The sequence below is a fragment of the Aureimonas phyllosphaerae genome, assembly GCF_900113065.1.
In the GTDB taxonomy this organism is placed as follows: domain Bacteria; phylum Pseudomonadota; class Alphaproteobacteria; order Rhizobiales; family Rhizobiaceae; genus Aureimonas; species Aureimonas phyllosphaerae.
Window position 1 is genome coordinate 53,419 of the sequence record NZ_FOOA01000013.1, and the last position, 57,671, is coordinate 111,089.

At 65.8% G+C, this 57,671-nt stretch carries 48 protein-coding genes and 1 tRNA gene (1 of these 49 running past the window's edge); 33 read left to right on the top strand and 16 right to left on the bottom strand.

Annotated elements, in window-relative coordinates; genetic code table 11:
- Both BM175_RS15325 and lpxB read left to right on the top strand, forming a co-directional pair.
- On the top strand, positions 1-504 hold the 3' portion of the coding sequence (locus tag BM175_RS15325) for an LpxI family protein (RefSeq protein ID WP_090964500.1). It extends 366 nt beyond the left edge of the window; only the last 504 of its 870 coding nucleotides appear in the window; its start codon lies beyond the left edge, outside the window; its stop codon occupies positions 502-504.
- Positions 501-1,676, top strand: coding sequence for a lipid-A-disaccharide synthase (lpxB, locus tag BM175_RS15330; protein WP_090964502.1), 1,176 nt, complete (start codon positions 501-503; stop codon positions 1,674-1,676). Before BM175_RS15325 ends, lpxB begins: the two co-directional genes overlap by 4 nt.
- A gap of 21 nt (positions 1,677-1,697) precedes the next feature.
- Here the strand turns inward: lpxB and gltA are convergent, their stop codons facing one another.
- Positions 1,698-2,987 carry a citrate synthase gene (gene gltA / locus BM175_RS15335; protein WP_090964504.1) on the bottom strand — a complete coding sequence of 430 codons (1,290 nt, stop codon included), beginning with the start codon at positions 2,985-2,987 and terminating at the stop codon, positions 1,698-1,700.
- Positions 2,988-3,126: 139 nt separating this feature from the next.
- On the bottom strand, positions 3,127-4,548 hold the full coding sequence (gene gltX / locus BM175_RS15340) for a glutamate--tRNA ligase (protein ID WP_090964506.1): 1,422 nt from the start codon (positions 4,546-4,548) through the stop codon (positions 3,127-3,129).
- 310 nt (positions 4,549-4,858) lie between these two features.
- Here gltX and BM175_RS15345 point away from each other — a divergent pair, with 310 nt between their 5' ends.
- A complete protein-coding gene (locus BM175_RS15345) occupies positions 4,859-7,042 on the top strand; it encodes a ComEC/Rec2 family competence protein (RefSeq protein ID WP_342029276.1) in 2,184 nt (727 codons plus the stop codon).
- Here BM175_RS15345 and lexA read toward each other — a convergent pair.
- The 6 genes from lexA to BM175_RS15375 form a co-directional block, all read right to left on the bottom strand.
- Positions 6,996-7,682, bottom strand: a complete 687-nt coding sequence (gene lexA, locus BM175_RS15350) for a transcriptional repressor LexA (protein WP_090964510.1) — start codon at positions 7,680-7,682, stop codon at positions 6,996-6,998. The two genes, BM175_RS15345 and lexA, sit on opposite strands and share 47 nt — an antisense overlap.
- A 62-nt stretch (positions 7,683-7,744) precedes the next feature.
- Entirely contained in the window at positions 7,745-8,965 is a 1,221-nt protein-coding gene (locus BM175_RS15355; RefSeq protein ID WP_090964512.1) for a molybdopterin molybdotransferase MoeA, read from the bottom strand.
- On the bottom strand, positions 8,962-9,444 hold the full coding sequence (moaC, locus tag BM175_RS15360) for a cyclic pyranopterin monophosphate synthase MoaC (RefSeq protein ID WP_090964514.1): 483 nt from the start codon (positions 9,442-9,444) through the stop codon (positions 8,962-8,964). The genes BM175_RS15355 and moaC overlap by 4 nt, the downstream gene beginning before the upstream one ends.
- Positions 9,441-10,241 (bottom strand): indole-3-glycerol phosphate synthase TrpC, encoded by an 801-nt coding sequence (gene trpC / locus BM175_RS15365; protein ID WP_090964516.1) that lies wholly within the window; start codon positions 10,239-10,241, stop codon positions 9,441-9,443. The genes moaC and trpC overlap by 4 nt, the downstream gene beginning before the upstream one ends.
- A gap of 2 nt (positions 10,242-10,243) precedes the next feature.
- Entirely contained in the window at positions 10,244-11,269 is a 1,026-nt protein-coding gene (trpD, locus tag BM175_RS15370) for an anthranilate phosphoribosyltransferase (RefSeq protein WP_090964517.1), read from the bottom strand.
- Positions 11,266-13,152 (bottom strand): SurA N-terminal domain-containing protein, encoded by a 1,887-nt coding sequence (locus tag BM175_RS15375; RefSeq protein ID WP_090964519.1) that lies wholly within the window; start codon positions 13,150-13,152, stop codon positions 11,266-11,268. The genes trpD and BM175_RS15375 overlap by 4 nt, the downstream gene beginning before the upstream one ends.
- A 169-nt stretch (positions 13,153-13,321) precedes the next feature.
- On the opposite strand from BM175_RS15375, the gene tpiA reads away from it, so the two are divergent.
- The 14 genes from tpiA (at position 13,322) to BM175_RS15445 (ending at position 27,409) form a co-directional block, all read left to right on the top strand.
- On the top strand, positions 13,322-14,077 hold the full coding sequence (gene tpiA / locus BM175_RS15380) for a triose-phosphate isomerase (protein ID WP_090964584.1): 756 nt from the start codon (positions 13,322-13,324) through the stop codon (positions 14,075-14,077).
- Positions 14,078-14,163: 86 nt separating this feature from the next.
- Positions 14,164-14,775, top strand: a complete 612-nt coding sequence (secG, locus tag BM175_RS15385) for a preprotein translocase subunit SecG (protein ID WP_090964586.1) — start codon at positions 14,164-14,166, stop codon at positions 14,773-14,775.
- 108 nt (positions 14,776-14,883) lie between these two features.
- Positions 14,884-16,512 (top strand): CTP synthase, encoded by a 1,629-nt coding sequence (locus tag BM175_RS15390; protein ID WP_090964521.1) that lies wholly within the window; start codon positions 14,884-14,886, stop codon positions 16,510-16,512.
- A 20-nt stretch (positions 16,513-16,532) separates the two neighbouring features.
- Entirely contained in the window at positions 16,533-17,366 is an 834-nt protein-coding gene (kdsA, locus tag BM175_RS15395; RefSeq protein ID WP_175526875.1) for a 3-deoxy-8-phosphooctulonate synthase, read from the top strand.
- 76 nt (positions 17,367-17,442) lie between these two features.
- Complete coding sequence (gene eno / locus BM175_RS15400) at positions 17,443-18,720, top strand: phosphopyruvate hydratase (protein ID WP_090964523.1); 1,278 nt, start codon at positions 17,443-17,445, stop codon at positions 18,718-18,720.
- Positions 18,721-18,830: 110 nt separating this feature from the next.
- Positions 18,831-19,157, top strand: coding sequence for an FtsB family cell division protein (locus BM175_RS15405; protein WP_090964525.1), 327 nt, complete (start codon positions 18,831-18,833; stop codon positions 19,155-19,157).
- Between the two features lie 294 nt (positions 19,158-19,451).
- A complete protein-coding gene (gene pdhA / locus BM175_RS15410; RefSeq protein WP_244546032.1) occupies positions 19,452-20,396 on the top strand; it encodes a pyruvate dehydrogenase (acetyl-transferring) E1 component subunit alpha in 945 nt (314 codons plus the stop codon).
- A 12-nt stretch (positions 20,397-20,408) separates the two neighbouring features.
- A complete protein-coding gene (locus BM175_RS15415) occupies positions 20,409-21,827 on the top strand; it encodes a pyruvate dehydrogenase complex E1 component subunit beta (protein ID WP_090964529.1) in 1,419 nt (472 codons plus the stop codon).
- Between the two features lie 215 nt (positions 21,828-22,042).
- Positions 22,043-23,449: a pyruvate dehydrogenase complex dihydrolipoamide acetyltransferase gene (locus BM175_RS15420; protein WP_090964531.1), complete on the top strand. Its 1,407-nt coding sequence runs from the start codon at positions 22,043-22,045 to the stop codon at positions 23,447-23,449.
- A 22-nt stretch (positions 23,450-23,471) separates the two neighbouring features.
- On the top strand, positions 23,472-24,107 hold the full coding sequence (locus BM175_RS15425) for an SGNH/GDSL hydrolase family protein (protein WP_090964533.1): 636 nt from the start codon (positions 23,472-23,474) through the stop codon (positions 24,105-24,107).
- Positions 24,108-24,134: 27 nt separating this feature from the next.
- Positions 24,135-25,586, top strand: a complete 1,452-nt coding sequence (lpdA, locus tag BM175_RS15430; protein ID WP_090964535.1) for a dihydrolipoyl dehydrogenase — start codon at positions 24,135-24,137, stop codon at positions 25,584-25,586.
- Positions 25,587-25,681: 95 nt separating this feature from the next.
- Positions 25,682-25,942, top strand: a complete 261-nt coding sequence (locus tag BM175_RS15435) for a GlsB/YeaQ/YmgE family stress response membrane protein (RefSeq protein ID WP_090964537.1) — start codon at positions 25,682-25,684, stop codon at positions 25,940-25,942.
- A 45-nt stretch (positions 25,943-25,987) separates the two neighbouring features.
- Complete coding sequence (gene lipA / locus BM175_RS15440) at positions 25,988-26,953, top strand: lipoyl synthase (RefSeq protein WP_090964539.1); 966 nt, start codon at positions 25,988-25,990, stop codon at positions 26,951-26,953.
- Positions 26,954-26,956: 3 nt separating this feature from the next.
- Positions 26,957-27,409, top strand: coding sequence for a type II toxin-antitoxin system RatA family toxin (locus tag BM175_RS15445; RefSeq protein WP_055885700.1), 453 nt, complete (start codon positions 26,957-26,959; stop codon positions 27,407-27,409).
- On the opposite strand, the gene BM175_RS15450 is transcribed toward BM175_RS15445, so the two are convergent.
- Both BM175_RS15450 and BM175_RS15455 read right to left on the bottom strand, forming a co-directional pair.
- Positions 27,391-27,918, bottom strand: coding sequence for a CinA family protein (locus BM175_RS15450; RefSeq protein WP_090964541.1), 528 nt, complete (start codon positions 27,916-27,918; stop codon positions 27,391-27,393). The genes BM175_RS15445 and BM175_RS15450 overlap by 19 nt on opposite strands.
- Positions 27,908-29,083 (bottom strand): bifunctional 2-C-methyl-D-erythritol 4-phosphate cytidylyltransferase/2-C-methyl-D-erythritol 2,4-cyclodiphosphate synthase, encoded by a 1,176-nt coding sequence (locus BM175_RS15455; RefSeq protein ID WP_090964544.1) that lies wholly within the window; start codon positions 29,081-29,083, stop codon positions 27,908-27,910. Before BM175_RS15455 ends, BM175_RS15450 begins: the two co-directional genes overlap by 11 nt.
- A 155-nt stretch (positions 29,084-29,238) precedes the next feature.
- Between BM175_RS15455 and dusB the strand changes: the two genes are divergently transcribed.
- The 8 genes from dusB to hflX all read left to right on the top strand — a co-directional run bounded on the left by dusB (position 29,239) and on the right by hflX (position 39,818).
- Positions 29,239-30,312, top strand: a complete 1,074-nt coding sequence (gene dusB / locus BM175_RS15460) for a tRNA dihydrouridine synthase DusB (RefSeq protein WP_090964546.1) — start codon at positions 29,239-29,241, stop codon at positions 30,310-30,312.
- Between the two features lie 3 nt (positions 30,313-30,315).
- On the top strand, positions 30,316-31,458 hold the full coding sequence (locus BM175_RS15465; protein ID WP_090964548.1) for a two-component system sensor histidine kinase NtrB: 1,143 nt from the start codon (positions 30,316-30,318) through the stop codon (positions 31,456-31,458).
- Positions 31,458-32,906, top strand: a complete 1,449-nt coding sequence (gene ntrC, locus BM175_RS15470) for a nitrogen regulation protein NR(I) (protein ID WP_090964550.1) — start codon at positions 31,458-31,460, stop codon at positions 32,904-32,906. Before BM175_RS15465 ends, ntrC begins: the two co-directional genes overlap by 1 nt.
- Before the next feature lie 75 nt (positions 32,907-32,981).
- A complete protein-coding gene (locus tag BM175_RS15475) occupies positions 32,982-35,213 on the top strand; it encodes a sensor histidine kinase NtrY-like (RefSeq protein ID WP_090964552.1) in 2,232 nt (743 codons plus the stop codon).
- Positions 35,213-36,574, top strand: a complete 1,362-nt coding sequence (gene ntrX, locus BM175_RS15480) for a nitrogen assimilation response regulator NtrX (protein WP_090964554.1) — start codon at positions 35,213-35,215, stop codon at positions 36,572-36,574. The genes BM175_RS15475 and ntrX overlap by 1 nt, the downstream gene beginning before the upstream one ends.
- Before the next feature lie 19 nt (positions 36,575-36,593).
- A complete protein-coding gene (trkA, locus tag BM175_RS15485; RefSeq protein ID WP_090964556.1) occupies positions 36,594-37,970 on the top strand; it encodes a Trk system potassium transporter TrkA in 1,377 nt (458 codons plus the stop codon).
- A 183-nt stretch (positions 37,971-38,153) separates the two neighbouring features.
- Positions 38,154-38,402, top strand: coding sequence for an RNA chaperone Hfq (hfq, locus tag BM175_RS15490; protein WP_055885716.1), 249 nt, complete (start codon positions 38,154-38,156; stop codon positions 38,400-38,402).
- Between the two features lie 45 nt (positions 38,403-38,447).
- Positions 38,448-39,818 (top strand): GTPase HflX, encoded by a 1,371-nt coding sequence (hflX, locus tag BM175_RS15495; RefSeq protein ID WP_090964590.1) that lies wholly within the window; start codon positions 38,448-38,450, stop codon positions 39,816-39,818.
- Between the two features lie 33 nt (positions 39,819-39,851).
- On the opposite strand, the gene mazG is transcribed toward hflX, so the two are convergent.
- Complete coding sequence (mazG, locus tag BM175_RS15500) at positions 39,852-40,730, bottom strand: nucleoside triphosphate pyrophosphohydrolase (protein WP_090964558.1); 879 nt, start codon at positions 40,728-40,730, stop codon at positions 39,852-39,854.
- Positions 40,731-40,749: 19 nt separating this feature from the next.
- A tRNA-Lys gene (locus BM175_RS15505) sits at positions 40,750-40,825 on the bottom strand.
- Between the two features lie 151 nt (positions 40,826-40,976).
- Here BM175_RS15505 and BM175_RS15510 point away from each other — a divergent pair.
- The 3 genes from BM175_RS15510 (at position 40,977) to glmS (ending at position 45,030) form a co-directional block, all read left to right on the top strand.
- Positions 40,977-41,717, top strand: coding sequence for a cytochrome c biogenesis CcdA family protein (locus tag BM175_RS15510; RefSeq protein ID WP_090964560.1), 741 nt, complete (start codon positions 40,977-40,979; stop codon positions 41,715-41,717).
- 43 nt (positions 41,718-41,760) lie between these two features.
- Complete coding sequence (glmU, locus tag BM175_RS15515) at positions 41,761-43,113, top strand: bifunctional UDP-N-acetylglucosamine diphosphorylase/glucosamine-1-phosphate N-acetyltransferase GlmU (protein WP_090964562.1); 1,353 nt, start codon at positions 41,761-41,763, stop codon at positions 43,111-43,113.
- Positions 43,114-43,203: 90 nt separating this feature from the next.
- Positions 43,204-45,030, top strand: a complete 1,827-nt coding sequence (glmS, locus tag BM175_RS15520) for a glutamine--fructose-6-phosphate transaminase (isomerizing) (protein ID WP_090964564.1) — start codon at positions 43,204-43,206, stop codon at positions 45,028-45,030.
- A 3-nt stretch (positions 45,031-45,033) separates the two neighbouring features.
- Here glmS and recG read toward each other — a convergent pair whose 3' ends face one another.
- On the bottom strand, positions 45,034-47,142 hold the full coding sequence (gene recG / locus BM175_RS15525; RefSeq protein WP_090964566.1) for an ATP-dependent DNA helicase RecG: 2,109 nt from the start codon (positions 47,140-47,142) through the stop codon (positions 45,034-45,036).
- 132 nt (positions 47,143-47,274) lie between these two features.
- Here recG and BM175_RS15530 point away from each other — a divergent pair, with 132 nt between their 5' ends.
- A complete protein-coding gene (locus BM175_RS15530; protein WP_090964568.1) occupies positions 47,275-47,571 on the top strand; it encodes an FAD assembly factor SdhE in 297 nt (98 codons plus the stop codon).
- The gene (mfd, locus tag BM175_RS15535; RefSeq protein ID WP_425285282.1) at positions 47,568-51,080 is read left to right on the top strand and encodes a transcription-repair coupling factor; all 3,513 of its coding nucleotides are present in this window, start codon (positions 47,568-47,570) and stop codon (positions 51,078-51,080) included. The genes BM175_RS15530 and mfd overlap by 4 nt, the downstream gene beginning before the upstream one ends.
- A 7-nt stretch (positions 51,081-51,087) precedes the next feature.
- Here the strand turns inward: mfd and BM175_RS15540 are convergent, their stop codons facing one another.
- Complete coding sequence (locus tag BM175_RS15540; protein ID WP_244546029.1) at positions 51,088-52,950, bottom strand: extracellular solute-binding protein; 1,863 nt, start codon at positions 52,948-52,950, stop codon at positions 51,088-51,090.
- Between the two features lie 271 nt (positions 52,951-53,221).
- Here BM175_RS15540 and BM175_RS15545 point away from each other — a divergent pair, with 271 nt between their 5' ends.
- A complete protein-coding gene (locus BM175_RS15545) occupies positions 53,222-53,773 on the top strand; it encodes an invasion associated locus B family protein (protein ID WP_090964596.1) in 552 nt (183 codons plus the stop codon).
- Positions 53,774-53,840: 67 nt separating this feature from the next.
- Here the strand turns inward: BM175_RS15545 and hspQ are convergent, their stop codons facing one another.
- Both hspQ and BM175_RS15555 read right to left on the bottom strand, forming a co-directional pair.
- A complete protein-coding gene (hspQ, locus tag BM175_RS15550) occupies positions 53,841-54,179 on the bottom strand; it encodes a heat shock protein HspQ (RefSeq protein WP_090964570.1) in 339 nt (112 codons plus the stop codon).
- A gap of 9 nt (positions 54,180-54,188) precedes the next feature.
- Complete coding sequence (locus BM175_RS15555; RefSeq protein ID WP_244546030.1) at positions 54,189-55,766, bottom strand: UbiH/UbiF family hydroxylase; 1,578 nt, start codon at positions 55,764-55,766, stop codon at positions 54,189-54,191.
- Here BM175_RS15555 and pcsA point away from each other — a divergent pair.
- A complete protein-coding gene (gene pcsA / locus BM175_RS15560) occupies positions 55,659-56,393 on the top strand; it encodes a phosphatidylcholine synthase (RefSeq protein ID WP_244546031.1) in 735 nt (244 codons plus the stop codon). The genes BM175_RS15555 and pcsA overlap by 108 nt on opposite strands.
- Positions 56,390-57,367 carry a quinone oxidoreductase family protein gene (locus BM175_RS15565; protein ID WP_090964573.1) on the top strand — a complete coding sequence of 326 codons (978 nt, stop codon included), beginning with the start codon at positions 56,390-56,392 and terminating at the stop codon, positions 57,365-57,367. The genes pcsA and BM175_RS15565 overlap by 4 nt, the downstream gene beginning before the upstream one ends.
- The last annotated feature ends 304 nt before the right edge of the window (positions 57,368-57,671 follow it).

Here is a 57,671-nt window from a genome sequence, read left to right on the forward strand (position 1 = left end):
GAGCGCCGAGGGTTCGAGGTCGTCTCGGTCCATTCGATACTCCGCAACGTCCTGACGCCCTTGGGAACGCTGACACTGCAGACGCCGGACAAATCCGACCGGCTGGCTCTCCAGCGTGCGTCCGCGGCGGCAACGGAGATCGGACGCCTCGATATCGGGCAGGCGGTCGTCGCTTCGCCCGATCGCATCATTGCGGTCGAGGGGATCGAAGGGACGCGCGCCATGCTGGAGCGGGTCGGCGAGTTGCGCGCGAACGGGCGGATCGGACGAGGGGAGCCCTGCGTCCTCTTCAAGGCCTTCAAGCCTCAACAAGACGAGCGCTTCGATCTTCCGAGCATCGGGACCGAGACGATCGAGCAGGCTCGCGCCGCCGGGCTGCGCGGCATCGGTCTGACGCCTGGCCGTTCCCTGATCCTCGAAGTGGGACGGGTCGTGGACGCCGCCGATGCCAAAGGTCTCTTTGTGACCGGGGCATCAGCCGAGGAGGAGGGCGGGGCGACATGAAGGTGGCGTTCATCTTGGGGGAGGAGTCGGCGGACCGGATCGGTGCCGATCTTCTGCGTCATCTCAAGCGGATGGCGCCCGAGACGATCTCGGCGATCGGGTTGGGCGGTCCGTCGATGCGTGCCGAGGGGCTCGAGTCGCTGTTCGACATCGAGGAATTGTCGATCATCGGCATCGGAGCCATCGTCGCTCGACTGCCGAAGCTTCTGGGACGGCTCAATCAGACCATCGGGTTCCTGCGGGCGCAGCGCCCCGATGTCATCGTCACGATCGACAGTTTCACCTTCTCCAACCGCGTGGCAGCGAAGCTTCGACCGAGCCTCCCTGAGACGGTGTTCGTGAACGTCGTGCCGCCTGCGATCTGGGCCTATCGCCCGGAGCGTGCTCGCAAGCTGTCGTCCGCGGTCGACCGGACGCTGTGCCTGTTTCCGTTCGAACCGGAGGCACTGCAGCGCCACGGCGGGCCGCCGGCATCCTATATCGGCCATCCGATCATGGCGGATCCGCACCTTCGCACCATTCTCGAGCGGGATGCGGCAATTGGCTCGCGCCAGCCGGCGACGCGCCCGACGCTCCTGATACTACCCGGCTCGCGCCGCGGCGAAATCACGCGACTAATGGACGATTTCGGCCGGACCTTCGCGGATTTGTCCGAGCGGGTGCCGAACCTGCGCGGCGTGCTGCCCGCCGTTTCCCGCGTGCGCCCGCTGATCGAGGAGAAGCTACGATCCTGGTCGATTCGTCCGGAGTTGGTCGAAGGCGAGGATGCCAAATGGCAGGCCTTTTCCGAAGCCGACGCGGCGATCGCGGCTTCCGGCACGGTCGCGCTGGAGTTGGCGCTCGCAGCGGTGCCGATGGTTCTGGCCTATCGGCTGGACCCCATATCCTATCGCCTGCGTCACCTGATGACCGGTTGGACGGCCGCCCTGCCGAATTTCGTGGCGGGGCACCCGCTGGTGCCTGAGCATTTTCATGAGACAATCCAGCCGGAGCATCTGGCGCGACGGCTCGAAAGATTGATGACGCGGACGCCCGAGCGAGCGGCGCAGATAGCAGGTTTCGAAGCGATCCGAGCGGCGATGACCGTGCCGGAGGTGCCGGGAGTTGCCGCTGCCCGGATCATCCTCGACATGCAGGCCGAAAGGAAAACGGGCGCCGAAGCGCCCGTCTGATCGATCTCATGTTGCCCGAGGTCAGCCGCGGGCGTCGACCGGGGTATAATCGCGCTGGGCCGCGCCGGTGTAGAGCTGGCGAGGGCGGCCGATACGCTGATGCGGATCCTCGATCATCTCTTTCCACTGCGCGATCCAGCCGACGGTGCGGGCGACCGCGAAGAGCACGGTGAACATCTCGGTCGGGAAGCCGAGCGCCTTCAGCGTGATTCCGGAGTAGAAATCGACGTTCGGGTAGAGCTTCTTCTCGATGAAGTACGGATCGTGCAGCGCGATCTGTTCAAGTTCCATCGCGACCTCGAGCAGCGGATCGTCCTTGATGCCGAGCTCGGTCAGCACCTCGTGGCAGGTTTGCTGCATGATCTTCGCGCGCGGATCGTAGTTCTTGTACACTCGATGGCCGAAGCCCATCAGGCGGAACGGATCGTTCTTGTCCTTGGCCCGCGCGATGAACTCCGGAATGCGGTCCTTGCTGCCGATCTCGGCCAGCATGTTGAGCGCCGCCTCGTTGGCGCCGCCATGCGCCGGACCCCACAGGCAGGCGATGCCGGCCGCAATGCAGGCGAACGGGTTGGCGCCGGACGAACCGGCGAGACGCACCGTCGAGGTCGAGGCGTTCTGTTCGTGGTCGGCATGGAGCGTAAAGATACGGTCCATGGCGCGGGCCAGCACCGGGTTGATCTGATACGGCTCGCAGGGCACCGCGAAGCACATATGCAAGAAGTTTTCCGCGTAGGAGAGGTCGTTGCGCGGGTAAACGAACGGCTGGCCGATGTGATACTTGTAGGCCATGGCCGCCAGCGTCGGTGTCTTCGCGATCATGCGGATCGAGGCGACCATCCGCTGGTGCGGGTCCGCGATGTCGGTCGAGTCGTGGTAGAAGGCCGAGAGTGCGCCGACCGAACCGACCATCACGGCCATCGGATGCGCGTCGCGACGGAAGCCAGTGTAGAAGCGCGACATCTGCTCATGCACCATGGTGTGGCGCGTCACGCGGTAGGTGAAGTCGTTCATCTCGGCGGCGGTCGGCAGTTCGCCGTAGAGTAGGAGATAGCAGGTCTCGAGGAAGTTGCCGCGCTCGGCGAGCTGGTCGATCGGATAGCCCCGGTGCAGCAGCACACCTTCGTCGCCGTCGATGAAGGTGATCTTTGATTCGCAGGAAGCGGTTGACGTAAAGCCCGGGTCGTAGGTGAAGAGCCCGGTATCCTTGTAGAGCGCCGCGATGTCGACAACATCGGGACCGATCGTCCCGTGGCGCAGCTTAAGCTCGGTTTCCTTCGGGCCCAAGGTCAGTTTCGCCGAATCGGTCATTCGTTCCCCTTCTGGATGTCCGCCGGGCAGCGCCCGGCGAGAGCCGATCGGCAGGGAATGCGCCGAGCGCACGTTCGATGCCGATATCGTACGGAATTATTGCACCGCACTCTCTTAAGCGCCAGTGCAGGCCAAGGGTTCATGCAGCCTGATCGCGCAGCCTGGCCAATGTTTCATCACGCCCAAGGACGTCGAGCACGTCGAAGACGCCGGGAGAGGTCGTCTTGCCGGTGAGGGCGGCGCGCAGCGGCTGCGCGGCCTTACCGAGCTTCAGGCCTTCACGCTCCGCATAGTCGCGGACGACGGCTTCAATGGAGCCGGCATTCCACTCGGTCAGGGCTTCGAGGGCCGGCAGCAGCCCCGAGACGACCTCCCGCCCGCCACCGGCTAGGATCTCCTCCGCCTTCGGGTCGATGGGCAGGGGACGCGAGGCAAAGAGATAGGCAGCGCTCTCCGTCAGCTCGACCAGCGTCTTGGCGCGCTCCTTGAGGCCCGGCATCGCGCGCAGCAGACGGTTACGCACCACGTCGTCGGGCGCCGAGCGCAGGATAGCGCCGTTCGGCAGGTGCTCGCGCACGTCCATCAGGTGATCGACGAGATCGGCATCCACGCTCATACGGATCCAGTGACCGTTTACGGCATCGAGCTTGGCGAAATCGAAACGCGCCGCGCCACGATTCACATCGTCGATGTCGAACCAGGCGATCATGTCCTCGGGCGAGATGATCTCCTCGTCCCCATGGCTCCAGCCGAGACGCACGAGGTAATTCTTCAGGCCGACCGGGAGATAACCCATCTCGCGATAGGCCTCGACGCCCAGGGCACCATGTCGCTTCGACAGCTTCGCCCCGTCCGCACCGTGGATGAGCGGAATATGGGCGAAGACGGGAACGTCCCAGCCCATCGCCTTGTAGATCAACGTCTGGCGACCGGCGTTAGTCAGGTGATCGTCACCGCGAATGATATGCGTGACGCCCATGTCGTGGTCGTCGACGACGACCGCGTGCATGTAGGTCGGCGTCCCGTCCGAGCGAAGGAGAATGAAGTCGTCGAGGTCCTTGTTGGGAAAGCGGACTTCACCCTGAACGCGGTCGTGCACCACCGTCTCGCCGTCGAGCGGAGCCTTGATGCGGATCACGGGTCTGACACCCGCCGGCGCCTCGGACGGGTCGCGGTCGCGCCAGCGTCCGTCGTAGCGCGGGGGGCGCTTCTCCGCCTTGGCTTTCTCGCGCATCTCGTCGAGTTCGGCCGGGGAGGCGTAGCAGTAATAGGCCTTTCCGGCCGCAACCAGTTCCTCGGCCACCTCACGGTGACGCGGCGCGCGCTCGAACTGGGAAACCGGCGGCTCGTCGGCGTCGAGACCGAGCCAATGCAGACCGTCGATGATCGCCTTCACAGCGGGTTCGGTGGAACGCTCGCGGTCGGTATCCTCGATGCGCAGCAGCATCTTGCCGCCCGTCTTGCGAGCGTACAGCCAGTTGAAGAGCGCCGTACGCGCGCCACCGATATGAAGATAGCCCGTCGGCGACGGTGCGAACCGGGTTACGACGCGGTCGGTCATGGAAGGTCCTCGAAGGTGGAAGAATCGCGCCAGCCGTCGGACACGAGGTCCGAAATGGTCTGTGCAGAGCCGGCGGGACGATGCCTGTCTTTCTCGGCCCGTGGTGTAGCATAGCGGGAAGGCGAGACAAGCGAAGCGAACCGATGTGACGACCAGGGGACATAGCGTCACGACACCATCGCTCGGCAGCCGGGCCGGCAAGAGCGGTCCGTCCTCGCTGCCCCGCCTTGCCGCGATGCGCGCGTGGCTGGCACGTCAGGTCGCGCTGGAGGAGCGTTCGCGCACGGCGTTCGCGCTCTTTCCGATCGCGATGATCGCAGCCGCGGCGACGTTTTACCGAACGACGTTCCAGCCGGGTCTCGTGGCGATCGCGCTTCTCGCGGGCGTCGGTGCCCTTTCGCTCGCTCTGCCAGGAATGGCACGCTCGTTCCGTGTCGGCGGCGTCGTCGGGCTCGGTCTTGCGGCGGGCTTCGCCGCCTGCATCGCGGAGCGCGCCCGCACCGAGACGACGCTTTTCTCGGGCGAGGCGACGGTGCGGATCGCCGGGCCGGTGGTGGCGCGGGAGCAGGACGATCGTGGTCGCTATCGATACATCGTCGAAATCGAATCGACGGAGCGCCCGGTCCTCTCACGACCGCCGGAGCGCGCGCGGATCGTTGTTTCGAGCCGACACGAGCCCTTGCCCATCGGCTCGACCTATCGAGGGCTGGTGCGCCTGCGTCCACCTTCGGGGCCGGCCTATCCCGGTGCGCACGATTTCGCCTTCGGGTCATACTTCGGGGGGCTGGGAGCCTACGGGTTCTCGCTCGGCGCGCCGGCACCACCGGGCGCATTGCGCGACCCGTCGATCTCGGACCGCATCGCGACGCTGCGACTTGCTATGGGGGAGACAATTCGGGCCGTCCTTCCGGGCGCGACAGGTGCGGTCGCCTCGGCCCTCGTGACCGGGGAGCGAGCCGGAATCCCGGAGGAGATCAACGAGGATCTGCGCGTCACGGGGCTGGCGCATGTGCTGTCGATCAGCGGCTTTCACATGGCGCTCGTCGCCGGTTTCTTCCTTCTCGTCACGCGCCTCGGCCTCGCGACCGTCGTGCCGATGGCTCTCCGTTGGCCGATCAAGAAACTGGCGGCGGTCGTTGCCCTCGTAGGGACCGGCTTCTACTTCCTTCTCGCCGGCGACAACGCCGCGACGGAGCGTTCCTTCGTCATGATCGCGGTCATGCTGGGTGCGGTGCTTCTCGATCAGCCTGCGCTGACCTTACGAAACGTCTGCATCGCTGCGGTCGTTGTCGTCGCGCTGTCGCCTCACGTCGTACCGACCGCGACTTTTCAGATGTCCTTCGCGGCAACGGCGGCATTGATCGGCGCATATGGCGCCTACGCTCGATGGCAGTCCCGGCGAAACGAGGGCCAGCACAGGGAAGGCCTGTCGATCCGATGGCTGAGCCTCATTCTTCTGGGCATGGCGATGTCGTCGCTGATTGCCGGTGCCACTACCGCGCCGTACGCGATCTACCACTTCCAGCGCGGCGCTCCGTTCTCGCTCATCGCCAACATCGTGGCGACGCCTCTCTTCAGCTTTTGGATCATGCCGTTTGCGATGCTGGCCGTGCTGGCTATGCCGTTCGGCCTTCACGTTCTTCCACTCAAGGCGATGGGGTGGGGCCTCGACCTCGTCTTCGCCCTGGCTGCCTATCTCGCCGACGCATTTCCGGACTATCCGACCGGCCTGATCAGCGGCCGAGCACTCATCTGCTTTTCGGCCGCGATCCTCATCGTCTCCTTTTCCGCCAGCGGACTTCGCTGGTTCGCGCTTGCGCCGATTGCCATCGGCTTTGCGCTCTTGCGTCCCGGACCTGCTCCGGAGCTCTTGCTCTTCGAGGACGGTCGCGAACTCGCTTTGATCGATAGGGACGGGCAACTGCACTCCGTCCAGCCACGACCATCCACCTTCGTCTGGGACCAGTGGCGACGCGCGTTGCAAACCGAGCCGGGACGGCGGGCAAGTCACAGCCGGACTAGCTTGGTGTCCGCCCCAACGACGGACAGCGCCGTGACGTCCAATCTTTCCAGCGCCGAAGCATTCCGATGCGAAGACGGCATCTGTCGCGGACTAACCCGGTCCGGACTCCGGATCGGGTGGAGCGATGATTATCAGAAGCTCGACGACGTCTGCCGCGACAGTGACATCGCCATCATGGCGCGGGCTGTCCGGGCGAACGCCTGCCGGACCGGTGATGCACGACTGCTCACGTTGAGGACCCTGCGCCGAACCGGCTCTCTCGCGATCTCCCGCGCCTCCGACGCAACGATCGAAGTGCGCCATTCCATACCGACTGAGCCGCAGGCGTGGAATCGCCATCGCTTCGCGGCATGGCCCGAGTACTGGCGCAAACCGGACAGCGCGACGGCCGAAACGAAAGGTCGCGTCGAGGATCGTCGCGCTGTCAGTGATAGCGCCGGATCAGCCCCACCAGTTTCCCCTGAACCTTGACGCGATCAGCGCCCAGCAGACGCGTCTCGTAAGCCGGATTGGCGGCCTCGAGCGCCACCATGCCGCCCTTGCGGCGAAATCGTTTCAGCGTGGCTTCCTCATCATCGACGAGCGCGACCACGATTTCTCCAGCGCTCGCCGACTCGCTACGCTGAATCACGACGGTATCCCCATCCAGGATCCCGGCCTCGATCATCGAGTCGCCCTTGACCTCCAGCGCGTAATGTTCGCCGGATCCAAGCATCTCGAGCGGCACGACGATGTCGTGCGTGTTCTGCTGAATGGCCGAGATCGGAACACCGGCTGCGATGCGCCCCATGACCGGCACGGAGGAAACGTCGCGTTCGACGGCTCGCGGTGTCTTGAACAAGGGCTCCACGTTGGACGGACGAGAGGCAGGCGGCGCGGCCGCGGCCTTGGCTGCGGACTCCGGCAGCTTCACCACCTCCAGCGCCCGCGCCCGATTTGGTAGGCGCCGGATAAAGCCGCGCTCCTCGAGCGCCGTGATCAGGCGGTGGATGCCGGACTTCGAACGGAGATCCAAGGCGTCCTTCATCTCGTCGAAGGACGGAGGGACGCCCACCGATTGCAGACGCTCATGAATGAACATCAGAAGCTCGTGCTGCTTGCGCGTCAGCATGGGACGATTCCTCGAAACAAAACCTGAACAAACCTAGCTGTTCTGTTTGTGTTCTGCAAGGATCATCCGGTGGTCAGCATAACGTACTCGCACGGCTCGCCTGCGACGGCAGCCGGCGCGAAGGCCGGGCGAACGAGGAGAACGTCGGCACGCGCGAAAACCGAGAGAAGCGAGGAGTCCTGCCGAGGCAGCGGCACGACGCGGCATGGCGAGCCGGCGGGGTCGATTTGGATGTGGGCGCGCAGGAAGTCCGTCCGCTTGTCGTTGGCCTTGACGTCGAGCCCAAGGATGCCGCGTCTCCGGCGCCTGACGGGAGCGGCGCCGGACAGTTTCTCGATCAGCGGGCGCAGGAACAGTTCGGCGGTGACGAGGCTGGACGCTGGGTTTCCCGGTAGACCAAGGATTCGCATAGGGCCTAGCGAGCCAGCCATCAACGGTTTTCCCGGCCGCATTGCGACCCGCCAGAAATCGAGCGTGGCACCGGCTTCGGTGAGGACCGGTCCGACGAGATCGTGGTCGCCCACCGATGCGCCGCCCACGGTCACCAGGATGTCGGCCCTTGCGTTCTGGGCCCGCTCGATGGCCGACGCGAGATCGTCCCGGCGATCGGGGATGATCCCGAGGTCGATGACAGAGCCACCGATCACGTGAACGATCATCGAGATGGCCAGCGTGTTGGATGCGACGGTCTGCGAGGGTCCCGCCGGCGTGCCCGGAGGAACCAGTTCGTCGCCCGTGGCCGCGATGGCGACACGCACCCGTCGCCGGACTTCGATCGTTCCATAGCCGCCGCTTGCCGCGAGGGCGCAGGCAGCGGGTGTCAGCCGGGACGCGGCTGGCGCGAGGACGTCGGAGAGGCGGAAATCGTTGCCGGCGCGGCGAATGTTCGCCCCGGGCTCGACGCGTTCCAGAATGCGGACCTCAGACTCAGCGGGTCGATCCGTATTTTCCTGAATGACCACCGCATCCGCACCATCGGGGACCGGCGCGCCGGTGAAGATGCGCACCGCCTCGCCAGTCGACAGACTGCCGGAGAAGGCATGCCCCGCCGCCGACTCCCCGACGACCCTCAGAACGGGGGAGGGGCCGGTCAGGTCCGCCGCACGCACCGCGTACCCATCCATCGCGGAAGCATCGAACGCAGGTTGGGTCCGGCGCGCGTCGAGGTCGGCGGGTAGGACGCGTCCACACGCGTCTTCGATCGCGATGGCTTCGATGCCGTCGACAGGGCTGACATCGCGAAGCAGCCGTTCAACGGCATCGTCGAACGGAACCAGCGTCATGAGGCCGACCAGTGTCCCGAACGCCCGCCCGTCTTCTCGACGAGACGGATGGCCGTGATCGACATGCCCCGGTCGACGGCCTTGGCCATGTCGTAAATCGTGAGGCATGCGATGGAGACGGCGGTAAGCGCCTCCATCTCGATGCCGGTCTTGCCGGTCACGCGTGCGCTCGCCGTGACCCGGATTCCGGGGAGCGCCGGCTGGATCTCCAGATCGACGGACACCTTCTCGAGCAGCAGCTGATGACAGAGGGGAATGAGTTCGTGCGTGCGCTTGGCCGCCATGATGCCGGCGATGCGCGCGATCGAGAGAACATCGCCCTTCTTTGCCGAGCCGGAGCGGATCATGTCCAGCGTCTCGGCCGCCATCAGCACCAACCCTTCGGCGGTGGCTTCGCGGACTGTCGCATCCTTCGCGCCGACATCGACCATCGCCGCGTTGCCGGCTTCGTCCAGGTGGGTCAGGCGATCGCCGCTCATGCCGCAGCGCCCGTCAGAAGCGCCCGCGTGGCATTCTCGACGTCCGCGTGTCGCATCAGGCTTTCGCCGATCAGGAAGGTGGAAATTCCCGAGCGATGCAGCCGACGGCAATCCTCGTGGCCGCCGATGCCACTCTCGCCCACCAAAATTCGGTCGCTTCCCACCATGCCCGCCAGCCTCTCGCTCACGGCAAGATCGACCGCAAAGGTTCGCAGGTTGCGGTTGTTGACGCCGATCAACGGCGAGCGGAGCTTCAAGGCCCGCTCCGTCTCGGCCTCGTCATGCACCTCGATCAGCGCCGCCATGCCGAGATCGTCGGCCGCAGCCTCCAGATCAGCAGCCAGGGCGTCGTCGACCGACGCCATGATGATCAGGATCGCGTCCGCGTCCCACGCTCGCGCTTCCAGCACCTGGTAAGTGTCGAACAGGAAATCCTTGCGCAGGGCGGGCAGGGTGGTCGCGTTCCGGGCGGCGGTCAGAAACTCCGGAGCACCTTGAAAGGACGGTGCATCCGTCAGCACGCTGAGGCAGGCGGCGCCAGCCCGCTCGTAGGCTTCCGCGAGTGAAGCGGGATCGAATTCCTCCCGGATCAGTCCTTTCGAGGGGCTGGCCTTCTTCACTTCTGCGATCAGCGCGAAGTCCCCGGCCTGGTGCTTCCTGCGGATGGCCGACGTGAAATCGCGCGGCGGCTGGCCGGCAGCGATGCGTCGGGTGAGTTCGCCAGCCGAAACGCTCGCCTTTGCCTTTGCGATCTCATCGCGCTTGTAGGCCTCGATCTTCGCCAGGATATCGGACATCGTCAGGCTCCCTTCGCGCTGCCGGTTGCGGAGACCAGCCGGTCAAGTGCATCCCGCGCCTGCCCGCTCGCCAACGAGTCCCGCGCCATGACCAGCCCTTCTGCGAGGTTCGCAACGCGGTCTGCGACGACAAGTGCAGCGCCCGCGTTCAGAAGCACGATGTCTCGATAGGCGCTTGGCTCGTCCGCCAGGACGGATCGAAGTGCGGCGGCGTTCTGGATGGCATCGCCGCCGACGATATCGGCAAGACGGCGGCGTTCGAAGCCGAACGTTTCCGGTTCGATCGTGAACTCGCGGATCGACCCGTCACGGATCTCGCAGACGGTCGTCGGACCGCAATTCGTGATCTCGTCGAGGCCGTTGCCGTGCACGACCCATGCAGCCTGCGTGCCGAGCGCCAGAAGGGCTTCGGCGATCGGCCAAATCCACTCGGCGGCATAGACACCCACCAGAAGGCGGCGAACGCCGGCGGGATTGGCGAGCGGTCCGAGCATGTTGAAAATCGTGCGCGTGCCGAGTTCGACGCGCGACGGGCCGACGAAGCGCATCGCCGCATGATGGGTCGGCGCGAACATGAAACATAGGTTGGCGCGCTCGGCGACCTTCGAAATCTCCCCGGGCGTCAGGTCGACGTCAACGCCAAGCGCCGCGAGGACATCGGCCGAACCCGAGCGCGACGACAGGGCCCGGTTCCCGTGCTTGGCGACAGGCACGCCGCATCCGGCCACCACGAAGGCCGCACAGGTCGAGACGTTGTAGGTGCCAGCATGATCGCCCCCGGTGCCGACGATGTCGACCGCCTCGGCCGGCGCGCGCACTCGCGCCATGTTGGCGCGCATGACGTCGACGGCACCGGCGATCTCATCGACGGTCTCGCCGCGAACCCGCAGTGCCATCAGGAAACCGCCGATCTGCGAGGGTGTGGCCTCGCCGGACATGAGGATGCCGAACGCCTCGCGCGCCTCTTCGCGCGAGAGCGCCTCGCCACCCCCGACCTTTCCGATCAGCGGCTTCAGGCCGGCGCTCATCGCACCGCCACCTTCGCCTGCTGGAGCGCGGCGTTGTTCAGCGACACCGGAATCGATCCCTGGAGGTAGGCGACGTAGCTCTGGAAGAGATCCTCGCGCATCGTCTCGTCCAGCGACTGGCGCGCCTGCGCGGGGACGTTCGCAGCGGGGTCAGCGGCGTCGGCGACCTCCGTGACCTGTAGGACGACCGCCTGACCGGACTCGAGCGCGGGCGCTTCAGCGACCGTACCCTGCGGACCGGAGAAGGCGGCGCGCGTCGCCGCCTCGCCGATCTCGGCGCGGCCGCTCTCACGCGTGATGGCAGCTGCCGTTTCCACCGTAAGGCCTTCCGCCGCTGCGACGTCGGCAAGCGACTGCCCACCTCGGATCCGCTCCGCCAACGCCTCGGCCCGGTCGGTCATCAGACGCTCCGCTTCGTCGACCTTCCAGTCCGCCACGACGCGATCGCGCACTTCGGCCAAGGGGCGGTCTCGTGCGGGCACGACGTCACCGAGTTCGATGAAGACGTAGTTGTTGCCCTGGTAGTTGACCGGCTGCGGCGGCATGCCGGGCTGAGCCGCGAACACGGCCGCGAGAAGCTGGGGTTTTGCCGGAAGATCTGGGGCAGCGGACGCGTCGGCCGGGTTGCCGGAGGCGTCGACCGGCGCCACCGTCTGTAGCGCATAGCCGGCCTGCTGCGCGGCCTCGGCCAGCGGCGCGCCGTTCTGCATCGCCTCCGAAATCGCGTTGTAGGCGTCTGTAACCTTCGCGTTCGCCGCCTCCAGCGCGAGGGCGTTTCGCACCTCGTCACGCACCTCGTCGAGCGGACGCACGACTTCCGGCGCGATCTCCCGGACCTGCATGATGACGGGGCCGAAGGGACCGTCGACCACGGCGGTCGGCGTATTCAGGGTGGCCGAGAAAGCGGCATCTGCGAGCGTCGCATTGGGAATGGCGGAGCGCGGTACGAGGCCAAGGTCGGCGACCTGACGCCCTTCCGTGATGGCCGCATCCGCGAAGCTCGTGCCGGACGCCATCGCCTGCACGGCACGATCTGCGGACGCGCGGTCGGCGAACACGATCTGCGCGACCTGGCGGCGCTCCGGCGTCGTGTAGCGCGCACGGTTCGCCCCGTAGCTCGCCGCGACCGCGTCGTCGGTGACGGCGGCCGGATCGGCGAGCGCAGCGGGCGAGAGCGACAGGTAGGAGAAACCGCGATATTCGGGTGCGCGGTAGCCGTCCTGGCCCTGCGTGTAGAAGTCGTCGAGCGCTTCGTTGGTCGGCGCCTCGACGCTGTCGACCGGGGGAGGCGTCAGGCGCATGAAGTTCACCGTGCGGCGCTCGCCGTTATAGGCGCCAAGCGCCTCGAGGAACGCGGCGGGAACGGTCGCGCCGTCGGAGAGCGGCGCGATCAGCTGGTTGCGCGTCGCGCTGCCGCGCAAGTCCTCGAGATAGGACTGCTCGGTGATCTGCGCGTTCGCCAGCACAGCCCGCATCGTGTTGCGCGAGAAGTTGCCGGACTGGTCCTTGAAGGCCGGCTCGTTCTGGATGAGCTGGATCAGGCCGTCGTCGGAGACGCCGACGCCGAGGCGGCGGGCCTGCTCGTCGAGAAGGGCGCCGGCGGTCAGCTGCGACAACACGGCCTGATCGAGGCCGAATGCCTCGGCCTCTTCGGTGCTCGGCCGGCGTTGAAGCTGTTGCGACAGGCGGTTGAGCCCCTGCCGGTAGGCGAGCTGGAACTCCGGAACCGAGACGCGCGTCTCGCCGGCACTCAGGATCGTGCTGCCGCCGTCGCGGTTGCGCAGGACGTCGGCGATGCCCCAGCCGACGAAGCTGACGGCCAACGCGCCCAGAAAGATCCTGGCCACCCAGCTCGACGCGCCGCGCCGCATCTGATTCATCATCACCCGTCTCCCGGATTTGCTCTTTGCGTCAGGGCAATAGGCATTTTGGCCGTGGAAGGAAAGCGCGGCCCGCGTCACGACGCGCTTGATTTCGACGCGCGCGAGCCGCTAGCACCAAGGCGTGGACATCGCGGCCGCCCTCCTGCGCCGCCGGATCGAGGACCGTTTCATGAGCCGCACGCCGCTGATCGCCGGAAACTGGAAGATGAACGGCTCGCGCGCGGCGCTTGATGAACTGTCCGCGATGGTGGCCGATCTCGGCGCCAACCCGGCTGACGGCGTGCAGGTCCTGATCTGCCCGCCGGCAATCCTCATCGCGAGGGCCGTGGAACTCGCCGGTGAGACGGTCGCGATCGGCGGTCAGGACGCGCATCCGAAAGAGAGCGGCGCCCATACCGGCGACGTGTCGGCGGCCATGCTGAAGGACGCGGGCGCCAGCCACGTCATCCTCGGGCATTCCGAGCGTCGGACGGACCATGGCGAGGCCAGCGAGCTTGTGGCGCGCAAGGCGGAGGCCGCCTGGGCGTCGGGCCTCGTCGCGGTCATCTGCATCGGCGAGACCGAAGCGGAGAAGAACGCGAGCCGGACCCTCGACGTCCTCGCCGACCAGATCGAGCGCTCGTTGCCCGCCGGCGCCACCCCGGCGAACACCGTCGTGGCCTACGAGCCGGTCTGGGCGATCGGCACCGGCCGGACACCGACGGTGGCCGAGGTCGGCGAGACCCACGCCTTTATCCGCGGCCGGATCGCCGATCGCTTCGGCGCCGAGGCTGCGAATGGCATGCGCATTCTCTACGGCGGTTCGGTGAAGGCGTCCAACGCGGCCGAGCTTCTCGCGCTTGGCGATGTCGACGGGGCGCTGGTCGGGGGCGCCAGCCTGAAGGCCGCGGACTTCTTGCCCATCTGCCGTGCCGCGCGGGGCTGACACCCCACCGCTGCCGAAAGCGGTTGGAATACGCGAAAGCCTCCTATAGAAGACGCGCAACTTGTGAGAGATTGCGCCTCGAGGCCATGCAGACCGTTCTGATCGTCATCCACCTCCTGATTGTCTTGGCCCTCGTGGTCGTCGTCCTGCTCCAGCGCTCCGAAGGTGGCGCGCTTGGCATGGGCGGCGGCGGTGGCGGGCTGATGACGGCCCGCGGCGCGGCCAATATGCTGACGCGCACCACCGCGATCCTGGCGACGGGCTTCTTCATCACGTCGCTGTCCCTTGCGCTTCTGGCTCGCTACGGCTCGAACGGTCTCGACATCCTCGACCGCGTTCCCTCGCAGACGGCTCCGGCCGTTCCGGGCGCCGCGGGCGGTGCGGCGGGCGGTTCGCTCCTTGACCAGCTCGGCGGTTTGCCGGAGCAGCAGGACAGCGCCCCGGTCGACGTGCCGTCGGGCGCGTCTCAGACCGCACCGACGACGACCGCGCCCGCGACGACGCCCGCAGCCCCGGCCAACACTGAGGGCGTGCCGACCGGCGCGGCTCCGGCGACGATCCCGGCGAACCCGGCTCCGCAGTCGCCGGCTGCTACGGAGGTGCCGACGGTCCCGCCCGTCGAGACGCCGCCGGCAGGTGCGACCGCGACCGATCAGTCGACCCCTGCGACGACGGCGCCGGCCAAGCCCGCGCAGTAGCGCCGGGCTCTGCACGGCACCACCCCAAGGGGCGCTGCGGCGCCCCTTTTTCATTTCGACCACAAGGGGACTGGTCGAATCCTGCTTGAGCGAGTATCGGGAAGGCCCATGGCGCGATACATTTTCATCACCGGCGGCGTGGTTTCATCCTTGGGGAAGGGGATCGCATCGGCGGCCCTCGGCGCGTTGCTGCAGGCACGTGGCTACAGGGTCCGGCTCCGCAAGCTCGATCCCTACCTGAACGTCGATCCGGGCACGATGAGCCCGACGCAGCATGGCGAGGTCTTCGTGACCGACGACGGCGCGGAGACGGACCTCGACCTCGGCCACTACGAGCGTTTCACCGGTCGCTCCGCGAACCGGATGGACAACATCACGACGGGCCGGATCTACCAGGAAATCATCGCCAAGGAACGCCGCGGCGACTACCTCGGCGCGACCGTCCAGGTGATTCCCCACGTCACGGACGCGATCAAGAACTTCGTCCTCGAGGGCAACGAGGAGTACGACTTCGTGCTCTGCGAGATCGGCGGCACGGTCGGCGATATCGAGGCGATGCCGTTCATGGAGGCGATCCGCCAACTCGGCAACGATCTGCCGCGCAACGGCGCCGTCTACGTGCACCTGACGCTGATGCCTTACATTCCAACGGCCGGGGAGCTGAAGACCAAGCCGACGCAGCATTCCGTCAAGGAACTGCGCTCGATCGGCATTCAGCCGGACATCCTCCTCGTGCGCGCCGATCGTCCGATCCCGAAGGAGGAGCGTCGGAAGATGAGCCTCTTCTGCAACGTCCGGGAGAGCGCGGTCATTCAGGCGCTGGACGTCGCGACGATCTACGACGTGCCGATCGCCTATCACAACGAGGGCCTCGACACCGAGGTGCTGGCCGCCTTCGGCATCGACCCGGCGCCGAAGCCGAAGCTCGAGCGATGGCTGCAGGTGGTCGAGAACGTCGCGCGCCCCGAGGGCGAAGTGACGATCGCCGTGGTCGGCAAGTACACAGGGCTGAAGGACGCCTACAAGTCGCTGATCGAGGCGCTTCAGCACGGCGGCATCGCCAACCGCGTGAAGGTCAATCTCGACTGGATCGAATCGGAGGTCTTCGAGAAGGAAGACCCGACGCCCTACCTTGAAAAGGTCGGCGGTATCCTGGTTCCCGGCGGCTTCGGCGAGCGCGGCTCGGAGGGCAAAATCAGCGCGGCGCGCTTCGCCCGCGAGCGCGACGTTCCGTATTTCGGCATCTGCTTCGGCATGCAGATGGCGGTGATCGAAGCCGCGCGTTCGCTGGCCGGCGTTGCCGAGGCGGGGTCGACCGAGTTCGGCCCGACCAAGGAGCCGGTCGTCGGCATCATGACCGAATGGATGCGCGGCAACGAACTGGAGCAACGGGCCTCCGAGGGCGACCTCGGCGGCACCATGCGCCTTGGCGCCTACGAAGCGTCGCTGGCGCCCGGTTCGCGCATCGCCGACATCTATGGCGCAACCACGATCACCGAGCGCCATCGTCACCGCTACGAGGTCAACCGCACCTATCGCGACCGGCTGGAGGATGCGGGCATGATCTTCGCCGGCATGTCGCCGGACGGACTGCTGCCGGAAACGGTGGAACTGCCCGATCATCCGTGGTTCATTGGCGTGCAGTATCACCCCGAACTGAAGTCGCGTCCGTTCGAGCCGCACCCGCTGTTCGCCTCGTTCATCGCCGCGGCGATCGAACGCTCGCGTCTGCTCTGACCCCGATCGAAAGGCCGACCATGCTGGCTCCGAACTCCACCATCCGTCTTCGGGGCGCCGAGTTCGCGCAGGACAAGCCGTTCTCGCTGATCGCCGGTCCCTGCCAGATGGAAAGCCGCGATCATGCGCTGATGATCGCCGAACGCATGAAGCGGATCACCGGCGATCTGGGGATCGGCTACGTGTTCAAGGCGAGCTTCGACAAGGCGAACCGGACGAGCCGGGAGGGCCGGCGCGGCATCGGCCTCGAAGGGGCGCTGCCGGTGTTCGAGGAGATCCAGGCACAGTTCGACGTGGCGGTCCTGACCGACGTTCACACGGCTGAGCAGTGCGAACCGGTCGGCGAGATCTGCGACGTGCTGCAAATCCCCGCCTTCCTGTCGCGCCAGACCGACCTTCTCGTGGCGGCGGCCCATACCGGCCGCGTGGTGAACATCAAGAAGGGCCAGTTTCTCGCGCCCTGGGACATGCGACACGCGATCGACAAGGTGACGGGCAGCGGCAACGCCAACGTGCTCCTGACCGAGCGCGGATCGTCGTTCGGCTACAACACGCTTGTCAGCGACTTCCGTGCTCTGCCCATCATGGCCGAGACCGGGGCGCCCGTCGTCTTCGACGCGACGCATTCGGTGCAGCAGCCGGGCGGGCAGGGCGGCTCGTCGGGCGGCGAGCGTCGCTTTGTGGCGACCCTCGCGCGTGCGGCCGTCGCCGTCGGCGTCGGCGGCCTCTTCATCGAGACGCACGAGGATCCGGACAACGCGCCGTCCGACGGGCCGAACATGGTCGCGCTCGACGACATGTCCGAGCTCCTCAAGCGCCTGCGCGATCTCGACGCGGTCGCCAAGGGCTTCTGACACACAGCATTCCGGCCGGCGCCTGTTCGGGCCGGCCGTCTCAACCCGGCGTTTTGCCAGAGCCAAGGGACGGAACATGACCGCCATTATCGATATCATCGCGCGCGAGATTCTCGACAGCCGCGGCAACCCGACCGTCGAGGTGGACGTGGTGCTGGAAGACGGCTCGATGGGCCGTGCGGCGGTGCCCTCCGGCGCCTCCACCGGCGCGCACGAGGCGGTCGAGCTGCGCGACGGCGACGAGCGTTATGGCGGCAAGGGCGTGCAGCAGGCCGTGCAGGCGGTCAACACCGACATCCTCGAGGCGCTGGTCGGTTTCGAGGCCGAGAACCAGATCCGCATCGACGCCGTCCTGAAGTCGCTCGACGGCACACCGAACAAGAGCCGTCTTGGCGCCAACGCCATCCTCGGCGTTTCGCTCGCCACGGCCAAGGCCGCTGCGGACGCCGCCGGCCTGCCGCTCTACCGCTATGTCGGTGGTGCGAGCGCCCACGTCCTGCCGGTTCCGATGATGAACATCATCAACGGCGGCGCGCATGCGGACAACCCGATCGACTTCCAGGAATTCATGATCATGCCGGTCGGCGCGGAGACCTTCGCTGAGGGCCTGCGCATGGGCGCCGAGGTGTTCCACACGCTGAAGAAGGCGCTGAAGTCTGCCGGTCACAACACCAATGTCGGCGACGAGGGCGGTTTCGCGCCGAACCTCGAGTCGGCGAAGGCCGGCCTCGACTTCGTGATGGCCTCGATCGAGAAGGCCGGCTTCCGCCCGGGCGAAGACATCTATCTCGCCCTCGACTGCGCCTCGACCGAGTTCTTCAAGAACGGTGTCTACGACCTCGAAGGCGAGAAGCGGAAGCTGTCGGCCGACGAGATGTCGGGTTACCTCGCCGAACTCTCGGCGGCCTATCCGATCATCTCGATCGAGGACGGCATGGCGGAGGACGACTGGGCTGGCTGGAAGAGCCTGACCGACAAGGTGGGCGGCAGCGTCCAGCTGGTCGGCGACGATCTGTTCGTTACCAATTCGGCTCGCCTGCGCGAGGGCATCGAGAAGCGCGTCGCCAATTCGATCCTGGTGAAGGTCAACCAGATCGGCACGCTCACCGAGACGCTCGACGCCGTCAGCGTCGCGCATCGCGCCGGATATACGGCGGTCATGTCCCATCGCTCGGGCGAGACCGAGGACTCGACGATCGCCGACCTCGCGGTCGCCACCAACTGCGGGCAGATCAAGACCGGTTCGCTGGCGCGCTCGGACCGGCTCGCCAAGTACAACCAGCTCCTGCGCATTGAGGAAGAGCTGGGCGACCAGGCGGTCTACGCCGGCCGCTCGATCCTTCGGCACCGTTGAGTGATCATCGAGGGGCGCTCCGGCGCCCCTTTTCGTCTCTCGCAATCCTTACGCTTAACGAGATGTAAATCGCTGGGGTCTAGGGTCGCTCCGTTCCGGAGACCCTCGTCATGCATACGAAGCAAAAGCGCAGATCGCGTCTGTCCCAGCTGATCGTCCCCGCTATTACCCTGCCGTGCCTCGCCTACTTCGTATTCCACGCGCAGAGCGGACGTTACGGAACGGAAGCCAGTGTCGTTCTGAAGGAGGAACTGGCCCGCAAGCAGGCGGTCTACGTGGAAATCGTCGACACCCGGGAAGCGCTGGAGACCCGGGTTCGTCTTCTCAGCGACGGCACGCTCGAACGCGACATGATCGACGAACGTGCCCGACGCTCCCTGAACCTGTCGAACGGGGACGAAGTGACGATCCTCCTCAAAACAGGCGTCGAAGATTAACTCGTAACGAGTTAATTGAAACGCCGCGGCGCGAATTAACGTCACGCCGGTTAAGGAGCGGGCCGCGTCTTGCGTGCCTGCATCTTGTCCATATACTTGCCCAAAACTTGCCCGCCGGACTCGGGGCGTCAAGGGATGGGAGTCGAAATGGCCGCACTCAAGAAATCAGGGATCGGCGGCGACGGCGAAGCGAAGGCTCCCGGCGCTGGCGAGATCGAGAAGACGCTGAAGCAGTACACCGCGCCAGCGCCCGTCGACTTCACCAAGGACGAGGACGTTCGCGCGTATCGCGACATGCTTCTGATCCGCCGCTTCGAGGAGAAGGCCGGTCAGCTGTACGGCATGGGCTTCATCGGCGGTTTCTGCCATCTCTACATCGGCCAAGAGGCCGTGGTCGTCGGCATGCAGATGTCGATGAAGGAGGGCGACCAGGTCATCACCGGTTACCGCGACCACGGTCACATGCTGGCCACCGGCATGGAATCGCGCGGCGTCATGGCCGAGCTCACGGGTCGCCGCTCCGGCTACTCGAAGGGCAAGGGCGGCTCGATGCATATGTTCTCGAAGGAGAAGCACTTCTACGGCGGCCACGGCATCGTCGGAGCGCAGGTTTCTCTCGGAACGGGTCTCGCCTTCGCCAACCGCTACCGCGGCAACGATTCGGTCGCGATCGCCTATTTCGGCGACGGCGCGGCCAACCAGGGCCAGGTCTACGAGAGCTTCAACATGGCCTCGCTCTGGAAGCTCCCGGTCATCTACGTGATCGAGAACAACCGCTACGCGATGGGCACGTCCGTCAACCGCGCTTCGGCCGAGACAAACTTCGCGCACCGCGGCCTGTCGTTCAAGATCCCGGGCATTCAGGTCGACGGCATGGACGTGCGCGCGGTGAAGGCGGCGGGCGACCTCGCCATCCAGCATTGCCGCAGCGGCGAGGGTCCGATGATCCTCGAGATGCTGACCTACCGCTATCGCGGCCACTCGATGTCGGATCCCGCGAAGTACCGCACCCGCGACGAGGTGCAGAAGATGCGTGCCGAATCCGATCCAATCGAGCAGGTCCGTCAGCGCCTGATGGAGGCGCACAACGCGTCCGAGGACGATCTGAAGGCCGTCGATCGCGAAGTGCGCGACATCGTGGCCGACGCTGCCGAGTTCGCCCAGAACGATCCCGAGCCGGATGTCTCGGAACTGTGGACCGACATCTATGCGGACGCCGTTCCGCAGGCTTCGAAGTAAGGGGAGGGGCGCATGCCGACCGAAATCCTGATGCCCGCCCTGTCTCCGACGATGGAGGAAGGCACCCTTTCGAAGTGGGTCAAGCAGGAAGGCGACAGCGTCGCCCCCGGTGACGTGATCGCCGAGATCGAGACCGACAAGGCGACCATGGAGGTCGAGGCCATCGACGAGGGCAAGATCGGGAAGATCCTGATCGCGGCCGGAACCGAGGGCGTAAAGGTCAACACCCCGATCGCGATCCTCCTGGCTGACGGCGAGAGCGCCGACGACGCCGTGGCGTCCGCGCCGAAGGCCGCACCGGCCGCCGAAGCCGCGCCCGCAGAGGCGAAGCCGGAATCGTCCGATGGCGACAAGTCGAAGCCAGCTCCCGTGCCCGCGCAGGGCATGTCGCACCCCGAGCCCGAGGATGTCGACGGCGAGTTCGCCGAGGAAATCCCGGCCGGCACCAAGATGGTGACGAAGACCGTGCGCGAAGCGCTCCGCGAGGCGATGGCCGAGGAGATGCGCCGCGACGACACCGTCTTCCTGATGGGTGAAGAGGTCGCCGAGTATCAGGGCGCCTATAAGATCAGCCAAGGCCTTCTCGACGAGTTCGGCGCGCGCCGCATCGTCGACACGCCGATCACCGAGCACGGCTTCGCCGGCATGGGCGTCGGCGCGGCGTTCGCCGGCCTGAAGCCGATCGTCGAGTTCATGACGTTCAACTTCGCCATGCAGGCGATCGACCAGATCATCAATTCGGCGGCCAAGACGCTCTACATGGCGGGCGGCCAGATGGGATGCCCGATCGTCTTCCGCGGCCCGAACGGCGCGGCGGCGCGCGTCGCGGCGCAGCACAGCCAGGACTACGCCGCCTGGTACAGCCAGATTCCGGGTCTCAAGGTCATCCAGCCCTACTCGGCGGCCGATGCCAAGGGTCTGATGAAGTCGGCGATCCGCGATCCCAACCCGATCGTCTTCCTCGAGAACGAGATCCTTTACGGTCACTCGTTCGAGGTGCCCGATACCGACGACTGGACCGTTCCGATCGGCAAGGCCCGCGTTCACCGCAAGGGCAAGGACGTCACGATCGTCTCCTTCGGCATCGGCATGACCTATGCCGTCGCGGCGGCCGAACAACTGGCCAAGGAAGGCATCGACGCCGAGGTCATCGACCTTCGCACAATCCGTCCGATGGATATCGATGCGATCGTCCGCTCGGTGAAGAAGACCAACCGCTGCGTCACGGTCGAGGAAGGCTGGCCGCAGGGGTCGGTTGGCTCGCACATCGCCTCGGAACTGATGGTGCGTGCGTTCGATCATCTCGACGCGCCCGTGCTCAAGGTCTGCGGCAAGGACGTGCCGATGCCGTACGCGGCAAACCTTGAGAAGCTCGCGCTGCCGTCGGCCAAGGAAGTCGTCGAGGCGGTGAAGGCCGTCTGCTACCGCTGAGGCGGTCGGTGCCCGGTGCCGCGGGTGCCGGGCTTCCCACCCATCGGGACGGACCCGTTGCCCGTCCCCTCTGCCGCGCTGCGGCATACATGGCCGCTTGACGTGGCAGCCGCACAGGCAACCTTGATGCCGGCCGTACGCCCGCTCGCGCAGTGGGTCATGGCGCCGAGACCTATCGATGCCCGTCGAATGGGCGACTGAGGAGACGTTCGCCGATGCCGATCAACGTCACGATGCCGGCCCTCTCGCCGACGATGGAAGAGGGCAACCTCGCGAAGTGGCTTGTGAAGGAGGGCGACAAGGTCTCCTCCGGCGACGTCATCGCGGAGATCGAGACCGACAAGGCCACGATGGAAGTCGAGGCGGTCGACGAGGGTACGGTCGCCAAGATCGTGGTGCCGGCGGGTACCGAAGGTGTGAAGGTCAACGCGGTCATCGCGATCCTTGCGGCCGAGGGCGAAGATGCCTCGGCGACCGCCTCGGGCGGGCAGAACGCCGCGGCCTCCGGTTCGCCTGCGGCCGATGCCGCCGTGAAGGGCTCGACGGACGAGGCCAAGGATGCCGACAAGCGCGGCTACGAGCGCGCGGCCGAGACCGCTTCGGCGAGCGAGGGCGGATCGTCTGCCAAATCGCCCGGCGGTTCGGGGGCAACGCAGGGCGGCCGCGTGTTCGCGTCGCCGCTGGCCCGGCGTCTGGCCAAGGAGCAGGGTGTCGAACTGTCCTCCGTGCAGGGCAGCGGTCCGCACGGCCGGATCGTGAAGGCCGATATCGAGAGCGCGGCCAAGGGAGGCGCCCAGAAGCCGGCATCCGCACAGACCGCATCGGCTCCCAGCGCCGCAGCGCCGGCACCCGCTCCGGCCGCACCGAAGCCGGCGAACGACGATGCGATCCTCAAGCTCTTTGCCGAGGGCTCCTACGAGAAGATCCCGCACGACGGGATGCGCAAGACCATCGCCAAGCGGCTGGTGGAATCGAAGCAGACCGTGCCGCACTTTTACCTGTCGGTGGACTGTGAGCTCGACGCACTCCTGGCGCTGCGCAAGCAGCTGAACGGCGCGGCGCCGAACGTGAAGACCGACGCTGGCGAGCGCCCGGCCTACAAGCTTTCGGTCAACGACATGGTGATCAAGGCGATGGCCTGCGCGCTCGTCGCCGTGCCGGACGCCAACGTCTCTTGGACCGAGAGCGCCATGCTCAAGCACCGCAATGCTGACGTCGGTGTCGCCGTGTCGATCGAGGGCGGCCTGATCACTCCGATCATCCGCAAGGCCGACGAAAAGACGCTGTCGACCATCTCCAACGAGATGAAGGACCTCGCCAAGCGTGCTCGTGCCCGCAAGCTGAAGCCCGAGGAGTATCAGGGCGGCACGACCGCCGTGTCGAACCTCGGTATGTTCGGCATCAAGGACTTCTCCGCGGTGATCAATCCGCCGCATGCGACGATCCTTGCGGTCGGCGCGGGCGAGGAGCGGGCGGTCGTCAAGAACGGCGCAGTGACGGTTGCCAACGTCATGACCGTAACGCTCTCGACCGACCATCGTGCGGTGGACGGCGCGCTCGGAGCCGAGCTCATCTCGGCCTTCAAGCGCTTCATCGAGAACCCGATGAGCATGCTCGTCTGAGCGCGCCTCGGGAGACACGCCCGTGAAGACCGTTCTCTGCTATGGCGACAGCCTGACCTGGGGCTACGACGCGGCCGGTGCCGGCCGTCATCGGTTCGAGGACCGGTGGCCGAGCGTCGTCGGCGCGCGGCTAGGCGATGCGGTTCGCGTCATCGCCGAGGGACTGAACGGACGCACGACGGCCTATGACGACCACCTGGCGCCGGCGGACCGGAATGGCGCCCGCATCCTGCCGACCGTCCTTGCGACGCACGAGCCGGTCGACATCCTCGTGATCGCGCTCGGCTCGAACGATCTGAAGAAGCACACGGGCGGCGGCCGTGCAGCAGAGGCCGCGTTCGGTATCGGACGACTGGTCGAGGTCGCCCGCAGCTTTCCGTCCTCGTTCGGCTTCCGGGTCCGGGAGATCGTTCTGGTCTCGCCGCCAACGCTGGTCGCGACGCCGGATGCCGACTTCGACGCGATGTTTGGACATGCGATCGACGAATCGCGCCGGTTTAAGGACGCCTACGCCCGCGTCGCATCTGCGACCGGGTGCCATCACGTCGCCGCATCCGATCATTGCGTCGCCACTCCGCTCGACGGGGTGCATCTGGACGCTGCAAACACCCGAGCGCTTGGCGAGGCGATCGCGCAAACCCTCACATCGCTGCTCTAGCGCCAATCTTTTCGACGGAGAACCACGATGGCCGATACCTATGACATCCTGATCATCGGCGGTGGGCCGGGCGGCTACGTGGCGGCGATCCGTGCCGCGCAGCTGGGCTTCAAGACGGCCGTGGTCGAGCGCGAGCATCTTGGTGGCATCTGCCTCAACTGGGGCTGCATCCCAACCAAGGCGCTGCTGCGCTCGGCCGAGGTGTTCCATTACGCCGAGCATGGCGACAACTACGGCCTGAAGATCCAGAAGCCCGATTTCGACATCGCGGCGGTGGTGAAGCGTTCTCGCGGCGTGTCCGCTCAGCTGAACGGCGGCGTCGCCGGATTGATGAAGAAGAACAAGATCGACGTGATCTGGGGCCAGGCCAAGCTCATGAAGGCCGGCAAGGGTGGCCCGGTCGAGGTCGAGGTCGGAGAGCCGACGAAGCCGGCTGTTCAGCCGCAGAACCCGGTGCCGAAGGGCGTCCTCGGGCATGGGACCTACAAAGCCAAGCACGTGATCGTCGCGACCGGCGCCCGGCCGCGCGTCCTGCCGGGCATCGAAGCCGACGGCGAGCGCATCTGGACCTATTTCGAGGCAATGAAGCCGCAGGCGATGCCCAAGTCCCTGATCGTCATGGGCTCAGGCGCGATCGGCATCGAGTTCGCCTCCTTCTACCGCACCATGGGTGCCGACGTGACGGTGGTGGAGCTGCTCCCACAGATCCTGCCAGTCGAGGATGCCGAGATTGCGGCGGTCGCACGCAAGCAGTTCGAAAAGCAGGGGATGAAGATCCTTTCGGACGCGAAAGTGGCGAAGGTCGCCAAGACCGCGGACGGCGTGGAGGTCACGGTGGAGCAGGGCGGCAAGAGCCAGGTCCTGAAGGCCGAGAAGCTGATCTCGGCGGTCGGCGTGCAGGGCAACACGGAAGGGCTCAACCTTGAGGGCGTCGGCGTCACCGTCGAGCGCGGCCTTGTCAAGACCGACCCCTACGGCCGAACCAATGTCGAAGGCGTCTATGCGATCGGTGACGTCGCCGGTGCCCCGATGCTCGCCCACAAGGCCGAGCACGAGGGCACGATCTGCATCGAGAAGATCAAGGGCATGGACGCGCATCCGATGAAGCGCACCCAGATTCCCGGCTGCACGTACTGCCAGCCGCAGATCGCCTCGGTGGGCCTGACGGAGGCGAAGGCGAAGGAGGAGGGACGCGAGGTCAAGGTCGGTCGGTTCCGCTTTCTCGCCAACGGCAAGGCGATCGCGCTCGGTGAGCCGGACGGCATGGTGAAGACCGTGTTCGACGCCAAGACCGGCGAGCTTCTCGGCGCGCACATGGTGGGCGCCGAGGTGACCGAACTCATCCAGGGCTTCGTGATCGCGATGGGTCTCGAGACCACCGAGGAAGAGCTGATGCACACGGTGTTCCCACATCCGACGCTCTCGGAAATGATGCACGAGAGCGTTCTCGATGCCTACGGAAAGGTCATCCATATGTAATTGCGCGAAAATTGCAGCGAGCTGCGACAAGAGGTCTTGTCCACATTTTCGCCGCACTATCTCAACTCTCGGTATTTGTACCGTAGGAGATACGTATGGGTTGGCTCGCTGCAATTATCGTTGGCGGTATCGCCGGATGGCTCGCAGAGATGGTCATGAAGAGCAACATGGGCGTCTTCCTGAACATCATCCTCGGGATCGTCGGGGCCGTCTTCCTGAACTTCCTGTTGGGTATTCTCGGCGCTTTCGACCTTCAGGCTGGTGCGAGCTTCTCGATCCAGTACCTGATCGTCGGTTTCATCGGCGCCTGCCTGCTGATCTTTATCTTCCGGGCGGTTCGCGGTCGTCGCATCTAACGCGCGCGATTGCGTGACCGTCGAACCGAGCTTAAATGACGGTCAATGGTCACGATCCTCGACGCACGTAGCCCTGCCGGCGCCGCAAGGCCCCGGCATCCCGAAAAGGCGCATCGCCCTGATACGGCGGTGCTCCCCAAACCAGACTGGATCCGCGTCAAGGCGCCGGTATCGGCCGGCTACCAGGAAACGCGCGAGATCGTGAAATCCAACCGCCTCGTCACCGTGTGTGAGGAGGCGGGTTGTCCCAACATCGGCGGGTGCTGGGAGAAGAAGCACGCAACCTTCATGATCATGGGCGGCATCTGCACGCGCGCCTGCGCGTTCTGCAACGTCGCCACCGGCCTGCCGCATGCTCTCGATAAAGACGAGCCGGCGAGCGTCGGACGTGCCGTCGCCAGCATGGGGCTTTCGCACGTCGTCATCACGTCGGTCGATCGCGACGATCTTGCCGACGGCGGGGCGCAGCATTTCGTCGAGACAATCGAGGCCATCCGCACCGCGGCGCCGGGCACGACGATCGAAATCCTGACGCCGGACTTTCTGCGCAAGCCCGGCGCGTTGGAGAAGGTCGTGGCGGCTCGGCCGGACGTGTTCAACCACAATCTCGAGACTGTGCCGTCGAACTATCTGACGGTTCGTCCCGGCGCGCGCTACTTCCACTCGATCCGGCTCCTGCAGCGGGTCAAGGAACTCGATCCGACGATCTTCACCAAGTCCGGCATCATGGTCGGTCTCGGAGAGGAGCGGAACGAGGTCCTGCAGCTCATGGACGACCTGCGATCCGCGGACGTCGACTTCATGACCATCGGCCAATACCTGCAGCCGACGCGCAAGCATCACCCGGTGATCCGCTACGTGACGCCCGAAGAGTTCAAGTCGTTCGAGACCGTCGGTCTCACGAAGGGGTTCCTCGTCGTCGCTTCTAGCCCGCTGACGCGTTCGTCGCACCATGCGGGCGAGGACTTTGAGCGCCTCAAGGCGGCGCGTCTTGCGAAGGTCGCAGCCTGAACGATGCCGAAGTTCGAAAACGCCCGCGTCGTCCGGCACTCTCCCGACGAGATGTTCGCCCTTGTGGCCGACGTCGAGCGCTATCCGGAGTTTCTGCCACTCTGCCAGAGCCTTGTCGTTCGCTCGCGCCGCGAGCGCGACGGCAAGACGCTGCTGATCGCCGACATGACCGTCGCCTACAAGCTGATCCGCGAGACCTTCGCGTCGCAGGTTCTCTTGAAGCCGGCCGAGCGGCAGATCGACGTTAAATATGTCGACGGCCCGTTCCGCTATCTCGAGAACCGCTGGAACTTCGAGCCCCATCCGGATGGATGCGAGGTGCGGTTCTTCATCGACTACGAGTTCAAGAGCCGCACACTCGGTCTCTTGATGGGTTCGATGTTCGATTACGCCTTCAGGCGCTTTGCCACAGCCTTCGAAGAGCGGGCGAATAAGGTCTATCCGGCTTCGGCCTGAGCCAGGCGATCGAGGGTTTCCTCGATCAGTTCCAGCGCCGTGGCCGCGCTAGCCTGGCGTACCACGCTGCGACCGAGCGGCCCGAACCGTCGTTCGACGTGGACCGTCCCAAGCTTCGATGCGCAGGCGAAATGGACGAGCCCTACCGGCTTGGGGTCTGAGCCGCCGCCCGGTCCGGCGATGCCGGTAATGGAAACCGCTATATCGGACCCAGCCTCGCGCCGGGCGCCTTCCGCCATGGCCTCGGCGACTTCGCCCGAAACTGCACCGAATCGCTCGAGCCGATCGGTCGGCACCTTCAGAAGACGCGCCTTCGCGGCGTTCGAGTAGGTGACGAAGCCCGTCCCGAACACGGCGGACGATCCGGCGATCTCAGTGATCGCCGCGGAGACCACCCCGCCGGTGCAGGATTCGGCCGTCGCGATCGTCAGACTGTGCGCCAGCGCCTTCTCGACGATGCGCGCAGCGACGGCATCCAGCCGGTTACGGAACTCGTTCTCACCCGCCATAGACGACACTCGCCGTTGCGATCGCCGCGATCCCCTCGCGCCGGCCAATGAAGCCGATCGTCTCGTTGGTGGTCGCCTTGATCGAGATCCGTTCGGCCTCGAGACCCGTCACATCGGCGATGACCTCCACCATGGCGGAGCGGTGGGGGCCGACCTTCGGTGCCTCGCAGATGAGGGTGACGTCGACGTTGCAGATGCGCCCCTTGTGCTCCTCCACGATCTCGACCGCGCGTTTGAGGAAGACGCGCGAGGCGACACCGCGCCACTGCGGATCGCTCGGTGGAAAGTGGGTGCCGATGTCGCCTGCGCCGCAGGTCGCAAGCAGCGCGTCAGTCAGCGCATGGAAGCCGACATCGGCATCGGAATGTCCGAGAAGAGCCTGATCGTGCTCGATAAAGACGCCACACAGCGTCACCCCATCGCCCGGCACCAACTTGTGGACGTCGTATCCGTTGCCGGTACGCACATCGATCATCGCGGGTTCTCCTCGGAATCGCTCGGCGGCCAGGGTCAACTCGCGCGCCAGGGTCAGCTTGACGTTCTCCGGGTCCCCCGGGACTAGGCGGACCGGGATGCCGGCCCACTCGGCGATCGAGGCATCGTCCGTGAAGGCCGTCCTTGTGTCACGTGAGGCCTTCGTATGCGCCTCGCGAATCAGGCCGTAAGGAAACCCTTGCGGCGTCTGGGCTCCAAACAGACCCGACCGGTCGACCGTGACGTCGATAAGATCGCCGTCCGATCGCTTCAGCGTATCGGCAACGGGGAGGGCGAGGATCGCCCCGGTCTTCGGATCGATGTCCGCGACCACCCGCTGGATCGCATCGGAGGAAACGAAGGGGCGCACGGCGTCATGGATCAGGACGATCTCGGGAGCGACCTCGGCGAGGGCCTCGAGACCGCAACGCACCGATGCCTGCCGTGTCGCACCGCCTTCCACGAGAAGAACGCGATCGAGTAGCCCGTCGAGAGCGCGGCCGGCCATGGCGTGATCGTCGGGGTGGATTACGACGATCACCGGCCCGATGCCGGGCGTCGAAAGGAAACGCTCCGCGGTTCGCCACAGGACGGGGCGTCCGCCGAGGTCGAAATACTGTTTCGGTCCATAGGGCGTCAGCCCCGCGCGCGACCCGCGGCCAGCGGCAACAAGGATCGCTGCGACTTTCATTAACCACCCGAATTCGAACCGTTCCACCGACAGTGGTCAGCACATCCGCCAGCAGGGGGCAAGAGCGCAGCACCGTCGGATTTGCAATGCAGCATGGCGTTGCTTTGCACACTCATTTTGATTGTCTTTTGAGCACATGGCGATATGCTGTTTCAATGTGCTGTCCGGATGATCTTCCGACCTCGAACCGTCGCCTTGCGGCGCATCCCGGTGACCTGTCGCTAGGCAGGCTCTTGATTCGCTCGCGCGTTTTTCTCGCGCCGTTGTCGGGTATCACTGACGTCCCGTTTCGACGTCTCGTCCGTTCGTTCGGAACGGAAGTGGTGTATTCGGAGATGGTGGCGAGCGGGGAACTGATCCGCAACGATGCCGACAGCCGGCAGCGCGCAGGCGCCGATGGCCTCGGACTTCATGCCGTTCAGTTGGCGGGCCGCGAGGCGTCCGCGATGCGCAAGGCCGCAGAGATCGTGGCGGCCGAAGGGGCCGACGTCATCGACATCAACATGGGGTGTCCGGCGAAGAAGGTCGTCGGCGGGCTGTCGGGCTCCGCGCTGATGCGCGATCTCGATCAAGCGCTGCGTTTGATCGAGGCGACGATCGCGGGTGCCGGCTCGGTGCCCGTGACCCTCAAGATGCGTCTCGGCTGGGATCGATCGAGCCTCAACGCACCCGATCTCGCCGTGCGTGCCGAGGGGGCAGGCGTCAGGCTGGTGACGGTCCACGGGCGGACAAGAGACCAGTTCTATACCGGGGAGGCGGACTGGCCGGCGATCGCCGCCGTCTCTCGCGCCGTGACGATCCCTGTGGTGGCGAACGGCGACCTCCAGTCCGTCGCCGATCTCTCTTCGATGCTGCACGCGAGCGAGGCCGATGCCGCGATGATCGGACGGGGCGCCTGCGGGCGGCCGTGGTTCCCCGCCCTCGTCGGCGGTCACCTCGACTGCAACCAGATGCAGCAAAGCTTCGCCGATCTCGCGGTCTCGCATTACGACTCGATGCTCGAATTCTACGGGGAGCAGGCCGGCCTCCGCCATGCCCGCAAGCATCTCGGCTGGTATCTCGATCGATGGGAAGCGGCCGCTGCGTCGCGTCTTGCGAGCGACCGGGCCGAGCTGATGCGGGCGACCGACCCGGCGCTCGTCCGCGCTCGCCTGCGAAGCCTCCTCGGCGCTGCGATCCTCAGCGACGTCGAGCCGGATCTTTCCGCGTCCCTCCGCCAGGCTGCCTGATCGATGACGTCCTCTGCATCCGCCCCGCCGCTCGATCAGTTCGCGCTTCTGAACGCGTTGCCGCATCCGGTCGTCGCGCTTGACGAGAGCGGCCGCTTCACCTTTGCCAACTCCGACGCCGAGCAGTTCTTTTCGGCGAGCGCCTCGCATCTCGCCAAGCGCCGTCTTGCCGATTTCGTCCCTCACGACAGCCCGGTGCTCGGTCTGATCGAGCAGGTGAAGAGCGAGAATTCGCGGATCAGCGAGTATCGCGTCGACGTGTCCTCGCCGCGCCTCGGCATGGATCGGCTGGTGGACGTCTATGTCTCCGGCCTCAGCGATCCGCCCGGCCACGTGCTCGTCATGTTCCAGTTGCGGTCGATGGCGGACAAGATGGACCGGCAGCTGACCCATCGTTCCGCGGCCCGCACGGTGACGGGGCTTGCCGCGATGCTCGCGCACGAGATCCGCAACCCGTTGTCGGGTATCAAGGGCGCGGCGCAGCTTCTGGAGGCGGAAGCGAGCGACGAGGACCGCATTCTCACGCAGCTCATCCAGGACGAGAGCGAGCGGATCGTGAAGCTCGTCGACCGGATGGAGGTTTTCTCTGACGAGCGACCGGTCGAGCGGTCGGCCGTGAACATCCATTCGGTGCTGGAGCACGTGAAGACGCTGGCCAAGAGCGGCTTTGCGCGCGACATCCGCATCACGGAAGCCTACGACCCTTCGCTGCCCTCGGTGTTCGCCAATCGCGACCAGCTGGTTCAGGTCTTCATCAACCTCGTGAAGAACGCGAGCGAGGCGGTGGGTGGGCGGCCGGACGGCGAGATCAAGCTGTCGACGGCCTTCAAACCCGGCGTGCGCCTGTCGGTGCCGGGCGCGCGCACCCGCATGACGCTGCCGCTCGAGTTCGTCGTCGAGGACAATGGCGGCGGCGTGCCGGACGACATCCGCGAGAACATCTTCGATCCGTTCATCACGACCAAGCCAAACGGCACCGGCCTCGGTCTGGCGCTGGTCGCCAAGATCGTGCGCGACCACGGCGGCGTGATCGAGTGCGACTCGTATCCCGGACACACGATCTTCCGCGTGCTGATGCCGGCCTGGACGGAGCCGGATGCTCCCGACACCGACGGAACGACCCCGAAACGCAGGCGAACGCGCTGATGGCCACCTCCCAGATTCTCGTTGCAGACGACGATGCGGCGATCCGCACGGTCATCTCGCAGGCCTTGATGCGGGCGGGTTTCGAGGTGCGCGTCACGTCGAACATCGCGACGCTCTGGCGCTGGATCAGCGCCGGGGACGGCGATCTCGTCGTCACCGACGTCCTGATGCCTGACGGCAACGTGTTCGATGTTCTGCCGAAGATCCGCAACACGCGGCCCGATCTGCCGGTCATCGTCATGAGCGCGCAGAACACGTTCATGACGGCGATCCAGGCGTCGGAGAAGGGCGCCTACGACTACATTCCAAAGCCGTTCGACCTGACCGAACTCGTCAGCATCGTGCGTCGGGCGCTGGCCGAGCCGAAGGCCGAGGCGCGCAACAAGGCGATGGACGACGGTGGCGAGACGATCCCGCTGATCGGCCGCTCGCCAGCTATGCAGGACATCTACCGCGCGCTCGCGCGCATGATGCAGACGGATCTGACGGTGACGATCACCGGCGAGTCGGGCACCGGCAAGGAGCTCGTCGCGCGCGCGCTCCATGATTACGGCCGGCGTCGCAAGGGGCCGTTCGTCGCCATCAACATGGCGGCGATCCCGCGCGATCTGATCGAATCGGAGCTCTTCGGGCACGAGAAGGGTGCGTTCACGGGGGCTCAGGCGCGGGCAAGCGGCCGTTTCGAGCAGGCCGAGGGTGGGACGCTCTTTCTCGACGAGATCGGCGACATGCCGATGGAAGCGCAGACACGGCTTCTGCGCGTGTTGCAGCAGGGCGAATATACGGTCGTCGGCGGGCGCACGCCGATCGCGACGGACGTGCGCATCGTCTCTGCGACGAACAAGGACCTCCGTCAGCTGATTCAGCGCGGCCTGTTCCGCGAGGATCTGTTCTACCGCCTGAACGTGGTCCCGCTGCGCCTGCCGCCGCTGCGCGAGCGCATCGAGGACCTCGTCGATTTGACGAACCACTTCTTCGGCCTCGTCCAGAAGGAAGGCCTGTCGCGCAAGACGTTGACCTCCGGGGCCCTCGACGTGATGCGGCGCTATTCGTGGCCGGGAAACGTGCGCGAGCTCGAAAACCTCGTGCGGCGCCTCAGTGCTCTCTATCCGCAGGACGAGATCACCGCCGAGATCATCGAGCACGAGCTGGCCAGCGAGCAGTCGAGGCCGATCGGTGGCGATGGCGACAGTTCGAAGCCGATCGACCTTTCGGCCGCCGTCGAGCGCTATCTGTTCGAGTATTTCGGCTCGTTCGGCAACGAGCTCCCGCCACCCGGGCTGCACGGCCGCATTCTGCGCGAGGTCGAGTATCCGCTGATCGCAGCGGCCCTCGCGGCCACGCGGGGCAATCAGGTGAAGGCGGCCGATCTCCTCGGCGTGAACCGCAACACGCTGCGCAAGAAGATTCGCGATCTCGACATCTCTATCGTTCGATCGATCCGCTAATTTTCTGCAAATGCTCGTTGCATTCTAGACACATTGCGTTGCAAGACTGCCACGTGATCTGATCACGGGTGGCTGATGGCAGCGCAGACGACCACGATGGACGGGGAGATTCCCGCACTCGGCGAACGCCGTCGGTTCATGCTCGTGCCGGGCATCCTTGCAGTAATCGGCGCTCTCGTGACGGGCGCGATCTCCTTCGTCGTCCTCATGGGGCTGACGCCGATTGCGCCGACTGCCGCGGTGGTCAAGACGGCGACCCTCGTCAACGGCGTCTTCGTCCTGCTTCTCTGCGTCCTCATCGCGCGCGAGGTCGTGCGGATGACGAAGGCGCGACGCCACGGCAAGGCAGCGTCACGCCTCCATGTGCGCATCGTGCTGCTCTTCTCGATCGTCGCGGCATTGCCCGCGCTGCTCGTCGCGATCGTGGCAGGCATCACCCTCGATCTCGGCCTCGACCGCTGGTTCGAGATCCGCACCCGCACCATCATCGACTCGTCGATCAACGTCGCCGAAGCCTACGTCAACGAGAACGCCCGCAACCTGCAGGGCTCGACCCTGTCGATGGCGCAGGAACTGCGCGGACAGCGGCAACTCTTCAATCTCGACCGGACCGGGTTCCAGGACCTCCTGACCGAGCAGGCGCGGGGGCGCTCGCTTCTCGGGGCGCAACTCCTGAATGGCGACGGCACGCCGTTCCTGCGGGCCGATATTCCCGTGGAGCGTCCGCTGCCGGTGCCGCCGACGGACGCGCTGCAGCAGGCGGCCGAAGGCAACCTCGTCTTCATTCCGCCCGGCGTCACGAACCTTGTCGGCGCGGTGATGCGCCTGCGGGAGTTCGGCGACGTCTACCTCTACACGATCCGTGTCGTGGATCCGGAGGTGATCGGCGCGCTGCGGCTGATGCGCGAGCGCACTGCGGAATATTCCAGCCTCGCCGACAACCGTTTCGGCCTGCAGATCGCCTTCGCCCTCCTTTACCTCGGTATCACGCTGATCGTGCTCCTCTCGGCGATCTGGACCGGCATCGGTGTGGCCGACCGCCTGGTTCGCCCCATCCGCCTTCTGATTTCGGCGGCCGACGAGGTCAGCGAGGGCAATCTCGGCGTGTCCGTGCCGGTGCGCATCTCGGACGGCGACGTCGGTTCGCTGTCCAACACGTTCAACAACATGATCCGGCAGCTGCGCAGCCAGCGGCATGAACTCGTCAACGCGAAAGATGTAATCGACGAACGGCGCCGCTTCACCGAGGCTGTGCTGTCGGGCGTCACGGCGGGCGTCATGGGCGTCGACCGGCGCGGTGAGATTTCGATGTTGAACCCGTCTGCCGAGCGCATCCTGTCGATTCGCGGCAGCGACGTCGTCGGACGGCCGCTAGAGGAGGTTCTGCCGGCGCTCAGCGAGGTCTATGCCGCGGCACGCCATTCGCGCCGTCGCGAGCATCAGGAGCAGATCAAGCAGCGGGTGCGCGACCGCGAGCGCACGCTCGACGTTCGCGTGACCTCTGAAGAGGAGGAGGCCGGCGTCAGCGCGAGCGTCGTGACGATCGACGACATCACGGATCTCGTCGACGCCCAGCGTTCCTCGGCCTGGGCCGATGTCGCGCGGCGCATCGCGCACGAGATCAAGAACCCGCTGACCCCGATTCAGCTTTCGGCCGAGCGCATCCGTCGCCGCTACGGCAAGTTCGTCGAGACCGACCGCGAGATTTTCGACCGCTGCGTCGACACGATCATCCGGCAGGTCGCCGACATCGGTCGCATGGTGGACGAGTTCTCGCAGTTCGCGCGTATGCCGAAGCCGACGCTCGAGGATCGGGACCTGCGCGAAGCGCTTCGGGAAGCCGTTTTCATGCGCGAACTCGCCGCGCAGGGCATCACGATCGAGGGCGACTTCGGCGACAAGCCGCTGATGGGCTCCTACGACCTTCGCCTCCTGTCCCAGGCCTTCGGCAATCTCGTGAAGAACGCCGTCGAGGCGATGGAGCCGATGGAGAACCATGCGGGCCGCATCGTCGTGCGCGCCTTCGATAGCGACGGAACCAACGTCGTGGAGATCGAAGATAATGGCCTCGGTTTCCCGAAAGAGGATCGAGATCGCCTTCTCGAGCCCTATATGACGACCCGCGAAAAGGGGACGGGGCTCGGTCTGGCGATCGTGCGCAAGATCGTGGAGGAGCACGGCGGCACGATCGCGCTCGACGATGCGCCGAACTTCGACCACGGCGCCCTGGTCCGCATCCGCCTTCCTGCCGACGACACGTCCAAGACCGCCCCGACGACGAACTCAGAAGAACACGGTGAACACTGATGGCAGCGGATATCCTCATCGTTGACGACGAAGCCGACATCCGCGAGCTTGTCGCCGGCCTTCTCGACGACGAGGGCTACGAGACACGCATGGCGAGCAACTCGGACGCGGCGCTGCAGGCGATCGCCGACCGGGTGCCGCGCCTGATCTTCCTCGACATCTGGCTGCAGGGGAGCCGTCTCGACGGGCTGGACGTCCTCGACGCGATCCGCGCCCAGCACCCCGAAATCCCGGTCGTCATGATTTCCGGCCACGGCAACATCGAGACCGCCGTCTCGGCCATTCGGCGCGGTGCCTACGACTACATCGAGAAGCCCTTCAAGGCGGACCGTCTGGTGCTCATCGCGGAGCGCGCGCTGGAGACCTCTAAGCTGAAGCGCGAGGTTTCGGAACTGAAGCGCCGCTCCAGCGACTCGCCGGACCTTCTCGGCAAGTCACACCCGATGAACCAGCTGCGCGCGACGATCGAGCGGGTCGCGCCGACCAACAGCCGCGTGATGATCCTCGGGCCTTCCGGTTCCGGCAAGGAGATGGTCGCGCGCGCCATCCATGCCGCGTCCGCCCGCGCCAAGGGTCCGTTCATCGCTTTGAACGCGGCCGCCATCACGCCGGACCGGATGGAGGTCGAACTCTTCGGCACCGAGACCCCGCCCGGTATGGAGCGCAAGGTCGGCGCTCTGGAAGAGGCGCATGGCGGCGTTCTCTATCTCGACGAAGTCGGCGATATGCCGCGCGAAACGCAGAATAAAATTCTGCGCGTCCTCACCGAGCAGACGTTCGAGCGCGTCGGCGGCGCCAAGCGCGTCAAGGTCGACGTGCGGATCATCTCCTCGACCTCGCAGAACCTTGAATCGCTCATGGCCGAAGGCTCGTTCCGAGAGGATCTGTTCCACCGTCTCGCGGTGGTGCCGATTTCCGTGCCGCCGCTGGCGGACCGGCGTTCGGACATCCCGATCCTGATCGACGCCTTCATGAAGCAGATCGGGGAACAGACGGGCATCCGCCCGAAGGCCCTCAGCCCGGAGGCGCTAGCCGTCCTTCAGTCGAGCGACTGGCCGGGCAATATCCGGCAGCTTCGCAACAATATCGAGCGGCTGATGATCCTGTCGCGGCAGGACGGCGCCGAGGCGATCTCCGCCGACATGCTGCCGCACGAGGTGAGTGACATGCTGCCGCGTACGCCGAGCCAGTCGGACGGGCGCATCCTGGCGCTGCCGCTGCGCGACGCGCGCGAGGTGTTCGAGAAGGAGTATCTCGTCGCCCAGATCAACCGCTTCGGCGGCAACATCTCGCGTACGGCCGAGTTCGTCGGCATGGAGCGCTCGGCGCTGCATCGGAAGTTGAAGTCGCTCGGCATCTAGGCGGGCGCCGACCATGCCCATGAAGATCGTGATCTGCGGCGCCGGTCAGGTCGGCTACGGCATCGCCGAGAGCCTTTCGGCCGAGAGGAACGACGTGTCGGTGATCGACACGTCGCAGGCGCTCATCGCCAACATCCGTGAGAACCTTGACGCCAAGGGCATCGTCGGGCACGGCGCGTTCCCGGATACGCTGGCGGAGGCCGGCGCGGCGGAAGCCGACATGCTGATTGCCGTGACGCTCCATGACGAGGTCAACATGGTCGCCTGCCAGGTGGCCCACTCGCTCTTCAACGTGCCGACCAAGATCGCCCGCATCCGCAGTCAGGCCTATCTCCAACCGCACTGGCAGGACCTGTTCTCGACCGACCACATGCCGATCGACGTCGTGATCTCGCCCGAGGTCGAGGTCGCGCAGATGGTGCTCCGGCGCATCGCGCTGCCGGGCGCGGTCGATACGGTGCGCTTCTCGGAAGGTGCGATCTCGCTGATCGCGATCGAATGCGGCGAGGAATGCCCCGTGCTCGGGACGCCGCTCGGCCAACTATCGGAGCTTTTCCCGGATCTCGGCGCGACCGTCGTCGGCATTCTGCGGGACGGGGCGATCTTCGTCCCCAACGCCGTCGACATTCTCTACGCGGGCGATCTTGCCTATCTCATCGTCGAGCAGTCGCAGGTCCGCCGGACGTTGACGATCTTCGGCCACGAGGAGCCGGACGTCGGCCGCATCGTGATCGCCGGTGGCGGCAATGTCGGCATGACCGTCGCGATGGAGATGGAAAGCCGCAATCTCGCGTCGCGTTTGCGCCTTGTGGAAGCCGACCCGGGCCGGGCGCTCAACGTCGCCGACAAGCTGAAACGCACGATCGTCCTCCAGGGCAGCGCGCTCGACCCGGCGATCCTGCGGGAGGCCGAGATCGGCGACGCCGATCTCATGGTCTCGCTGACCAACGACGATCAGATCAACGTGCTGAGCTCCGCCATGGCCAAGCGCCTCGGGGCAAAATCGAATCTGGCCTTGATCAACAGCCCGACCTTTCAGGATCTGGCCAAGCACCTCGGGATCGATGCGGTGCTGAACCCGCGATCCGTCACGACCTCGCGCATCCTCCAGCATGTTCGCCGGGGTCGCATTCGCGCCGTGCACTCGGTGCAGAACGGTATGGCCGAGGCCATCGAGGCCGAGGCGCTCGAGACGTCTCCGCTGGTCGGGCAGCCGCTGCGCGATCTCGACATCCCCGACGGCATGCGAATCGGCGCGATCACCCGAAACGGCGTCTTCATCCGTCCGACCGGCCAGACGCGCATCCGGCCGAAGGATCGCGTGGTCCTGTTCGTGCGATCCGACACCGTGCGGCAGGTCGAACAGTTTTTTCGCGTCAGCCTTGAGTTCTTCTGATGTGGCGATGCAACGCCGCGATACCTATCTCCGTCTCGGTTCACACGAACGATCGAGCAGTATTGAACGCGTCGTCCCGCTGAAGGACAACCTTCGGCGGCGGCGCGTCCTCGTGGACCGCGATTTCCGTCCGTTCGCGCCTTGGTGGCGCGGGCACGGCAAGAACAAGAACAGGACAGCCCGATGGCCGAACGCGCGCAGAACCTTCAGGATCTCTTCCTCAACACCGTCCGCAAGCAGAAGATCTCGCTGACGATCTTCCTCGTGAACGGCGTCAAGCTGACCGGGGTCGTGACCTCGTTCGACAATTTCTGCGTGCTCCTGCGTCGCGACGGCCACTCGCAGCTCGTCTACAAGCACGCCATCTCCACGATCATGCCGTCCCAGCCCGTCAACATGAACGACGGCGGGGACGAGGACAGGAAGGTCTGATTGACCGAATACACCGAAGAACACGAGCACGAACCCCGCACGCCGATCGAGCATGAGCGCGTCCCCACACGCGCCGCCGTCTTCGTGCCGGTCGTACGACAGCGCAATCCGGCCGACGACGCGTCGGAGGCCGTCCGACGCGGTGACGATGAGCGTCTGGTCGAGGCCGAAGGCCTCGCGCTGGCGATCGAACTCGACGTCGTCGCCCGCGGCATCGTGCCCGTCTCGAAGATCCAGCCCGCGACACTCATCGGCTCGGGCAAGGTCGAGGAACTCGCCGGTCTGATCGCGGCCCAGAAGATCGGTCTCGTCATCGTCGACCATCCGCTGACGCCCGTGCAGCAGCGCAATCTCGAGAAGGAACTGAACGCCAAGGTTCTCGACCGGACGGGCCTCATTCTCGAGATCTTCGGCCGGCGCGCGCGGACGAAGGAAGGCCGACTTCAGGTCGAACTCGCGCACCTCAACTACCAGCGTGGCCGCCTCGTCCGCTCATGGACCCACCTCGAGCGTCAGCGCGGTGGTGCCGGCTTCCTCGGCGGCCCCGGGGAAACGCAGATCGAGTCCGACCGGCGTCAGCTGCAGGAGAAGATCAAGCGCCTGGAGAAGGAGCTGGATCAGGTTCGCCGCACGCGCTCGCTGCACCGCGCCAAGCGCAAGAAGGCCCCGCACCCGATCGTCGCGCTCGTCGGCTACACCAATGCCGGCAAGTCAACGCTCTTCAACAAGGTGACGGGCGCCGAGGTGCTGGCGAAAGACCTCCTGTTCGCGACGCTCGATCCGACCCTTCGCCGGATCAACCTGCCGCACGGCACCGAGGTCATCTTCTCCGACACGGTCGGCTTCATATCCGATCTGCCGACGCACCTCGTCGCTGCGTTCCGAGCGACGCTCGAGGAGGTGGTCGAGGCCGACATCGTGCTGCACGTTCGCGATATCGCCAACCCTGACACCGCGGCTCAGGCGGCGGACGTGCGCAAGATCCTCGCCGATCTCGAGATCGACGCCGACGACCCGGAACACGTCATCGAGGTCTGGAACAAGGCCGATCGACTGGACGAGCAGGCGCGTGCACAGGTTGAACTTTCGGCCGCGTCGCATCCGCGCGGGCAGGCGGTTCACATCGTCTCGGCGTTGACGGGTGAGAACGTGTCGGCGCTCCTGGCCGACATCGAGGGCCGGATCGCGGGTCTTGCCGAGCCGGTGTCGCTGACGGTGCCCGCCGATGCGCTGGGCATCCTGCCCTGGATCTACGACAACAGCGTCGTGCGCGAGCGCGAGGACCTGGAAGACGGCAGCGTCCAGCTGTCGATCGATCTCACCCGGGCGGCCCGCTCCGATCTCCTGCGTCTGAAGCACCGACACCCGGACGTGCAGATTGAGGGTCTGCCGATGATGGAAGAGGTCGAGGACTGAAGAGAAGGGACGAGAGGCGGCGGCCTTTCGTCCCTAGCGTTTTCCGCGGTTCTCCGAGCCCTTGGCGCGTTGCCACAGCGTTTCCTGATCGTCGAGGCTCATTTCGGCGAGGGTTCGTCCCTCCCGCACGGCCTCGGCTTCCATCGCAGCAAAGCGTGCGCGGAACTTTGCCGCCGTGCGGCGAAGCGCGGCATCGGGGTCGATGTCGTAGCGACGGGCGAGATTGACCACGGTAAAGAGGATGTCGCCGAGTTCCGCCTCACGCGCATCGGGATCGTCGCCTGCAACCGCTTCCTCGAACTCGTCCGTCTCCTCGCGCAGTTTGGCGAGGATCGGCGCGGCTTCGGTCCAGTCGAAGCCGACGGTCGCGGCCTTTTCCTGAATCTTGCGCGAAAGCGCCAAGGCGGGCAGGGCGCCTGGCACCGAATCCAGGAGCCCATTCAGGTTCTCTTCGCGACCCGGCGTCCATTCATCGAAAGCTGCGTCAGCCGGAAACGCCGCACGAGCCTTCTCGCGGGCCTCGCGTCGCTCCCGCTTCTCCTCCGCCTTGATCCGTTCCCATTGCCCCTTCGCGGAGCGTGCCGAGCGCGCCTCGGCGTCGCCGAACACATGCGGATGCCGTCGGATCATCTTGTTCGTGATTCCCTCGACCACGTCCTCGAAGCGGAAGAGGCCAAGTTCCGATGCCATCTGCGCGTAGTAGACGACCTGAAGCAGAAGATCGCCCAGTTCCTCCTTGAGATCCTGTGCGTCGCGCCGCTCGATCGCGTCGACGACCTCGTAGGTTTCCTCGATCGTGTAGGGAATGATCGTATCGAAGGACTGTTCGATGTCCCAGGGACAGCCCGTCGTCGGGTCCCGCAGGGCGGCCATGATCTCGACGAGGCGCGCGATATCCTGGGAGGGCTGCATGGGATCACCGGGCAGAGAATGGTGAGCGCGCTGGGACTCGAACCCAGGACCTACAGATTAAAAGTCCGTTGCTCTACCAACTGAGCTACGCGCTCGCACGCGATCGAGGATCGCGGCTGAAAGCTGGCGGACCATAGAAAGGTGGACCCGGCGGGTCAACCGGCCGAACCCGCATTTGCCCGCATTTCGACGCTGCGATAGGACAGGACAAATCGACGCCGCAACACGAGACGAGTACCGCCGACCTTGCTTCCCGATCCGACATTCTCGGCAGCACTCGTGGCAGGCGCCCTGTCGTTCCTGTCCCCATGCGTTCTTCCGCTGGTGCCGCCGTATCTCTGCTATATGGCCGGCGTCTCCGTGGACGATCTGCGCCAGACCTCGCGGGTGTCTGTACGTGGGCAGGGGCGGATCGTTGCAGCTTCCGCGCTTTTCGTGCTCGGCTTCTCGACCGTATTCGTGGCGCTTGGGGCGGGAGCCAGCTCGATCGGCTATCTCCTGCGGACCAATCTCGACTGGTTGAGCATCGTCGCCGGGCTTGCGATCATCGCCATGGGTCTCAACTTCCTCGGCGTCTTCCGCATCGCCTTCCTTTCGCGCGAGGCACGGTTTCAGGCGCCTTCCGAGCGCGGCAGTCTCCTCGGCGCCTACGCGATGGGCCTTGCCTTCGCCTTCGGCTGGACGCCCTGCATTGGGCCCGTCCTCGGAGCGATCCTCGGTGTCGCCGGCTCGACGCAGACCGTCGGTAGCGGTGCCGGTCTTCTTGCGGTCTATTCGCTCGGGCTTGGCATTCCGTTTCTTCTCGCGGCGATCTTCTCGGGCGCCTTCCTGCGTGCGCTGCAGGGATTCCGGTCCCATCTCGGCACCGTCGAGAAGGTGATGGGTGGCCTCCTCGTCCTCACCGGCATCCTGTTCTTGACCGGGGGCATGCAGGCCATGGCCTTCTGGCTCCTTGAGACTTTCCCCGCCTTCCAGCAAATCGGCTGACCCCATCGACGCCGAGCCCTGCGGGTCGGCCGGAGAACGATCCATGACAAGAACCTGTCTTTCCGTGGTCCTGGCGGCTGGCGAAGGCACCCGCATGAAGTCACGTCGGACCAAGGTCCTGCACGAGGTCGCGGGGCGGGCGCTGGTCGCTCACGTGCTGGCGAGCGCGGCAGATGCGGGCTCGGACGCCGTGGCCCTCGTGGTTGGCCGCGACGCCGAGGCCGTCACCAAGCTCGGCAACGCCCTCGGCCATCCCGCGCAGAGCTTCGAGCAGACCGAGCGCCTCGGCACCGCCCACGCGGTGCTGGCCGCGCGCGCGGAGATCGCGGAAGGCTACGACGACGTGCTCGTCCTGTTCGGCGACACACCGCTCCTGTCGGCCGAGACGCTGCGCCGCGCGCGCATCCAGCTGGCCGATGGCGCTGCCGTCTGCGTCGTTGGTTTCGAGGCCGACGATCCCGCCGGCTACGGGCGGCTGCTTCTCGATGGCGGCCAGCTCTTGGCGATCCGAGAGGATAAGGATGCTACCGCCGAGGAGCGGCGCGTGCGCCTCTGCAACAGCGGCGTCATGGCGCTCGACGGACGGCATGCGCTGTCGCTTCTCGAGCGCGTCGAAAATGCGAATGCCAAGGGCGAGTTCTATCTGACCGATGTGGTCGAGATCGCGCGGGCCGATGGTCTCGGTGTGCGCGTGGTGTTGGCCGACGAGGTCGAGACGCTGGGCGTCAACACGCGAGCCGACCTCGCTCGCATCGAACACCTCTTCCAGGAGCGACGCCGCGCCGAGATGATGGCGGCCGGCGTCACGCTGGTCGCGCCGCAGACCGTGTTCTTCTCGGCGGATACGGAGATCGAGGCCGATGTCGTCGTGGAGCCGAACGTCGTCTTCGGTCCGGGCGTCTCGATTGCTGCGGGCACCGTGATCCATGCCTTCTCGCATGTTGAAGGGGCGCGGATCGGTGCGGATGTCTCGATCGGACCCTTCGCACGTCTGCGACCGGGCACGGAGATCGAACCCAAGGCTCGGGTGGGTAACTTCGTCGAGACCAAGAACCTCAAGCTCGCAGAGGGCGCGAAGGTGAACCATCTGACCTATCTCGGCGACGCGTCGGTCGGGCCGCGGTCCAACATCGGTGCGGGAACGATCACCTGTAACTACGATGGCTTCAACAAGTACCGAACGGCGATCGGCGCGGACGCGTTCATTGGATCGAACTCGTCGCTGGTGGCGCCGATCGTGATAGGCGACGGCGCTTATGTCGGCTCGGGCAGCGTCGTCACGGAGGATGTGCCGGACGAGGCTTTGGCCATCGGGCGAGGGCGGCAGGTGACGAAGGCCGGGCGCGGCGCGGAGATCAACGCGCGCAACGCGGCTCGCAAGGCAGGCCGCACCTGACGGGCCGTCGTCGACTTCAACCAAAGCATTAACATGGCGATGAGCCCAGCGTGCTAGGCTCCGGGCTTGATCGAATCGAGGGCTTTGACAATGTGCGGCATCATCGGGATCGTCAGTCGGGAGCCCGTGGCGCTGCGGCTCGTCGAGGCGCTGAAGCGGCTGGAGTACCGTGGGTACGATTCGGCAGGGATCGCGACGCTCGATGGCGGGACGCTTGATCGTCGACGCGCCGAGGGCAAGCTGCGCAACCTCGAGGCCAGGCTGGCCGATGATCCGATGGCCGGCACAATCGGCATCGGCCATACCCGTTGGGCGACGCATGGTGTGCCCAACGAGACCAACGCCCATCCACATTTCGCCGATGGGGTCGCCGTCGTTCATAATGGCATCATCGAGAACTTCGCCGAACTGAAGCGCGACCTTCAGGCCGAGGGCGCGCATTTCGCCAGCCAGACCGATACCGAGGTCGTTGCGCATCTCCTCGCGCGCTACCGGAATGGGGGCGCGGGCCGCCGCGAGGCGATGGAGAAGCTCCTGAAGTCCATCACCGGTGCCTATGCGCTCGCTGTGATGTTCGAGGACGATCCGTCCACCGTCATGGCCGCCCGCTCGGGCCCGCCGCTCGCGATCGGCTATGGCGAGGGCGAGATGTTTCTCGGCTCGGACGCCATCGCGCTTTCGCCCTTCACCGACGAGGTGAGCTACCTTGAGGATGGTGACTGGGCCGTGATCGGGCGCGAGGGCGCTCAGATATTCGACGCCGACAACCGTCCGGTGGAGCGCCCGCGTCGCCGATCGGTCGGCAAGCAGCACTATGTCGACAAGGGCAATCATCGCCACTTCATGCAGAAGGAAATCTACGAGCAGCCCGAGGTGATCGGGCACACGCTCGGGGCCTTCGTCGACATGACGACTGGGCGCACGCGCATTCCGGCGGGCGCCGAGCTCGACTTCACCGACGTCCGGCGCATGGCGATCTCGGCCTGCGGCACCGGGTTTTATGCCGGCATGGTCGGGCGCTACTACTTCGAGCGCTACGGCCGCATCGCCTGCGACCTCGATGTGGCGTCGGAGTTCCGTTATCGCGAAAGCCCCTTAAGCGACGTCGATCTGTCGCTCTTCGTATCCCAGTCGGGTGAGACGGCCGATACGCTGGCCTCACTCCGTTATGCCAAGGCCGAAGGTTTGAAGACGGCGGCGATCGTCAACGTGCAGGGGTCGACGATCGCGCGCGAGGCCGATGCGGCACTACCGACGTTGGCCGGGCCGGAGATCGGCGTCGCGTCGACCAAGGCCTTTACCTGCCAGCTGACCGCACTGGCGGCCCTGTCGGTTCGTGCGGGCGTGCAGCGCGGCGTGCTGTCGGCCGAGCAGGAGTCTGAACTGACGCAGGCGCTGGCCGAGGCGCCGCGCATGGTCAACGCGGCGCTCCATGTCGAGCACGAGATCGAGGCTTTGGCACGCGAGATGGCGACCTATCGTCATGCGCTTTTCCTCGGTCGGGGCTTCTCCTTCCCGCTGGCGATGGAGGGTGCGCTGAAGCTGAAGGAAATTAGCTACATACACGCGGAAGGTTACGCTGCGGGTGAGCTGAAGCACGGTCCAATCGCGCTGATCGACGAGACGATGCCGGTGATCGTCGTTGCGCCCTACGATCGCGTGTTCGAGAAGACGGTCTCCAACATGCAGGAGGTCGCCGCGCGCGGCGGGCGAATCATTCTCTTCACCGACGAGCGTGGTGCGGATGCCGGCAAGGGCGTCAACGCTCACACGATCCTGTTGCCGGAAATGCCGGAAATCCTAACGCCGATCGTCTACAGCGTGCCGCTGCAGCTGCTCGCCTACCACACGGCCGTGCAGATGGGGACGGACGTCGATCAGCCGCGCAATCTCGCAAAGTCGGTGACCGTCGAGTAGCGCCTACCCTGCGCGCAGGAGGCGGATCGCGTCATCCTTGCCGAAGAGGTAGAGGAGGTTGCGGATCGCCTGGCCGCGGGGCGAGGCAAGGTCCTTGTCGGTCGCAAGAAGCAGCCGCGCGTCGTCGCGTGCGATCTCCAGAAGATCGGCGTGCTCCTCCAGCCGGGCGATGCGAAAGCTCTGGACGCCCGACTGCCGAGTGCCGAGGAGGTCGCCTTCGCCGCGCAGGCGCAGGTCTTCCTCCGCGATGCGGAACCCGTCGTTGCTCTCGCGCATGACGGCGAGGCGGGCCTTGGCCGTTTCGCCGAGAGGCGCCTTGTAGAGAAGCACGCAGGACGAGGCCTTGTCGCCACGCCCGACCCGCCCGCGGAGTTGGTGAAGCTGCGACAGGCCAAACCGTTCGGCATGCTCGATCACGATGATCGAGGCGTCAGGAACATCGACGCCAACCTCGATGACCGTCGTCGCGACGACGATCCGCGTCGCGCCCGACTTGAAGTCGGCCATCACGCGGTCCTTATCCTCGGCGTTCATCCGGCCATGAACGAGGCCGACGCGATCGCCGAAGAACTGGCGCAGCACTTCGGCGCGCTCTTCCGCCGCCGTCAGTTCACTCTTGTCGCTTTCCTCGACCAGCGGGCAGACCCAGTAGAGCTTGTCGCCTTCCTCGATCGCCTGGCGGGCGCGCGAGATGATGTCGTCCAGCCGCTCGAAGGGAACGGCGACCGTCGTGATCGGCTTGCGGCCGGCCGGCTTTCCGTGAAGGCGCGAGACGTCCATGTCGCCGAAGGCGGCGAGCACCAGCGTGCGCGGGATCGGCGTCGCGGTCATGACGAGAAGGTCCGGCGCGCGGCCTTTCCTCGTCAGGCTCAGGCGCTGGTGGACGCCGAAGCGGTGCTGTTCGTCCACGACCACGAGGCCGAGATCGTGGTAGGCGACATCGTCCTGGAACAGAGCATGCGTGCCGACAATGATATCGGCCTCGCCGTTGGCGATGGCTTCGAGCTTGGCCGTGCGCACCCGTCCGTTGTCGCGACCCGTCAGGAGGACGATCGACAGGCCGGCCGCTTCGCAGTAGCGGGTGAGACCGGCGAAATGCTGACGGGCAAGGATTTCGGTCGGTGCCAGCAGGGCCGACTGCGCGCCGGACTCCTTGGCCGCTGCCATCGCCAAGAGCGCAACCACGGTCTTGCCGGCGCCGACGTCCCCCTGAAGAAGGCGGAGCATGCGCACGGGTTTGGCCATGTCGGCGTGGATCTCGGCCAGAACCTGTCGCTGACCTTCAGTCAGCGCGAAGGGCAGGGCCGCCTCGGCCCTCGCCCGTACCGCGCCGCCGTCCCCCAGCGAGCGTCCGGGCTTACGACGTGCGCGCTCCCGCGCGAGCGCCAGTGCCATCTGGCTGGCCAGAAGTTCGTCATAGGCGAGGCGGCGAAAAGCCGGTCTGTCAGACGCGAGATCGGCTGGATCGGTGGGTCGGTGAAGCTGGACGAGGGCGTCGGCGAACGTCGGGAACCCTTCACGTTTGAAGACGCCGGGTTCGATCCATTCCGCCAACGTCGGCAGCCGCTCGAGCGCGCTGTCGACGCTCCGACGCAGCACCTTGCCCGAGAGGCCCGCGGTGAGCGGATAGACCTGCTCGACCAGCGGCAGAGAGGCCGCATCCTCCGCCCGCCCGACGAAATCGGGATGCACCATCGAAGCGCGGCCGTTGAAGCGCTCGACCTTGCCCGAGACGAGCAGCGTTTCGCCGAGCGGTAGGAGCTTCTCCAGCCACTGCGGCTGGGCGCGGAAGTAGGTGAGGGCGATCTCGTCCGTCGCGTCGAAGGCGATGACGCGCGTCGGCTGGTTGCGCGCCTCGCGCGATGGAAACTGGTAGCGGTCGATCCTCAACTCAAGCGTCACCAGCATGCCATCCGGCGCGCCGCGGATCGTCTCGCGTCGGCGGCGGTCGATGACGCCGCTCGGCAGATGGAACAGGAGATCGCGCACCTTTGCGCCGTCCTGAGCCCCTGGCGGCGAGACAAGCCCGTCGAGAAGCTTCGACAGTTTGGGGCCCACACCCTGAACGGTGGAGACCGAGGCAAAAAGCGGATCGAGTTCGGCAGGGCGCATGGGCGGTGTTTATCGTCTGTTCTCCCGCTCGCATAGGCTGACACCGCCCGCTCCGGCGCCTATATCGGATCGCAGCGGGAAGGGCGCGACAGGCGTCCGGCCCGATCTCTGTTCACAAGACGGGCTGATGCGATGACCGGCACGACGCGATCCTCCTCCGACCTCGACCCGCGCCGCCGCAAGGCGCTGTTTCGGTCCTGGCACCGGGGCACGCGCGAGATGGACCTCGTCCTCGGCCGCTTCGCCGATGCCGAGATCGACAAGCTCGATGACGAGGAGCTCGGCGTGTTCGAACACCTGATGGAGGCGCCCGACCGCGATCTCTTCTCGTGGCTGACCGGCTCGTCCGAGACGCCGGCGAACTACGACACGCCGGTCTTCCGCCGCATCCGATCGTACTACGAGTTGAACGATGAGGCGCAGGCGTGAGTTCGGCGGCGGTCCTTCAGAAGCAGCTGAAGAAGGGCGGCGGCCTTCGCATCGGCAACGTGCTGGATGGCTACGAGCCGTTCCTGCTGGCCGAAATCGCGCGCCACCGCGGCGGTTCGAAGCCCATCGTCTTCGTCATGCGCGACGGCAACCGGATGGGCGAACTGGAAGACGCGCTGCGCTTCGTGGCGCCCGATCTGCCCGTGCTGACGCTGCCGGCCTGGGACTGTCTGCCCTACGATCGGGTGGGCCCGTCGTCGGAAGCGGCCGCACGTCGCCTGTCGGCCATGTCGGCGATCGGCGCCTTGCGGCAGGACCCGCATCGCGCGATCATACTGACGAGCGCCAACGCGCTGCTTCAGAAGATGCCGCCGTTGAAGGTGCTGCAGGACGAGACGATCTCGGCCAAGGCGAGCGGCCGCATCTCGATGGATCACATCGTCCGCGTCCTGCAGCGTGGCGGCTTCGAGCGGCAGACCACGGTCCGCGAACGCGGCGAATTCGCGGTACGTGGCGGCATCCTTGACCTGTTCGCGCCGGGCGACGACGAGCCGCTGCGGCTCGATTTCTTCGGCGATACGCTGGAATCGATCCGCAGCTTCGATCCGGCCAGCCAGCGGACCACCGGCCAGCGCAAGAGCTTCGAACTCGCGCCGGTCTCCGAGGTGACGCTCACGGAAGAGACCATCTCCCGATTCCGCACGAACTATGTCCGTCGGTTCGGCGCACCCTCGCGCGACGATGCCCTCTACACCTCGATCAGCGATGGCCGCCGGTTCAGCGGCATGGAGCATTGGCTGCCGCTTTTCTATGAGAGCGTCGAGACGCTGTTCGACTACGTCGACGGCTTCCCGATCGTGCTCGACCATCTCGTCGTGGAGGCCATCGGCGAGCGGCGCAAGCTGGTCCTCGACTATTACGAGGCGCGCCGTCGCGGCATCGCGGAGGCGAGCGCGGGGTCGGTCCCCTACAATCCGCTGGGTCCGCAGGAGCTCTACCTCACCGACGACGAACTGAACGGCCGGATCGCCGGCGCCGATCCCATACGCTTGTCGGCCTACGCCATCACCGACGCGGGCTTCCAGACCGAGGTCGTCAACCTCGACGTGCAGCGCGGCCGCAACTTCGCGGCCGAACGTCAGGCCGAGGACGTCAACGTCTTCAAGGTCGCTGTCGACCACATCTCGCGTCTTCGCGCCGGCGGCAAGCAGGTCATCCTAGCGGCTTGGTCCGAGGGGTCGCGCGAGCGCCTGACGCAGGTCGTCGAAGAGCACGGACTCGGTAATATCAAGCCGGTCGAAAGCTACGCCAAGGCACTCGAGGTCGGCCGGAACATCATCGCGACGGCCGTCCTCGGCATCGAGGCGGGCTTTGAGACCGACCGCATCGCGGTGGTCGGCGAGCAGGATATCCTCGGCGATCGTCTCGTCCGGCGCGGCCGGAAGAAGAAGCGCGGCGCGGACTTCATTTCCGAAGTCACCGGTCTCGACGAAGGCGACATCGTCGTTCACGTCGATCACGGCATCGGCCGTTTTGTCGGTCTTCGCAAGATCGAGGCGGCCGGCGCGCCGCACGACTGCCTGGAACTGCGCTACGCCAACGACGACAGGCTGTTCCTGCCGGTCGAAAACATCGAGCTTCTCTCGCGCTATGGCGGCGAGGGCTCCGAGGCGATCCTCGACAAGCTCGGCGGCGGAGCCTGGCAGGCGCGCAAGGCGAAGCTCAAGAAGCGCCTTCTCGACATGGCGGGCGGTCTGATCCGCATCGCCGCCGAGCGCGAGATGCGCGGCGCGCCGAAGCTCCTGCCGCCGGAAGGGCTGTGGGGCGAGTTCCAGGCGCGCTTCCCCTACGAGGAAACCGAGGACCAGCAGAACGCGATCGACGCGGTGGCCGACGACCTGTCGGCTGGAAAGCCGATGGACCGGCTGGTCTGTGGCGACGTCGGCTTCGGCAAGACGGAGGTCGCGCTGCGCGCTGCCTTCATCGCCGCGATGAACGGGCTGCAGGTCGCTGTCGTCGTGCCGACGACGCTTCTGGCGCGCCAGCACTTCAAGACCTTCTCCGAGCGCTTCCGCGGCCTGCCGCTGAACCTCGCGCAGGCCTCGCGACTGGTGACGACGAAAGAACTCAATGAGACGAAGAAGGGCCTGAAGGAAGGGCAGATCGACATCGTCGTCGGCACCCATGCGCTGCTCGGCAAGGCGGTCGACTTCAAGCAGCTGGGGCTCCTGATCATCGACGAGGAGCAGCACTTCGGCGTCAAGCACAAGGAGCGGCTGAAGGAGCTGAAGTCGGACATCCACGTCCTGACGCTGTCGGCGACGCCGATCCCACGCACGCTGCAATTGGCGCTGACGGGCGTGCGCGAGCTCTCGCTGATCACCACGGCTCCGGTCGACCGCATGGCGGTTCGCACCTTCATCGCCCCATTCGACCCGCTGGTGGTGCGCGAGACGCTGTTGCGCGAGCGCTATCGCGGCGGCCAAAGCTTCTATGTCGCGCCGCGGCTCGCGGACCTTGCGGGCATCAAGGAGTTTCTCGACGAGCAGGTGCCGGAGCTGAAGGTGGCGATCGCGCACGGACAGATGCCGTCCGGCGAACTCGACGACATCATGAACGCCTTTTACGAGGGGCAGTACGACGTGCTGCTGTCGACGACGATCGTCGAATCCGGCCTCGACATTCCCTCAGCCAACACGATGATCGTCCACCGAGCCGACATGTTCGGTCTGGCCCAGCTCTATCAGCTGCGTGGTCGCGTCGGCCGGTCGAAGCAGCGCGCCTATGCGTTGATGACGATCCCGGCGAACAAGACCCCGACGGCAGGGGCCGACCGGCGCCTGAAGGTCCTGCAGTCGCTGGATACGCTGGGAGCCGGCTTCCAGCTGGCAAGCCACGACCTCGACCAGCGCGGCGCCGGCAATCTTCTCGGCGACGAGCAGAGCGGCCATATCAAGGAGGTCGGCTTCGAACTCTACCAGCAGATGCTGGAGGAGGCAGTCGCCGAGATGAAGGGAGTCGAGGTCGAGAACGACGGCTCCTGGTCGCCGCAGATCACGCTCGGCACGGCGGTCATGATTCCAGAGGGCTACGTGCCGGATCTCCAGCTTCGCATGACGCTGTACCGGCGGTTGGCGGACCTGACGGAAGCGCGCGAGATCGATGCCTTCGGCGCCGAACTGATCGACCGCTTCGGGCCGATGCCGGTGGAGGTCGAGCATCTCCTGAAGGTCGTCTTCATCAAGGCGCTGTGCCGCCGCGCCAACATCGAGAAGCTCGACGCCGGACCGAAGGGCATCGTCATCCACTTCCGCGACAAGAGCTTCGCCAACACTGCCGCTCTGGTGCGCTACATTTCGGAACAGGGCGTGTCGGCCAAGATCCGTCCCGACCAGTCCATCGTTCTGATGCGCGACTGGCCAAAGCCGGAGCAGCGTTTGAACGGCGCGGCGTCCGTCGCCACGCAGCTTGCCCGTTTCGCCGACGAGACGCTGAAGAAGGCGGCGTGAGCCGCCTTCAACTCTTCTCGTCGGCGATCCAGAACGCCGGCAGATAGTAGCCGGTCAGCGGCGTGACGGTGGGATGGTGCACGGTCGACCAGCGCGCCATCCATTGCTCCGGCACGTAGTAGAGCGGCACCACGTAGAACCCGGAGATCAGCAACCGGTCGTAGGCGCGCACCGAGGAGACGAAGTCCTCGCGCGAACGCGCCGCGACCATCTTCGCGATCAGCGCGTCCACCGCCGGATTGGCGACGCCGGCGTAGTTGAACGAGCCGGGTCGATCCTTCGCCGCCGAACCCCACCGATTGATCTGCTCTGCACCGGGCGACAGCGTGCCCGAGAAGGCCGAGATCAGGACGTCGTAGTCGAAGCTCTGCTTCCGCTTCTGGTACTGTGCGTCGTCCACCTGCCGGACCGTCGCCGTCACGCCGATGCGCGACAGGGTACGCGCCCAGGCGAGCGAGATCCTCTGCTGATCGGTCGACTGGACGAGAATCTCGAACGCCACCGGTGCGCCGTCCGGCGTCACCATGCGGGTGCCCTCGAGACGATAGCCGAGGGACTGGAGAAGATCGAACGCCTCGCGCAGCACCGTGCGGTCGGCGCCTGTGCCGTCCGCGACCGGCTGGCGGAAACGGCCGTCCATCACGGCGGGATCGATACGGCCGGCGTAGGGCGCCAGAAGCTCCTGCTCCAGCGCGTCGGCCGGCCGTCCGATGCTCGAAAGTTCGGAGTTGTCGAAATAGCCGCTCATGCGCGTGTAGGCGTCGTAGAAGAGGTTGGCGTTCGCCCACTCGAAGTCGAACACCATGCCGAGCGCGCGTCTCACCTGCGGGTCGGAGAACATCGGACGCCGCGCGTTGAAAAAGAAGGCGTTCAAGTTCGCGGGACGGCCGTTCGGGAAGACGTCCTTGATGACCTTCCCTTCAGCCACGGCCGGGAAATTGTAGGCCGTACGCCAGTGTCGCGGGTTCGGCTGCTGGTAGAGATAGACCGACGACAGACCCTTCTTGAACGCCTCGAACTGGGCGTTCTGGTCGCGGTAGTACTCGACGACGATCTCGTCGTAGTTGTCGAGACCGCGCTTGGTCGCGAGGTCCTTCGCCCAGTAATCGGGATTGCGACGGTAGGTGATACGTTGACCCGGCTCGACGCGGTCGACGAGGTAGGGGCCGGACCCGATCGGCGGTTTCGTCGTCGTCTGGGTGATGGTCGTCGCGTCGAACGCGTCCTCAGGCAGTACCGGCAGGCCGGCGAGGAGGAGCGGCAATTCGCGATCGGCCTTCTCGTTGAAGGTGAAGCGGACGCCGTTCTGTCCGGCCAGCTCGACCTTCGCGACCTTCGAGAGCCAGTTGGAGTATTGAGGCCGGACGCTGCCTTGAACCTTCAAGAGATCGGCGGTCGCGATCACGTCCTGCGGGCGGATCCGGCGGCCGTCGGAGAAGCGGGCCGCGGGATCGAGCTGGAACTCGACGAAGGTCCGCTCGTCATCGGTCTCGACGGTTTTTGCGATCAGCGGGTAGAGCGTGAACGCCTCGTCCATGGAGCGCTGCATCAGCGGCTCGTACACGAGGTTGCCGAACTCCTGGTCGCCGAAGATGCCCCGCGCCGTCGTCAGGGCGCCGCGGACGCTGACCGGGTTGAGATTATCGAAGTCGCCGAAGACGCCGTAGACCATGCGCCCGCCCTTCGGCGCCGATGGATCGGCATAGGGGAAGTGGTCGAACCCAACCGGCAGCTTCGGCTCGCCCTGCATCGCGATGGCATGGCGCGGTTCGGCTGCGGCCTCGCGCGCGGGGGAGCCGAGCACGAGAAGACACAGGGCTGCGGAAATCAGCCGGAGACGGCGGTTCGAAGCCATTCGGCCGAAGGTCATGGTCGCGGGCACTCCATCCATTTCGGGCGGGAAACTACCGAAAGCACAAAGCCTTGCCTACCTCCCGCAGGCTCGACGCAAGCTTCGCGCAGGTCTTCAAACGGCCGTATTTGCAGACGACCGCACAGGTCGCTATGGAAGGCGCCGACCGGACAGAGCCATTCCGCCAAAGAAGGATGCACAACCCGTGAGAACCCGCTTTTCCGCCCGCCAGCGCGCCGCCACGATCGCCGGCCTTGCTCTCCTGGCCGCCGTGCCGGCAACGGGCGCGATGGCCCAGGCCCAGGCCCAGCAGGTCCCGGCCGAATGGTTCAAGGTCTGCTCCAAGCAGGGCGAGAACGAGATCTGCAACACGCAGTACACGATGATCGCCGACACCCGTCAGCTCATCACGGCGGTGAACCTCATCAACGTCAACGGCAAGGTGAAGCAGAAGGTGCTGCAGGCCGTGGTGCCGACCGGCCGCGTGATTCCGGCCGGCGTGCAGATGCAGATCGACGGCAACAAGCCGCAGACGCTGAACTACTCGGTCTGCTTCCCGGATCGCTGCATCGCCGAGGTCGAACTGTCGGACGCCGTCGTCGCCTCCATGAAGAAGGGCACCAACCTGAAGGTCACCTCGGTGAACTTCCAGCGCCAGCCCAACCCGATCACGATCACCCTGTCCGGCTTCACCGGCGCCTACGACGGCCCGGCGCGCGCCGAGCCGGAACTCGCCCAGCGCCAGCAGCAGCTGAACGAGGCGCTGCAGAGCCAGGCCGAGGCCCGCCGCCAGCGTTTCGAGGAAGCGCAGACCAAGGCCAAGGAAACCGCCGCGCAGTAACCAGCGACCCACCTCTAGACACGCGGACGGCGGTTCTTGAGCCGCCGTTCTCGTTTCCGGGCCGCACTTAGTTGAGGTTCGTCTCCTTCAGCACGTAGGCGCCGTCCACGGGGCCATCGAAGATCTCGGCGATCTGCGGATGGCGTACGGGGCCACCCTCGCTGTCTGGCAGAAGGTTCTGCTCGGAAACGTAGGCGACGTACTCCGTCTCCGTGTTCTCCGCGAGGAGATGGTAGAACGGCTGGTCCTTGCGCGGCCGCATCTCCTCGGGAATGGACTGATACCATTCCTCCGTGTTGTCGAATTCGGGATCGACGTCGAAGATCACGCCCCGGAACGGAAATAACCGGTGGCGGACGATCTGTCCGATGGAGAAGCGGGCGGTCTTGGACTGGCGGAGGCTCATAAGCGCCCCTTACCCAGAAGCGCGCTGCCCCGGCAAGAGCGAGCGCACCCGCGCAGCAATTCCTGCGAGCGCCGACCCCGGCTGCACACCCTCCCGCATCAGCGCATGACGAAGCGCCGGAACGGACGCCAGCGCGCCGAGGCCGATAGCGCGCGCGGCCTGTACCGGCAGGAAGCCGGTCAGGAGCGAACGGTTCAGAAGGTCGACCGCCGCCGTGCGCGTGGCGACGTCGGCGCGACGCCGGGCTTCGTAGGCAGCCAGCATCGCTGTGCCGCCAGGATCGTCGCGATGGTCCAGCGCGACATCCAGAAGCGCCTCCACATCGCGGATCCCGAGGTTCAACCCCTGCGCGCCGATCGGCGGGAAGACGTGGGCGGCCTCGCCGACAAGCGCCGAGCGCAGGCCGGACAGCCGCGAGACCGATGCACCCGATAGAGGGAAACTCTGGATCGGCTCCTCGACCTCCACGGCCCCGAGGATGGAGTGGAGGCGTCGCTCGACTTCGCGCGAAATGTCTTCGACCCTCAGATCCTTCAGCCGCAGCGCTTCGTCGGGTGTTTCCACCCAGACCAGCGAGGATCGACGGCCCGGCAGAGGGACCTGCGTGAACGGACCGGTCGCGGTGTGGAACTCGGTCGAGATGCCTTCATGATCCCGCTGGTGACCGAAGTTCAGGACCAGTGCGACCTGCGGGTAACTCCACGTGCGAACCGGCGCCTGCATCGCCGTGCGGACGACCGAATGACGCCCATCGGACCCGACGAGGAGGCGGCACGAGATCGTGCGACCGCTTTCGGTACGGACCGTCGCGCGCTCGGGTTCGAGATCGACCGAAACGACGGGCTCCTCGACATGGGTCAGGCGATCGGCAACCTTACCGGACTCCTGGGTCAGAGTTTCCAGGAGTTCCCGGTTCAGGACGTTCAGTCCGAAATACGGGAGGCCGATCTCGGCGGCTCGAAACTCGACCGGCGCCGCCCGTAGGAGGCGTCCCGTATCGTCGACGAGCCTCATGGCGAACATGGGCTGCGCGCGCTCCTCCAGCGCTTGAACAATCCCAAGCCGTTCGAGGAACCGCACCGATGGTCCGATGAGAGCGGTCGACCGACCGTCGTGACGATGCGGTGCGGCAATATGCACCGTGTCGAACCCCGCCTGCGCGAAGGCCAGCGCAGCGCTGGCGCCCGCCAGGCCGCCGCCGACGATACCGATTTCATGACGCGATGGGTTCAAGCGTCGCACTCCTGCTCGCGCGTGGCTCGGACACAACTGCGGACGATTCCATCGCCTCAGATGCGCTCCCGGCAACGCCGACCGTTCCGTTTCGCCCCAACGTCGCTGCCGCGACCGGCCGTACGGGCGGCGCGGGAGCATGCGGGCGTCTTTCAACACATTCTGGAGATACGCGACGCCGAGCGGATGGCAATGGCGGGATGGCTGCGTTACTTCACGTGAATGGCGATAGAAGAAGCGAAGCGCGTGGCAGGTTTTGATTTCAGGCAGTGGCGCCCGTTCACCGTCCACCTGCTGACCGCCAGCGGCGCTTTCTGGGCGTTCATGGCGATCATCGCGGCGGCCGAGCGGCACTGGGTCGATATGTTCGCCTGGCTTGGTCTGGCCTTGTTCGTCGACGGCATCGATGGACCGCTGGCTCGGCGCGTCGATATCAAGCGGCGTCTTCCCAACTGGTCCGGCGATATGCTGGACGCGATCATCGACTATTCGACCTATGTGTTGATCCCCGCTTTCGCTCTCTATCAATCGGGGATGATCGGCCGGCCGCTGTCGTTCGTCGCCGCGGCCCTCATCGTGATCACCAGCGCCGTCTACTATGCGGACACGCGCATGAAGACGAAGGACAACTTCTTCCGCGGCTTCCCGGTCACCTGGAACATGGTCGTCTTCACCCTATTCGCGGCGACACCGAACGAGTGGATGGCTTTCCTATTCGTGGTGCTGTGCGCGGCGACCACCTTCCTGCCGATCAAGTTCCTGCATCCGGTCCGCGTCGTGCGCCTGCGGGCGCTCAATCTGACCATTCTGGGCCTTTGGTGCGTCTTTGGCGTGATCGCGCTCCTCTTCGCCTTCGACTCGCCGATATGGGTGCGAGCCGGCATCCTGCTCTCGGCTATCTACCTGTTTTCGATCGGTGCCGTTCTTCAGCTCCTCGATCGCCTTCGCGGTCGCTCAGCGGAACAGGAGTTCTACGAATGACGCACGCCATGGTCATCGACGCCACCGGCGGTCCCGAGGTCATGCAGTGGCGCGAGCAGGATCTCGCGCCGCCGGGTCCCGGCGAGTTGCGCGTTCGTCAGAGCGCCGCGGGTCTCAACTTCATCGACGTGTATTTCAGGAACGGAACGTACAAGGCGCCGTCCTTCCCGTTCGTCCCAGGCAAGGAAGGGGCGGGTACCGTCGTCTCGGTCGGCCGAGACGTCACCGGCTTTGCGGAGGGCGATCGGGTCGCCTACGCCGGCGCAAGCGGAACCTACGCTGAAGAGATCAATGTCGCTGCAACAGGCGCGGTGCGCATCCCCGAGGGCATCAGCGACGAGGTTGCGGCCGGCATCATGCTGAAGGGCATGACGGCAGAATACCTGCTGCGCCGGACGTTTCCCGTCGGGCCGGGGCATACGATCCTGATCCATGCGGCCGCCGGCGGTGTCGGGCTGATCGCCGGCCAGTGGGCAAAGCATCTCGGCGCGACGGTAATCGGAACCGCGGGTTCGGATGACAAGGTTCGCCTCGCGCTGGACCACGGCTACGATCACGTCGTGAACTACCGGACAGAAAACTTCGTGGAACGCGTCGCCGACATCACCAACGGCGCGAAATGCGACGTGGTCTACGATTCGGTCGGCCGGGACACCTATCCGGCAAGCCTCGACTGCCTGAAGCGTCGCGGCCTGTTTGTCAGCTTCGGCCAGTCCTCAGGGACGATCGAGAACTTCGACCTCGCGCTCCTGAACCAAAAGGGATCGCTCTATGTCACCCGGCCGAGCCTGTTCGGCTACACGGCGACGCGAGCCGAGCTCGAAGAGAGCGCCAACGCGCTGTTCGATGTGGTCCGGAGCGGTGCCGTCAGGGTGCGGATCGACCAACGCTACCCCGTGTCCGAAGCCGCGCGCGCGCACCGGGATCTCGAAGGACGTCGCACGACCGGGATTTCAATTCTGACGATGCGATAAGCGATCGCAGACCGTCGCTGCCGACTGTCGCGTGAGGTCGCATTCGCATTGGAAATGACGGAAGCCGCGGCCGGTTCCAAGCCCGGTGGAGGGCCTCGGTCAGACGCTACCGGCCAGAAGCCAGACTGCGATAGCGACGTTGCCGACGATACCGACGACGGCAATCGCCCCGATCACCAACCAGAGAAGCGAGCGTCGCGGACGGGGGGCTTCGATCAATGGTTTGGCTCCTGCGGCTTTGAGTCCCGCCAGGCGGCAGGCGTCGTCTGATCGGTCATATAGGTGATGCCGCAGCCGGAGTCGC

Bases quoted from the DNA above. Each gene is read 5' to 3' on its own strand.
- BM175_RS15450 (WP_090964541.1), bottom strand. From the start codon at position 27,918: ATGGCGGGTGAGAACGAGTTCCGTAACCGGCTGGATGCCGTCGCTGCG.
- BM175_RS15530 (WP_090964568.1), top strand. From the start codon at position 47,275: ATGACCGGCACGACGCGATCCTCCTCCGACCTCGACCCGCGCCGCCGC.
- BM175_RS15540 (WP_244546029.1), bottom strand. From the start codon at position 52,950: ATGACCTTCGGCCGAATGGCTTCGAACCGCCGTCTCCGGCTGATTTCC.
- BM175_RS15435 (WP_090964537.1), top strand. From the start codon at position 25,682: ATGGGTTGGCTCGCTGCAATTATCGTTGGCGGTATCGCCGGATGGCTC.
- secG (WP_090964586.1), top strand. From the start codon at position 14,164: ATGCAGACCGTTCTGATCGTCATCCACCTCCTGATTGTCTTGGCCCTC.
- moaC (WP_090964514.1), bottom strand. From the start codon at position 9,444: ATGAGCGGCGATCGCCTGACCCACCTGGACGAAGCCGGCAACGCGGCG.
- lpdA (WP_090964535.1), top strand. From the start codon at position 24,135: ATGGCCGATACCTATGACATCCTGATCATCGGCGGTGGGCCGGGCGGC.
- mazG (WP_090964558.1), bottom strand. From the start codon at position 40,730: ATGCAGCCCTCCCAGGATATCGCGCGCCTCGTCGAGATCATGGCCGCC.
- lexA (WP_090964510.1), bottom strand. From the start codon at position 7,682: ATGCTGACGCGCAAGCAGCACGAGCTTCTGATGTTCATTCATGAGCGT.
- BM175_RS15465 (WP_090964548.1), top strand. From the start codon at position 30,316: ATGACGTCCTCTGCATCCGCCCCGCCGCTCGATCAGTTCGCGCTTCTG.
- recG (WP_090964566.1), bottom strand. From the start codon at position 47,142: ATGCGCCCTGCCGAACTCGATCCGCTTTTTGCCTCGGTCTCCACCGTT.
- dusB (WP_090964546.1), top strand. From the start codon at position 29,239: ATGTGCTGTCCGGATGATCTTCCGACCTCGAACCGTCGCCTTGCGGCG.
- BM175_RS15565 (WP_090964573.1), top strand. From the start codon at position 56,390: ATGACGCACGCCATGGTCATCGACGCCACCGGCGGTCCCGAGGTCATG.
- trkA (WP_090964556.1), top strand. From the start codon at position 36,594: ATGAAGATCGTGATCTGCGGCGCCGGTCAGGTCGGCTACGGCATCGCC.
- BM175_RS15445 (WP_055885700.1), top strand. From the start codon at position 26,957: ATGCCGAAGTTCGAAAACGCCCGCGTCGTCCGGCACTCTCCCGACGAG.
- tpiA (WP_090964584.1), top strand. From the start codon at position 13,322: ATGAGCCGCACGCCGCTGATCGCCGGAAACTGGAAGATGAACGGCTCG.
- BM175_RS15355 (WP_090964512.1), bottom strand. From the start codon at position 8,965: ATGACGCTGGTTCCGTTCGACGATGCCGTTGAACGGCTGCTTCGCGAT.
- ntrC (WP_090964550.1), top strand. From the start codon at position 31,458: ATGGCCACCTCCCAGATTCTCGTTGCAGACGACGATGCGGCGATCCGC.
- glmS (WP_090964564.1), top strand. From the start codon at position 43,204: ATGTGCGGCATCATCGGGATCGTCAGTCGGGAGCCCGTGGCGCTGCGG.
- hfq (WP_055885716.1), top strand. From the start codon at position 38,154: ATGGCCGAACGCGCGCAGAACCTTCAGGATCTCTTCCTCAACACCGTC.
- lpxB (WP_090964502.1), top strand. From the start codon at position 501: ATGAAGGTGGCGTTCATCTTGGGGGAGGAGTCGGCGGACCGGATCGGT.
- BM175_RS15390 (WP_090964521.1), top strand. From the start codon at position 14,884: ATGGCGCGATACATTTTCATCACCGGCGGCGTGGTTTCATCCTTGGGG.
- ntrX (WP_090964554.1), top strand. From the start codon at position 35,213: ATGGCAGCGGATATCCTCATCGTTGACGACGAAGCCGACATCCGCGAG.
- BM175_RS15375 (WP_090964519.1), bottom strand. From the start codon at position 13,152: ATGATGAATCAGATGCGGCGCGGCGCGTCGAGCTGGGTGGCCAGGATC.
- BM175_RS15405 (WP_090964525.1), top strand. From the start codon at position 18,831: ATGCATACGAAGCAAAAGCGCAGATCGCGTCTGTCCCAGCTGATCGTC.
- BM175_RS15415 (WP_090964529.1), top strand. From the start codon at position 20,409: ATGCCGACCGAAATCCTGATGCCCGCCCTGTCTCCGACGATGGAGGAA.
- glmU (WP_090964562.1), top strand. From the start codon at position 41,761: ATGACAAGAACCTGTCTTTCCGTGGTCCTGGCGGCTGGCGAAGGCACC.
- trpC (WP_090964516.1), bottom strand. From the start codon at position 10,241: ATGTCCGATATCCTGGCGAAGATCGAGGCCTACAAGCGCGATGAGATC.
- eno (WP_090964523.1), top strand. From the start codon at position 17,443: ATGACCGCCATTATCGATATCATCGCGCGCGAGATTCTCGACAGCCGC.
- BM175_RS15455 (WP_090964544.1), bottom strand. From the start codon at position 29,083: ATGAAAGTCGCAGCGATCCTTGTTGCCGCTGGCCGCGGGTCGCGCGCG.
- BM175_RS15420 (WP_090964531.1), top strand. From the start codon at position 22,043: ATGCCGATCAACGTCACGATGCCGGCCCTCTCGCCGACGATGGAAGAG.
- lipA (WP_090964539.1), top strand. From the start codon at position 25,988: ATGGTCACGATCCTCGACGCACGTAGCCCTGCCGGCGCCGCAAGGCCC.
- BM175_RS15345 (WP_342029276.1), top strand. From the start codon at position 4,859: ATGATCGCAGCCGCGGCGACGTTTTACCGAACGACGTTCCAGCCGGGT.
- gltA (WP_090964504.1), bottom strand. From the start codon at position 2,987: ATGACCGATTCGGCGAAACTGACCTTGGGCCCGAAGGAAACCGAGCTT.
- hspQ (WP_090964570.1), bottom strand. From the start codon at position 54,179: ATGAGCCTCCGCCAGTCCAAGACCGCCCGCTTCTCCATCGGACAGATC.
- trpD (WP_090964517.1), bottom strand. From the start codon at position 11,269: ATGAGCGCCGGCCTGAAGCCGCTGATCGGAAAGGTCGGGGGTGGCGAG.
- kdsA (WP_175526875.1), top strand. From the start codon at position 16,533: ATGCTGGCTCCGAACTCCACCATCCGTCTTCGGGGCGCCGAGTTCGCG.
- BM175_RS15475 (WP_090964552.1), top strand. From the start codon at position 32,982: ATGGCAGCGCAGACGACCACGATGGACGGGGAGATTCCCGCACTCGGC.
- pdhA (WP_244546032.1), top strand. From the start codon at position 19,452: ATGCTTCTGATCCGCCGCTTCGAGGAGAAGGCCGGTCAGCTGTACGGC.
- BM175_RS15545 (WP_090964596.1), top strand. From the start codon at position 53,222: ATGGCCCAGGCCCAGGCCCAGCAGGTCCCGGCCGAATGGTTCAAGGTC.
- gltX (WP_090964506.1), bottom strand. From the start codon at position 4,548: ATGACCGACCGCGTCGTAACCCGGTTCGCACCGTCGCCGACGGGCTAT.